This window comes from Micrococcus sp. 093350064-1, assembly GCF_053627955.1.
In genome coordinates, this window is record NZ_JBSEYU010000001.1 from 286,654 (window position 1) to 341,643 (window position 54,990).

The following is a 54,990-nucleotide window of genomic DNA, read 5'->3' on the forward strand; positions in this document are numbered from 1 at the left end:
CGGAGCGGATGAGCAGCAGCGCGGTCTCGAGCGCCTCGGTGCCGGCGGCGCACGCGGACACCACCGTGCGGGCGCCGGCGCGGGCGCCGAACTCGAGGGAGAGCGCGCCGGCGGCGCCGTTGGGCATGAGCATCGGGACGGTCATGGGCAGCACGCGGCGCGGGCCGCGCTCGCGCAGGGTGTCCCAGCCGTCCAGGAGGGTCCACACGCCGCCGATGCCGGTGCCGAAGGCCACGGCGAGCCGGTCGCCGTCGACCTCCGCGCCCTCGAGGCCGGCGTCCTTCCAGGCCTCGCGCGCGGCGACGGTCGCCATCTGGGTGGCCGGGTCCTGGCGCTTCTGCTCCACCTTGGAGAGGACCTCGGAGGTGGGCACGGTCAGCTCGGCCGCGAAGGTGACGGGCAGCTCGTACTTCTCCACCCAGTCGTGCTCCATGGTGCGCGCACCGGAGACGCCCTGCAGGGCGTGGGACCAGAAGGTGGGCACGTCGCCGCCGATGGGCGTGGTGGCGCCGAGGCCGGTGATCACTGCGGTGCGGGTCATGGGTCTGCTGCCTCTGGGTCTCGAGTGGGGATCGGGCGGAGGGGTGTCGTCGGCACGACGCGCGGCGCTCGCCGGGGTGCCGGAAGTCGAGGGTGTCGGGGGCCGGGGGCGCTCACGCGCCCCCGGCGCTCACCGAGGGGACGGGGCGGGCCGGGCCCGCCGCCGTCGTGGGCCGATCAGGCCTGGGCGCCGTCGATGAAGTCGACGGCGTCCTGGACGGTCTTGAGGTTCTTGACCTCCTCGTCCGGGATCTTCACGCCGAACTTGTCCTCGGCGTTGACCACGATGGTCATCATCGAGATCGAGTCGATGTCCAGATCGTCCGTGAAGGACTTCTCCGGCTGCACCTCGGCGGTGTCGAGGCCGGTCTCCTCGTTCACGATCTCGGCGAGGCCGGCGAGGATCTCTTCCTTGGAAGCCATGGGGCGTCTCCTTCGGTAGGGGTGTGGGGTGTACGTGATCAGTGAATCAGACGGCGCCGCCTCAGGGGAGGCGGACCACCTGGGCGCCGTAGACCAGCCCGGCGCCGAAGCCGATCTGCAGGGCCAGGCCGCCGGTGAGCTCGGGGTTCTCCTCCAGCAGACGGTGCATGGCCAGCGGGATGGACGCGGCCGACGTGTTGCCGGCGTCCGCGATGTCCCGGGCCACGACGACGGACTCCGGCAGCTTCAGCTGCTTGGCGAACTCGTCGATGATCCGCATGTTGGCCTGGTGCGGGATGAACGCGGCGAGGTCTTCGGGCTCCACGCCCGCGGCGTCGAGGGCCTCGCGGGCCACCTTCGCCATCGACCACACGGCCCAGCGGAAGACGGAGGGCCCGTCCTGGCGCAGCGTGGGCCAGAGCATCCCCTCCGCGCCGGTGATCGCCGAGGCGTCGCCCGTGGTGCGGGCGTGCTCCACGGCATCGCGGAGCTCCAGCTGCGAGTGCGTCATGGAGATCGTGGACCAGCGCTCCCCGTCCGAGCCCCACACCGAGGGGGAGATGCCCGGCTCGTCCGAGGCCGACACGATCACGGCGCCCGCGCCGTCGCCCAGGAGGAAGGAGATGGAGCGGTCCGTGGGATCCACGACGTCGGAGAGGCGCTCGACGCCGACCACGAGCACGTGCCGCGCGGTGCCGGAACGCACGAGCGCGTCGGCCTGGGCCACGCCGTAGCAGTAGCCGGCGCACGCGGCGGAGACGTCGTAGGCGGGCGCCGGGGTAGCCCCGATCTCGTGCGCCACGAGGGCCGCGGCCGAGGGGGTGGCGTGCGGGAAGGTGACGGTCGAGACGATCACGGCGTCCAGGTCCGAGCCCTGCAGGCCGGCCCGCTCGAGGGCCTCCCGGGCGGCGCCCACGGCCATGACGGGCACGGTCTCCTCCGCCGTGGCGCGCTGGCGCGTGACGATGCCGGTGCGCTGGCGGATCCACTCGTCCGACGAGTCGATGGGGCCGATGAGGTCCTCGTTGGGGACCAGGTTCGCCGAGCGGTAGGCGCCCACGGCCACGATGCGGCTGGCCGCGGGGCGCTCGTGCTGCTTCAGGGTGACGGTCATGGTGCCTCTCTCTGCCGGGCGGTGCGCGGGGTTCAGGCCGAGTGCTCGGCCAGGAAAGCCCGCGCGGCGTCCAGGTCCTCGGGGGTCTTCACGGCGAGCTGCGCGGTGCCCTTGAGACCGCGCTTGGCCAGTCCGGTCAGTGTGCCACCGGGCAGCAGCTCCAGGACGCCCGTGACCTGCCGCGTGGCCATGGTCGCCATGCACAGGTCCCAGCGGACCGGGCGGGTGACCTGGTCCACGATCCGGGCGAGCACGTCCGTGCCGGACTCGACGGCCTCGCCGTCCCGGTTGGACAGCAGGGGCAGGCGCGGGTCCGAGGGGGAGAGGTCGGCGACGTGGGCCGCGAGGTCGTCCACGGCGGGGCGCATGTGCTCCGTGTGGAACGCGCCGGCCACCTTGAGCGGGATCACGCGGGCGCGGGCGGGGGCGGACTCGGCGAGCGCGCCGAGGGCCTCCGCGGTGCCGGCGGCGACGATCTGGCCGGCGCCGTTGACATTGGCGGGCGTCAGGCCCGCCGCGTCGATGGCCGCGAGGACCTCGTCCTGGTCCCCACCCACGACGGCGGCCATGCCCGTGGGCGTGGCCGCGGCGGCCCGGGCCATGCCGGTGGCGCGCACGCGCACCAGCGAGAGGGCCTCAGCGGGCGACAGCACGCCGGTGACGGCGGCCGCGGTGATCTCGCCCACGGAGTGGCCCGTCACGACGGTCGACTCCGGTGCGGCGGCGTCCGCTTCGAGGGCCGCGGCGGCCACCAGGCCGGCCGCCACGATCAGCGGCTGGGCGACGGCGGTGTCCTTGATGGTCTCCTCGTCCGACTCGGTGCCGTGGCGGATCAGGTCCACGCCCGCGGCGTCGGAGAGGGACGCGAGCAGGTCGCGGGTCCCGTCCAGCTCGAGCCAGGGGGCGAGGAAGCCGGGCGTCTGGGACCCCTGTCCGGGGCACACGATGGCAAGCATTCCTCCATCGTGTCAGGATCGGCCGCCGATCCGGGCAGATCGCGCCACGAAGCACGGCGAGTCGGTTTGGAGGGTTTCTACAAGCGGGGGTGTGCGCCGCCCCGGCTCAGTCCGACCCGTCCCCGGTCGTCTGCCGCGCCCCCGCGAGCCGGCCCAGGGTGATCGCGGTCTGCAGGACGTACGCGTCGCGGGGGACCAGCGGGTCCCAGCCGGTCACCTCGGCCACCCGCTTGAGGCGGTACCGCACGGTGTTCGCGTGGACGAACAGCTCGCGGGCCGTGCCCTCGAGCGAGTGGCCCAGCGCGCCGTATGCGTCCACGGTCTCCAGCAGGGAGGTGCCGGCGTCGGCCAGGGGCGTGAACACCCCGTCCACGAGGGCCTCCCGGGCCGTGGGGTCGCCCAGCAGCGCCCGCTCGGGCAGCAGGTCCTCCGCCGGGGTGGGCCGGCTCGCCCGGGGGTGGGCGGCCGCGGCGCTGAGCCCGGCGAGGGTGTGCCGCGCCGAGACGTGCGCCGAGACCAGCGAGTCCACGACGGGTCCCACGATCACCGGTCCCGGCGCGAACCAGGGCGCGAGCGCCTCGCCCACCGCCCGCGCATCCCGCACCGAGCCGACCACGAGGACGAGCCGTTCGGACTGCACGCCCACGAGCAGGTCGCAGTCGAGCCTCGCCGCGGCCCGCCGCAGGTCCGGGATGAACGCGGGCTTGTCCTGCCCCGGGGCGAGACCGGCCATGACCATCACGTCGTGGTCCCCACGCCAGCCCAATGCGGTGGCCCGGTGCCGGATCTCGTCCGGGTCCTGCCCGCGCAGCACCGCGTCCAGCAGGACCGACTCGAGCCGCGAGTCCATCGCGCCGCGCATCTCCGCGGCCCGGGCGTACACGTCTGCGAGCGCGAACGCGACCTCGCGCGAGTAGTGGAGGATGTGCTCGCGGACGGGCGCCTGGTCGCGCTCGGCCAGCAGCTCCGGCACCCGCGTCTCGACGACGTCCACCATCGTCCGGATGAGCTGGAGGGCCCGATGCAGCGAGATCGCCCGGGTGAGATCGGTGGGCGCGGGCCCGAAGACGTCCTGCAGGACGTGGCCCGTGGAGGTGGGCCGCTCGAACCACGTGAGGAAGCCCTGCAGGGCGCGCTGGGCCACGAGCCCGAGGGCGCTGCGCTCGTCCGGGGTGAGTCGGCGGTACCAGGGCAGGGTGGCGTCCAGCCGCTGCAGCACCGCCGTGTTCAGTGCCCCCAGGTGGCTCCGGAGGCGGGCCAGCCCGTCGGTGCTCACGGGGCGAGGGGCGGCGGGGCGGGGCTCGGGCATGCGCTCCATCCTAGGCGCGTGTTGTGGGGTTCCTACAGCGACGACGCCGGCCGCCCGCCTCCGTGGCGGAGGCGGGCGGCCGGCGTCGGGTCGGGAGGGCGTCGGCCTCCCCGCGTCGTGCGGGTCAGGCGTCGCCGCCCGCGATGCCGGTGGTGCCGGCGTTGACGTCGTCCAGGCGGTACTTCTCGTGCGCCTTCGCGGCCGTGCCCCGCTCGACCTCGCCCTCCTCCTCGAGGAGCTGCAGCGCGCGGACCACCATCGAGTGGGTGTCGATGAGGAAGTACCGACGGGCGGCGGCGCGGGTGTCCGCGAAGCCGAACTCGTCGGCGCCGAGCGCCGAGAAGCGGTTCGGCACGAACGGGCGGATCTGGTTCGTCCACGAGGTGGAGTAGTCCGAGGTGGCCACGATCGGGCCCTCGGCCCCCTGCAGCGCCTGCGTCACGTAGGGCACGCGCGGGGTGGCGGACGGGTCCTTCAGGGCGTCCTTCTCCGCCGCGACGGCGTCGCGGTACAGCTCGTTGTAGGAGGTCACCGACCACACGGAGGCGTTCACGCCCCACTCCTCGGAGAGGATCCGCTGGGCGTCGAGCGCCCACGGCACGGAGACGCCGGAGCCCAGGAGCTGGACCTTCGGGCCGTCGCCCTGGCCCTCGGAGAGACGGTAGATGCCCTTGAGCAGGCCCTCCACGTCGAGGCCCTCGGGCTCCTCGATGTGGGTGATCGGCTCGTTGTACACCGTGAGGTAGTAGATGACGTTGCGGACGTCGTCCCCACGGTCGTGGTCGCCGTACATGTCCTCCAGGCCCTGGCGCACGATGTGGGCGATCTCGTACGAGTACGCCGGGTCGTAGTGCTTCACGGCCGGGTTCGTGGACGCCAGGACGGGGGAGTGACCGTCCATGTGCTGCGTGCCCTCGCCGGCGAGGGTGGTGCGCCCGGCGGTGGCGCCGATCATGAAGCCGCGCGCGAGCTGGTCGCCTGCGGCCCAGATGTTGTCCGCGGTCCGCTGGAAGCCGAACATCGAGTAGAAGATGTACACCGGGATCATCGGCTCGCCGTGCGTGGAGTACGCCGTGCCGATCGCGTTGAACGCCGCGGTGGCGCCGTCCTCGTTGATGCCGACGTGGTAGATCTTCCCCTGCGGGGACTCCTTGTAGGACAGGAACAGGTCCCGGTCCACGGACAGGTAGTTCTGCCCCTTGGGGTTGTAGATCTTCGCGGTCGGGAAGAACGAGTCCATGCCGAAGGTGCGGGCCTCGTCCGGGATGATCGGCACGAAGCGCGGTCCCATGTTCTTGTCCCGCATCAGGTCCTTGAGCAGGCGCACGAACGCCATGGTCGTGGCGGCCTGCTGCTTGCCCGATCCCTTGCGGGCCTGCTTGTACGCGGACTCCGGGGGCAGCGGGATCGCGTGGTAGTCGCTGCGCCGCTCCGGCACGAAGCCGCCCAGCTCCTTGCGCCGCTCCATCATGTACCTGATCTCCGGGGCGTCGGCACCCGGGTGGTAGTACGGGATGTTGTACGGGTCCTTCTCGATCTGCTCGTCCGAGATCGGGATGCGGTGGCGGTCCCGGAACACCTTGAGGTCGTCCACCGTCAGCTTCTTCATCTGGTGCGTGGCGTTGCGGCCCTCGAAGGACTTGCCCAGGCCGTAGCCCTTGATGGTGTGGGCCAGGATGACGGTGGGCTGGCCCTTGTGCTCCATGGCGGCCTTGTAGGCGGCGTAGACCTTCTTGTAGTCGTGGCCGCCGCGCTTGAGGCCCCAGATCTCGTCGTCGGTCATGTCCGCCACCATCTCCTTGGTGACGGAGGACCGGCCGAAGAAGTGGTCGCGCACGAAGCCGCCGGACTCGGCCTTGTAGGTCTGGTAGTCGCCGTCGAGCGTCTCGTTCATGATGCGCACGAGCTCGCCCTCGTCGTCGACCTCGAGCAGCGGATCCCACTCGCGGCCCCACAGGACCTTGATGACGTTCCAGCCGGCGCCCCGGAAGTAGGACTCCAGCTCCTGGACGATCTTGCCGTTGCCGCGCACCGGCCCGTCGAGACGCTGCAGGTTGCAGTTGATCACGAAGGTGAGGTTGTCGAGCTTGTCGTTGGCCGCGACGTGCAGCTGACCGCGCGACTCGGGCTCGTCCATCTCGCCGTCGCCGAGGAAGGCCCACACGTGCTGGTCGGAGGTGTCCTTGATGCCGTTGTTGTGCAGGTACCGGTTGGTCTGCGCCTGGAAGATGGCGTTCATCGGCCCCAGGCCCATGGACACGGTGGGGTACTGCCAGAAGTGCGGCATCATCCGCGGGTGCGGGTAGGAGGGCAGGGCGTGGCCCTGGCGGGACTTCTCCTGGCGGAAGCCGTCGAGGTCCTGCTCGGTCAGGCGGCCCTCGAGGAACGCGCGGGCGTAGTTGCCCGGCGAGGAGTGGCCCTGGAAGAAGATGTGGTCGCCGCCGCCCGGGTGGTCCTGGCCGCGGAAGAAGTGGTTCAGGCCCACCTCGTAGAGGGTCGCCTGGCCCGCGTAGGAGGAGATGTGGCCGCCGACGCCGACGGCGTCGCGCTGGGCGCGCTGCACGAGGGCCATGGCGTTCCACCGCAGGTAGTTGCGGTAGCGGCGCTCGAGCTCCTCGTCACCCGGGTACTCCGGCTCCTGGTCCGCCGGGATCGTGTTCACGTAGTCCGTGGTGGTCACGTAGGGCAGGGCGACGGACTGGGCGCTCGCGCGCTGCATGAGGGAGCGCATGATGTACTGCGCCCGCTCCGTGCCGCGCTCCTCGATGAGTCCGTCGAGGGACTCGATCCACTCCGACGTCTCCTGGGGATCCTTGTCCGGGAGCTGGTCGGTCAGACCGCTGCGGATCTGCGAGCTCTCTTCGGCTGCGCTCACGGTGCCTCCTGGTTCTCGTGCGGAGGGGTGCTCCGCGGTGGGCTGCGGGCAGACGATCCGGTCCGGGCCCGCGACGCCGAGCCGGGCGCGTCGCCCGGAGAGTGCGTCTGTTCCTCCCCAGAGTAGACCGGAGCCGCCGCGTCCGCCCGGCCGGAGGCCCCGGAACGGCGGCGTCCACGGCGTATGGTGGTCATCATCACCCGCTCGACGGCGCGGGCCGCAGTGCCCGCCACCATCAAGGAGGACCGGACACTATGCAGGCTGGGTCGACGCCGACCTCGACGGACAGCGCCCTGCTGGCGGAGCTCGCCCTCTCGAGGGGCGACCTGGTGCAGGAGTGGGGGTACGACGACGACGTCGACGTCACCTTCCGTGACGCGCTCGAGGACGCGCTCGGCGAGGAGCTGCTGACCGAGGAGGATCAGGAGCCGGCGGACGCGGTCCTCTTCTGGTGGCGCGCGGACGACGGCGACGTCACCGATCTCGCGGACGCCCTCGTGGACGCCCAGCGCTCCCTCGATGCCGGCCCCGTCTGGATCATGACCCCCCGCAAGGGGCGCCCCGGCCACGTCAGCCCGGCGGACGTCGCCGAGGCCGCCTCCACCGCGGGCCTGCACGCCACCACCGGGGCCGGTGCCTCCGAGGACTGGGCCGCTCAGAAGCTCGTCCAGAAGCGCGGTGGCTGAGCCCCCGTCCGGCGGGACGCGGGGCGCCGACGTCGTCCCCGCGCTGCGCGACGACCACGGCCAGAGGTGGCCGTGGCCGCCGACGCGCGGGCCCCAGGACGCGGCCGCGCCGCGGGGCACGTGGCTCGTCTTCCTGCCCGGGGCGTTCACGCCGGTGTGCACGGACGAGCTCGGCTGGCTCGGGGCGCTCGCCGGGGACGTGGCGGTCGACGATGTGGCTGTCCGCGTGGTCTCGTGTGACGCCGCCCCCGTGCTGCGCCGCGTCCGCGAGGAGCTGGCACTGCCGGAGCCGCTCACCCTGCTCTCCGATTTCTGGCCCCACGGCGCGGCCTGCCGTGCCCTCGACGTCTTCGACGCGGAGACCGGGCGGCCCCGCCGCGTCTCCATGCTGCTCGACGCGGACGGGGTCGAGGTCGCGCGCGTGGTCGCCGCCCCGGGGCAGGCACGCACCCGGGGCGAGCACGAGGCGGCGACGCGCGACCTGCTCGCTCACCGGTAGCCTGGACGGACACCGGCACCTGTAGCTCAGTCGGTCAGAGCATCTCGTTTACACCGAGAGGGTCGGGGGTTCGAGTCCCTCCGGGTGCACCGATCGCGGGGCCATGACACGGCGTGACGCCGCGGCTCCGTCATGCCGACCGCCCGTCAGGCGCCTATGAGAGCATGCTCACCATCATGGGCTCCTCGTCAGCGTCCTCGCGCGCCTTCGCTCCGCCCTCGCGGTGGGCCGAGGTGCGCTCCGGCGTCGCCGTGACGCTGGGCGCCGGCCTCGGCCTGTTCCCCCTGGGCGTGGCCTTCGGGATGCTCGTGGTCCAGGCCGGGCTGCCCGCGTGGGTCGCACCCCTGTTCTCCGTGGTCGTGTTCGCCGGGTCCGTCGAGCTGCTGCTCGTCTCGCTGGTGGTGGCGGGCACGCCGCTGCTCACGATCGCCGTGACGGTGTTCCTTGTGAACTTCCGCCACGTGTTCTATGCGTTCAGCTTCCCGCTGCGCGTGGTCCGGGGGCGCCTCGCGCGGATCTACTCGATGGGCGCCCTGATCGACGAGGCCTACGCCATCGCCGCCGCCCAGCCCCGCGGTTGGACGGCGCCCCGGCTGCTGGCCATGCAGATCGCGCTGCATGCGTATTGGGTGCTCGGGGGCCTCGCCGGGGTGGCCGTCGCGTGGCTGCTGCCCGTGCCGGTCGAGGGCCTCGAGTTCGCGCTCGTCGCCCTCTTCATCGTGCTCGCCATGGACGCCGCCCGCACGCGGGCCCAGCTGCCCCTCGTGCTGGCGGCCGCGGTCGCCGTCGGGGTGGCTCTGCTGCTCGCGCCCGCGCAGGTGCTCGTCGTCGCCTTCGCCCTCTACGCCGCGGTGCTGATCGCGTTCCACGTGCTCGCCGCGCGCGGGACCGCCCTGCCGCTGCCTGAGCCCGTGCCCGTCACCGGGCCGGTGCCCGTCGTCGCCGCGGCGGGGGAGCGGGCCGTCACGGATGCCGAGCCCGGCGTCGAGGAGGACCCCCGATGACCGGCGCCGCGTACCTGGTGGCCGCGGCCGTCGTCGCGGGCCTCGTGACCTTCTGCCTGCGCGCGGTGCCGTTCGCACTGCTGCAGCCGCTGCGGGAGTCCGTGCTCGCCGCGCGGCTGGCGGTGTGGATGCCTGCCGGCGTGCTGACCATCCTGGCCCTCGTGATGCTGCTCGACGCCGCGGCGCTGGCCCCTGGAGAGCCCGTGGACGGGACGCGGGTGGCCCACGCGCTGATCGCGGCGGCGGTGACAGTCGTCGTGCATCTGCTGGCCGGGCGGCGGACCCTGGTCTCGATCGCCGCCGGCACGCTGGCGTACGTGCTGTTGGTCAACCTGGCCTGACCGGCGGCGGGGCGGATTCGCCCAGGCGTTCGGCCCATGCGCGGGTCGCCGCGGCGAGGCGCCGGCCGTAGGCGGTGACCCCGTCTGACAGCGTCCCGGCGTTGTAGAGCGTCCCCGCCCGGGCGATCCCCTCCGCGGAGAGGTCGCCGCGCAGGTGACCGCGCAGGATCTCCAGCCCCAAGGCCAGGTTGTCCTCCGGCTCCCACAGGTGGAGGCCGTGCTCCGCCGCCTGCGCGAAGTACGGCGGCCACGTGATCTGCGCGGGCCCCACGCCGTTGGACTTCTCACCCTGCGCCACCCGGGCCACGAGCTCCTCGTAGCGTTCCCGGGTCACGAGGACGTCCGTCCCGCGCGGGGCGCTGTGCACACCGCCGGCGTCGTGCCCGAAGACGTTCCGGCCGCCGGACTCGAGCTCGGCCAGGGCCGCCGCCACCGCGAGGGGAACGTCCGCCCGGCGTGCGGCGGCCACGATCGCCGCGGCGTTGTCGAGGTGTCGGCCGAGCGTCGCCGTCGGGTCGGAGGAGCGGTCGCGGGCGGAGCGGCGGGTGAGGAGGTCGCGGAGCAGGCCCATCGGCCCACCCTCCCGCATCCCGGGTTGAGTTGTCGCGGGTGACGGGCCCGCGCACCCGCGACAACTCAACCCGGGATGCGGGGCAGGGGCCGGGCAGCGGCGCGTCGTCGGCGTCCGGGGCGCACTAGGGTGGAGCGCATGTCCGCGACCCCCCTCGGCTTCTGGAAGCTGCCCGCACGTCCCGACGGCGCCGCCCGTCACCTCGCCGTCATCACCGGGGGCGAGGCGCAGCAGACCATGCTCTTCCTCCAGGACGGGCAATGGTCCATCCTCGCCCTCTTCCAGGACGAGCTGGCCGGCAAGGCCGCCGCCCGCACCCTGGACGCGCTCCTGCAGTCCGTCACCTGTCTCCGCATGGGCGGCCGTGACGTCCTCGACGGTGCCGACACCCCGCGGCCCGGTATCGAGTGGGCCGGCTACGACCGCGAGTTCGAGGAGGCCGACGTGGCCGAGCAGCGCGACGTCGAGCCGCGCGGCCGGATCTGGATCCTCCCCGCCACGGACGGCGCCTCCGTCGGCCTCAAGCTTCCCGGGCACCGCCGGTACGACGACGCCGTCGCCCAGTTCGCCGACGTCGACGCGGCGCGTGCCGCCGTCGCGGCGATCGACGAGCTCCTGGGCGTCGGCCCGCGCGGCTGAGCCGGCCGGCGTTCGTCGGCCCGGGGTCGTGACCGTTCGCCTCCCAGGGTTCACCTGCTGTTCACCCGGCTGCGCTGCCGGGCCCGGCTTCCTCGTCCGCCGCCCGCCCATAATGGTGGACAGAGCACAGGCCGCGGCCCGCCGCCGTCGTACCGAGGAGGGGGACGGACGGGCACGGTGACGCACCCAGTGAAGGAGACGGTCCATGGAGCTGCTGCAGCCCGACGCCCCCCGCGAGAACCTCCGCGAGTTCATCGACAAGCTGCGCGACGGCGGCTACACCGTCTCGGACGGCCACACCAACGATCCCGACCTGATCGATCCGCAGGGCCGTGCCGTGGAGACGTGGAGGGAGGACTACCCGTACGAGACGCGCATGACGCGCGAGGAGTACGAGCTGGAGAAGTACCGCCTGCAGATCGAACTGCTCAAGCTGCAGTACTGGGGCGAGGACACCGGCCAGCGCCACATCATCGTCTTCGAGGGCCGCGACGCCGCCGGCAAGGGCGGCACCATCAAGCGCTTCACCGAGCACCTGAACCCCCGCACCGCCCGCGTCGTGGCCCTCAACAAGCCCTCGGACCGCGAGCTCGGCCAGTGGTACTTCCAGCGCTACATCCAGCACTTCCCCACGGCGGGCGAGATCGTGCTGTTCGACCGATCGTGGTACAATCGCGCCGGCGTCGAGCGCGTGATGGGCTTCGCCACGGACGAGCAGTACCGCCGCTTCATGAACCAGGTGCCGCTGTTCGAGAAGATGCTCGTGGACGACGGCATCCACCTCACCAAGTTCTGGTTCTCCGTGACACAGACCGAGCAGCGCACGCGCTTCGCGATCCGCCAGATCGACCCGGTCCGCCAGTGGAAGCTCTCGCCCATGGACCTCGAGTCCCTGGACCGTTGGGAGGCGTACACGGAGGCCAAGGAGGCCATGTTCCTCCACACGGACACGGACCACGCCCCGTGGATCTCCATCCGCTCCAACGACAAGAAGCGGGCCCGCCTCAACGCGATGCGCTACTTCCTGTCCCAGTTCGAGTACGAGGGCAAGGACCACGAGGTCGTCGGCACCCCGGACCCGCTGATCGTGCGCCGCGGCCGCGACGCCGTGGGGGACTGACCGCGGTCGACGTAGGCTGGGGGGCGGGTCCGTGTCCGGCACGGCCCGTCCCACCGTCCGAGCCACAGGAGGCCACCCGCGATGACCGAGCAGACCACCACCGTCCCCGTCGGCGCCGCCGACATCGGCGTCACGGGCCTGGCGGTGATGGGCGCGAACCTCGCCCGCAACTTCGCCCGCCACGGCTACACGGTGGCCCTGCACAACCGCAGCCGGGCCCGCACGGACCAGCTCGTGGCCGAGCACGGTGACGAGGGTGCGTTCGTGGCGACGGAGACGCTCGCCGAGCTCGTGCAGTCCCTCGCCGTGCCGCGCCGGGTGCTCATCATGGTCAAGGCGGGCGCCCCCGTGGACGCCGTCATCGACCAGCTCGTCCCCCTGCTGGACGAGGGCGACATCGTCATCGACGCCGGCAACTCCCATTACGAGGACACCCGCCGCCGCGAGGCGGCCCTCGCCGAGAAGGGCCTGCACTTCGTGGGCGTCGGTGTCTCCGGCGGCGAGGAGGGTGCCCTGCACGGTCCGGCGATCATGCCCGGCGGTCCGGAGAAGTCCTACGAGGCCCTCGGCCCGATGCTCGAGAAGATCTCCGCGCAGTTCGAGGGGGAGCCGTGCTGCGCCTGGGTCGGCACGGACGGCGCCGGCCACTACGTGAAGATGGTCCACAACGGCATCGAGTACGCGGACATGCAGGTCATCGGCGAGGCCTACGACCTGCTGCGCCGCGTGGGCGGCCTCGAGCCCGCCGAGCAGGCCGAGGTGTTCACGGCGTGGAACCAGACCGACCTGGCCTCCTACCTCATCGAGATCACGGCCGAGGTGCTCGCCCAGGTGGACGCGGCCACGGGCCGCCCGCTCGTGGACGTGATCGTGGACGAGGCCGGGCAGAAGGGCACCGGCCGCTGGACCGCGATCTCGGGTCTCGACGTCGGCTCCCCGGTGGCCGCGATCGCCGAGTCCGTCTTCGCCCGCTCGCTGTCCTCTCAGCGCGCGGTGCGCCAGGTCGCCCGTGAGACCCTCGCGGCCGGCGTCGACGAGGAGGCGCAGCGCGCCCCGCAGGACACGGACACGTTCGTGGAGGACGTGCGCCAGGCGCTGTTCGCCTCCAAGCTCGTGGCCTACGCGCAGGGCATGGACATGCTCGCCGCCGCCGCCGAGGAGTACGGCTGGTCGCTGGACCTGGGCACCATCGCCTCGCTGTGGCGGGACGGCTGCATCATCCGCGCCGACCTGCTCGACGTGATCATGCAGGCCTTCGGCGGCCGCGACACCTCCCGCCACCCGGCGCCGGGCACCCGCGCCCCCGGCCAGCCGCTCAACCTGCTCTTCGCCCCCGAGTTCGCCCAGGCGATCGCCGAGGCCCTGCCGGCCTGGCGCCGCGTCGTCGGCACCGCCGTCGCCGCGGGCGTGCCGGTGCCGGTGTTCTCCTCGGCCCTGGCGTACTACGACGGCCTGCGGGCCGACCGCCTGCCGGCCGCCCTCGTGCAGGGCCAGCGCGACTACTTCGGCGCCCACACCTACCTGCGCGTCGATCGCGAAGGTTCCTTCCACACGCTGTGGTCCGGCGACCGCACCGAGGTGGACGGCGAGGGCGTGCCCGTCGTCATGCCGCAGCCGACCGAGGGCGACCCCACGCAGGACTGACCCGGCGTGGACCCGGCCCTCAGATCCAGAGGGCCGGGTCCACGTACTCCGCGGGGTCCACGAGCGGCTTGCCCTCGGACGGGCCCTTGCGCGGTCGGACGGTGGCCGGCACGCCGGTGGCGATCGCGTCGGCGGGGGTGTCTTTCACGACGACGGCGTTGGCGCCCACCGCCGTTCCCTCCCCGATCTCGACGGGTCCGAGGATCTTGGCGCCGGCCCCCACCACGACGCCGTCGCGCAGCGTGGGGTGCCGCTTCACCTTGGCCAGGGAGCGGCCGCCGAGGGTGACCCCGTGGTACAGCATCACGTCGTCGCCGATCTCCGCGGTCTCGCCGATCACGACGCCCATGCCGTGGTCGATGAAGAACCGACGACCGATCGACGCGCCGGGGTGGATCTCGATGCCCGTGGCCGCCCGCGTGACCTGCGAGAGCACGCGGGCGGGCATCTTCAGCCGGTCATGCCGCCACATCCGGTGCGCGACGCGGTGCGCCCACACTGCGTGCAGACCCGAGTAGACGAGGGCCACCTCGAGGTCACCGCGCGCCGCTGGGTCATGGCTGCGGACGGTCGCGATGTCTTCCTTGATGCGGGAGAACAGTCCCACGGGCGGCCCCTTCGGGTCGGTGCGGTCGGTGAGCGGGCGGCGGTCAGCCGCGGATGTCCTCGAAGAGGGCGGTGGAGATGTAGCGCTCGCCGAAGTCACACACGATGGCGACGATCAGCTTGCCCTCGGACTCGGGCTTGGCGGCCTCCTTGAGGGCGGCCGAGATGATCGCGCCGGTGGAGATGCCGCCCAGGATGCCCTCCTCGGTCCCGAGCCGACGGGCGGTCTCGATGGACTCCTCGAAGGTGGCCGGGTAGACCTCGTCGTAGAGGTCGGTGTCCAGGATCTCCGGCACGAAGTTCGCGCCGATGCCCTGGATCTTGTGCGGGCCGGCCTGGCCGCCGGAGAGGATGGGGGAGTCGGCCGGCTCGACGGCGATGAGCTTCACGTCCGGCTTCTGCTCGCGCAGGTACCGGCCCGCGCCCGTGATGGTGCCGCCGGTGCCGACGCCGGCGATGAACACGTCCACGGCACCCTCGGACGCGTCCCAGATCTCCGGGCCGGTGCCCGTGTAGTGGGCCTGGATGTTGGCCTGGTTCGCGAACTGCTGGGCCCAGATGGAGTTCGGGGTGCTGCGGACGATCTCCTGGGCGCGCTCGAGGGCCCCGCGCATGCCGTCTGCACCGGGGGTCAGCACGATCTCGGCGCCGAACGCCTTGAGCATCACGCGGCGTTCGGTGGACATGGTCTCGGGCATGGTCAGGATCACGCGGTAGCCGCGCGCCGCGCCGACCATGGCCAGGGCGATGCCGGTGTTGCCCGAGGTGCCCTCCACGATGGTGCCGCCGGGGGTCAGCTCGCCGGCCGCCTCCGCGGCGTCGACGATGGCGGTGCCGATGCGGTCCTTCACCGAGTTGGCCGGGTTGTAGAACTCGACCTTCACGGCGACGTCGCCGGGCAGGTCCTTCGCGAGGCGGTTCAGCCGGACCAGGGGCGTGCCGCCGACCGCCTGGGTGATGTCGTCAAGGATGCGGGCCATGGTGGTACCTCCGGGGGGTGGTGGTGCGCCTCGGGGCGCGGGCGATCTAGTGGGTGTTCCTGCGTCAGGCTATCGAGCCGCGGCGCCGCTCAGGCGTCCACGAGCCACGCGGAGTAGTTCCGGCGCACCTTCGCGAGCTTCGGATCGATGACCACACGGCAGTATCCGTTGGAACGGCGCCGCGCATAGAAGTCCTGGTGAATGTCCTCGGCCGGGTGCCACGCGGACGCCGGCTCGACGCGTGTGACGATGGGGCTGTCATAGTTCGCCTGCGCCCGGGCGATCTCGTCCGCGAAGAACCGGGTCTCGGCCTCGTCATGGGCGAAGACGGCCGATCGGTACTGGGTGCCGACGTCGGCCCCCTGGCGGTTCAACGACGTGGGGTCGTGGCTGGTGAAGAACAGGTCCATGATCACCTCGGGCGGCACGACGGCGGCGTCGAAGCGCACGCGGACCGCTTCGGCGTGGCCGGTGGTCCCGGTGCACACGGACTCGTAGCTCGGGGCGGGGTCGTCGCCTCCGGTGTAGCCGGACTCGACGGCGAGCACGCCCCGCACGCGACGGTAGACGGCGTCGAGGCACCAGAAGCAGCCGCCGGCGAGCGTCAGCTCGCGGACGTCGGCGGGCGCGTCGGAGGCGCCGAGGGGCTCGGTACGGGGGGAGTCGGTCATGGCAGGCACAGCAACGCGGCCCGCGCTTTTCATTCCCGACGTCGCCGCGCCGTGCCCTCACCCAGGGCAGCCGGGTCGTGCGTGCCCGGGCCGGGTGGGCCATCATGGCCGGTATGACCGTGTCCCGTCCCACCGTCCCCGCCTCGCCGGAGCACGCCCTGGCCCCGCCGACGCTCGGGCAGGTCCTCGAGGTCGTCCAGGGGCTGTGGCCGCGGGAGCTGGCGGAGCCGTGGGACGCCGTCGGGCCGGTGGCCGGGCGCCCGGAGGCCCCGGTGCGGACCGTCCTGTGGGCGCTGGACCCGGTGCAGGCCGTGGCCGACGAGGCCGTCGCCCGCGGGGCCGACCTCGTGGTCACCCACCACCCGCTCCTGCTGCGCGGGACCTCGTCCGTGGCCGCCGTCGGGCATGCCGCCGCCGCGAAGGGCCGCCTGCTGCACACCCTGATCGAGCACCGCGTCGCCCTGCTGGCCGCGCACACCAACGCCGACGCCGTCGTGGGCGGCGTCTCGGACGTGCTGGCCCGTGCCGTCGGCGTCATCGGAGCGCTCTCGCCCCTGACGACCTCCGCCGCCGGCACCGGGGCCGAAGGCATCGGCCGGGTGGGCGACCTGCCTGAGGAGACCGACCTGGCCGCCTTCGCCCGGGCCGTGCACGCGGCGCTGCCCGCCACGGCCGGTGGCGTGCGCGTGGCGGGCGACCCCGCCCAGCGCATCCGCCGCGTCGCCGTGTGCGGCGGTGCCGGAGACAGCCTCTTCGACGCGGTCCGCGCGTCCGGCGCGGACGTCTACGTGACCGCCGATCTGCGCCACCACCCGGCCTCGGAGGCCCGGGAGACGGCCGCGCCGGGGGAGGGACGTCCCGCGCTCGTGGACGTCTCGCACTGGGCGAGCGAGTCCCTATGGCTCGAGCACGGCGCCCGCGCCCTGGAGGCCGCCCTGGCGGAGCGGGGACTGGGCGTCACCACCCTGTTCTCAGATCACCGCAGCGACCCCTGGGACTTCCTGGTCGGGGGAGAGCGGGCCGACGAGGGGAGTCACGCATGAGTGAGGTCACCGCACCGCCGGCCGTCCAGGCCCGGCTGCTGGAGCTGCAGGAGCTCGACACGGCCCTGGACCAGGCCCGCGCCGCCGTCCGTCGGCTCAAGGCGGACCCGGAGCACGCCCGGCTGCGCGCCCGCGCGCTGGAACTCGAGGAGGCGTTGCCCGGCCTCGAGGATGCCGCCCGCACCGCCGACCGGGCGGGAGCCGAGGCCACCGAGAAGGCCGCCGCCACCCGCGCCCGTCGGGACCGGACCCGGGAGCGGCTCGAAGCGGGCCAGGGCGGGTCCAAGGAGCTGCAGGCCATGCAGCACGAGGACGACACGCTCACCGCACTGCTCGATGACCACGAGGCCGCGGCGCTCGAGGCCATGGAGACCGCCGACGCCGCCGAGTCCCGGCTCGCGAAGGGCCACGCCGCTCTGGAGCAGGCACGGGCCGAGGTCGAGGCCCGCGCGGCGGAGGTGCGCCGCGAGGGGCAGGCCGTGACCCAGCGTGGCCGGGACCTCATCCAGCGCCGGGCGGCGTTGGCCGCGGAGTTTCCCGCGTCGTTGCTGGCCCTGTACGAGCAGGCGCGGGAGCGCAACGGCGGCATCGGCGCGGCCCGGCTCGTCGGGAACCGGTCCGCGGCCGCGGGCACGGAGCTGTCGCCCGCGGAGGTCGCGCGCATCCGGGCCCTCCCGCCGGCCGCCGTCGCCCGCTGCCCCGAGTCCGGCGCCATCCTCATCCGGGACTGACCCCGGGCCCCGCCCCCGGCGCGATCAGTAGAGTGGGGGGCCGCGTCGGACGGCGCGACCACGGACACGAGGAGGCGCACGGTGAGCGGACGAGTCCTGCAGGTGGAGGCCGACGGCGGGTCGCGGGGCAACCCCGGCGTCGCCGGCTATGGTGCCCTGGTGCGCGACCCGGCCACGGGCGAGATCCTCCGGACCGACGCCGCCCCGCTGGGGAAGGCGTCGAACAACGTGGCCGAGTACTCCGGGCTCGTGGCCGGGCTGCGGATGGCCCGGGACCTCGACCCCGAGGCGCGGGTGCACGTGCTGATGGACTCCAAGCTCGTGGTGGAGCAGATGTCCGGGCGGTGGAAGATCAAGCACGAGGACATGCGGCGCCTCGCGGCCGAGGCCCGGTCCGTGCTGCCCCCCGAGCGCGTCACCTACGAATGGATCCCGCGCAACCGGAACAAGGACGCCGACCGCCTCTCCAACGAGGCCATGGACGCCGGCGCGCGGGGCGGCCAATGGGACGCGGGCGCGTCCGAGGTGCCGGTCGCGGCCCCCGCGGCCGCGGGGTCGACCGCCGCGGAGGCGTCCACGACCCCCGCATCGGCGGTGGCCGGGTCCGGCCTCGACGCGGACGCGGACGTCCGGGCCGTGGAGGCGGACGGGCCCGACGCCGTCGCCTCGCCGGAGGGTGCGACCCCGGCGCCCGCGCCCACGGGCCGGCTGCACCACGTGGAGATCTGGGTCGCCGACCTCGCGGCGGCCGAGGCGAGCCTCGGCTGGCTGTTCGGCGAGCTCGGCTACGTGCCGGGCGAGGGGTGGGCCGAGGGCCGGACGTACCAGGGCGCGGGGGAATACCTCGTGCTCGAGGCCGGGCCCGACGTCGCCGCGGGCGCCCACGAGCGCACCCGCCCGGGCCTGAACCACCTGGCCTTCCGGGCCGGGTCGCGCTCCCGCGTGGACGAGCTCACCGCCGCCGCGCGCGGCCGGGGGTTTCGCCTGCTCTTCGAGGACCGCCACCCGCACGCCGGGGGAGCGGACCACTACGCCGCCTACCTCGAGACCGCGGACGGCTTCGAGGTGGAGCTGGTGGCCGTCGAGGACTGAGGCTGCGTCCGGGCAGGGCGCGCCTCGTCCGGGATCATCCCTCGGGCAGGATCACCCGCAGCGCGCCGGGCTTGCCGCCGGACGGCCGGGCCAGCTCGACCTCCCAGCCGGGGCCGTCCCCGGCCCGTGCGACCACGTCCGCGACGCGGTCCAGCGTCGAGGTCTCCCGCGCCCCCGCCTCCAGGAGCGCGCGGGCCACGAGGCCGCGGGTGTGCTTGGCGAAGTGCGAGACGACGGTCCGCTCGCCGTCGCGCAGCTGGAACACGTCGACCGCGAGGGTCCGCTCCGCCGGTGCCCGCCACTGGGCCGCGTAGCCACCGGAGCGGCAGTCGACGACGGGCCCGCTGTCCCGTGCGGCGAGCGCGTCGAGGGCGGGGGTCAGGACGGGGCGCCAGTGCGCGGCCAGCCCGGGCAGCCCCGGCAGCTTCGCGCCGACGGACAGCCGGAAGGCGGGGATCCGGTCCGCCAGCGCGGTGGCGCCGAACAGCGCGGAGAAGACCAGCACGGACAAGCGGGCGCGGCGCTTCGCCGCCGCCGACAGCGAGGCGTGGTCGAGCGCGTCGAAGAGCACGCCCGTGAACACCCGGTGACCGGGCGCGGCGGGGGCGACGGCCAGGCGCGTGTTCGCCTCGACCTCGCCGGCGAGCGACGCCCCGACGCCGAGGGTCGTCAGGGCATCCGGGGCGGCCGAGACCGCGGCGAGCCGCGTGAGCAGGTCCGCGCGGGCGCCCGTCACCGCGGCGTCGTCGGCCAGGGCGAGGGCGTCGAGGTCGAGCGGGGCCCCGGAGCGGGGTGCGGTCTTGCCCTCGGAGGGCGGCAGCAGGATCAGCACCGGGCCAGCCTAGCCAGGCGCCCCGGGCCGACGTCGTCGTCCGGACCTGGCACAGTGGTGGGGTCCGCACAGCCGCCCCGCATACCAGGAGTCGCCCGATGACCGCCATGAACGTGTTCGGCGTGGTGTACCCGTTCGTCCTGCTCGTGATCGCGGCCGCCGTGTGGCTCGGGGTCCGCTCCAGCGGGCGGGAGCGCACGCATGCCTCGGCCGTGGAGCAGCGCCTGCGGGAGCGCACCTTCACGGGGCAGGACCGGGTGACGCTCGAATGGCCGCGGGATCGGCGACGCCCGAGCCTGGCGAAGGTCGTCTCGATCGGCGAGTCGTACGGGTACCGCCTGCTGGACAAGAGGGAGCGCGAGCACGTGGTGGAGCTCGAGTTCGAGCGGATCCTCGACGACGAGGGGTTCTGACCCCCGCCGGGGGCCGTGAGGCGGGACGGACCGGCTGTAAGCCGGGTTCTGTGCCTCGCGCGCGTTGCCCCGCGCGAGGTGACGGCCATCCATCTGGGCCCGCCATCGCTGACGGGCTCGAGCGGCCAACCCGGACGCTGGGGCGAGCAGCCCTCGTGACGCGTCCTGTTCGGCCTTGCACCGGATGGGGTTTACCGAGCCGGCCCCGTCACCGGGGCCGCTGGTGGTCTCTTACACCACCCTTTCACCCTTACCGCCGCGCACACGGCGCGGAGGCGGTCTTCTCTCTGTGGCACTGGCCCGCGGGTCGCCCCGGGTGGATGTTGTCCACCATCCTGCTCTGCGGTGCCCGGACTTTCCTCGCACCCCCGCAGGGGCACGCGGCCGTCCGCCGATCCGTCCCGACCGACCAGTCTACGCCCCGCCGAGGCCGCGGGGGCGCTCCGGACGTGTCCTCACTTAGAATGGAGGCGTCCGCCGACAACGAGGTCGGGGGATGGGGCCTGCCCAGGACGGCCCCGCCAGGTTTCAAGGAAGGACTCCCGTGGCAGACACCGCCTCGACCCAGACCCCCGAGTGGAACACGCAGCAGAAGCTCGCGGAGAAGATGGTCCCCCTGCTGGGCACCCTGTACCGCGAGCACAACGTGGTCACCTCGATCTACGGGCGCTCCCTCGTGAACCGCGGCGTGATCGACATCATCAAGGCCCACCGCTATGCCCGCCGCGTGCAGCAGGCTCCGCTGAGCGTCGAGTCCACCTACCCCCTGGTCGAGGCCATGGCTGCGATGGACCTGGGCGCCGCCACCATCGACCTGGCCGAGCTGGCCGCCAAGCAGAAGGCCTCGGGGCAGGACGTCCAGGCCTTCCTGGACGCCGAGCTCGCCGAGGTCAAGGGCAAGGCCGGCGAGGGCCTGGGCGAGACCCAGGACGTCGTGCTCTACGGCTTCGGTCGCATCGGCCGCCTGCTGGCCCGCATCCTCCTCGACCACGCCGGCGGTGGCTCCAAGCTGCGCCTGCGTGCCGTCGTCGTGCGCAAGAACTCGGAGGACGACCTGATCAAACGCGCCTCCCTGCTGCGCCGCGACTCGATCCACGGCCCGTTCGACGGGACGATCGTGGTGGACGAGGACCGCGACGTGATCACCGCCAACGGCACTGAGATCCAGGTCATCTATTCGAACGACCCGACCACGGTGGACTACACCTGCTACGGCATCAAGGACGCGCTGGTCGTCGACAACACCGGACGCTGGCGCGACGACGAGGGCCTGTCCCAGCACCTGCAGGCCCAGGGCGCCGCGAAGGTCCTGCTGACCGCCCCGGGCAAGGGCGAGATGAAGAACATCGTGTACGGCGTGAACTCGGACGACATCACGCCCGAGGACACCATCATCTCGGCGGCCTCCTGCACCACCAACGGGATCACCCCGGTGCTCAAGGTCATCCAGGACGACTACGGCATCGACCACGGCCACGTGGAGACCGTGCACGCCTACACCAACGACCAGAACCTCGTGGACAACTTCCACAAGGGCGCCCGTCGTGGCCGTGCCGCCGGCATGAACATGGTGCTCACCGAGACCGGCGCCGCCAAGGCCGTGGCCAAGGCCCTGCCCGAGCTCAAGGGCAAGCTCTCCGGCAACGCCATCCGCGTCCCCACCCCGGACGTGTCCATGGCCATCCTGAACCTGGAGCTGACCAAGCCCACCTCGGTGGAGGAGCTCAACGCCCGCCTGAAGCAGGAGTCCCTCACCGGCCCCCTGCGCGGCCAGGTCGGCTACGTGGACTCCCCGGAGGTCGTGTCCACCGACTTCGTCGGCTCGGACCGCGCCGGCGTCGTGGACGGCCTGGCGACCCTCGTGAACAACGACGGCAAGAACGCCATCCTCTACGTCTGGTACGACAACGAGTACGGCTACTCGCACCAGGTGATCCGCGTGGTGGAGAAGATGGCGGGCCAGCAGGTCCCCGCCTTCCCGCAGGCCTGACCCGCCGACGACCGACGGCCCGTCCCCGCGGAGGGGACGGGCCGTCGTCGTGTGCCGACCGGGTCGGACGTCGAGCCGAGGCTCAGTCCTCCTTGGGCCCGTGGTCGCCGTCGGGGCCGTGCTCGTGGTCCGCGTGGTCGTCGGCGTCGTGGCCGAAGGGGTCCTCGTCGGTACCGGGCAGCCACGTCACACCGGGCACGTTCAGACGCTCGGCCCGCTGCGCGCGCTTCCAGCGCCGCTGCCACTTGCCCTCGAGCCGGTTCACGTAGAGGGTGCCGTTGAGGTGGTCGTACTCGTGCTGCATGATGCGCGCGAACCAGCCCTCGGCCTCGAACTCGAACATCTCACCGTCCACGCGCTGGCCGGACAGGCGCACGCGGGTCGGGCGCTGCAGGGGGAAGCCGAGCCCGGGCACCGAGAGGCAGCCCTCGGTGTGCTCGTCCGGGTGCGGGTCCTCCCGCGGGGCCTTGTCCAGGTGGGTCAGCACGGGGTTGATCACGTGGCCCACGTTCGGCGCATCGCCGGAGTCCGGGAACGTCCACGTGAAGATCCGCAGCCCGACCCCGACCTGCGGGGCGGCAAGGCCCACGCCGTGCGCGGCGTCCTGCGTGACGTACATGTCCTCGATCAGCTCGCGGATCTCGTCGTCGATCACCTCCACCTCGGCCGCGCGCCGGTGCAGCACGGGCTCGCCGTAGACGGTGATGGGACGGATGGAGGCCATGGCACTGCGCTTCCCGGCCCGGGCTGCGGGCCTGCGTGGGTAGGGGGACGGGGGAGTCCCCAGCCTACCGCCGGCGACACCACGACGACGGCGGTCATTCCGCGGCAAGGGCCTCCAGCGCCTCCGGGTCCAGCAGCGTCACCCGCGGGCCCTCGATGGCGATCAGGCCGTCGTCGGCGAGGCGGCGCAGCCCGCGGCTGAACGCCTCGGGGGTGGTGCCCAGCAGCGAGGCGACGTCCTTCTTCGGCGCGGCCAGCACCACGACGAGGTCGGCCTCGTCCCGGAGGGCCGGCAGGCCGAGCAGATGTCCGGCGATCCGTGCGGTGACAGGCTGATGCTCCCGGGCCAGCCGTTGTTCAGCCTCGGCCAGGCGGACGGCCAGCGTCCGCATCACGCGTCCCCCGATGCCCGGATGCTCGGCCAGGAGTCGGGCGACCTCGGCGTGGGAGAAGGTGCACAGGCGGGTCGCGGCCACGGCGCGCGCCCCATGCCGGGCCGGCTCGCCCGTGAGGAACTCGTGCTCGCCCACGGAGTCCCCCGGCTCGACCATCCGCACCACGCGTTCCCGGCCGGTCGCTGAGCCGAGCGTCAGCGCCAGGCGGCCGCTGTGCACGACGCACAGGCGGTCCGTGCGGTCACCGGCCAGGTGCAGGGCATCGCCGGCCTCGAGCACGAGCGGCCGCGCCAGGGCGGAGACCCGGCGCAGCTGCTCCAGATCCAGCCCGGTGAACAGCGGGACCCGGGCCGCGCACGGCTCTGGTTCATCCACGGGGATGAGGGGCAGGTCGATACGCACGCCATCAGCCTCCCACACGGCGGCTTGACCGCGGTCAAGGCGTACCCGCCGTCCCCTTCGTAGCGTCAGTGACATCCCCGGAGGACGGGGATCGGACCGGGCGCCCGCCCCGTCCGCTCAGCCTCACCGGCGGCCGCGCCGGTGACGACCGACTGGAGTGACCATGACCCCCACCACGCGCACCCTGCTCCGCGCCGAGGGCTTCAGCTGCCCCTCGTGCGTCCGGAAGATCGAGAAGGCCCTCGACGCCCTGCCCGGCGTGACCGGCGCGCAGGTCCACTTCGAGACCCAGCGCATCGAGGTCGACCACGACCCGCAGACCACCACTGCCCAGGACCTCGTCGAGGCCGTCGCCAAGGTCGGCTACACCGCCCGGCTGTCGGCCTTCTGACCCCGCCCGCCCCCGACGAACGGAGCCCGCCATGCCCACCCTCGCCGTCACACGTCCGGGCCGCACCCGTGCCCGGCTCACGTTGTCCCGCCGCTGGCGGCGTCCCGTGGCGGCCGGCCTGCTGATCGCCGTCTCACTCGTGCTGGCGCCCGAGCAGCTGGCCCACGGGACCGGACACCTCGTGGCGGCGGGCCTGATGCTCGCCGCCGCCGTCGTGGCCGGCCTGCCGATCGCGCGCGACGCGATCGCCGCCCTGCGGGTGAAGACCGTCGGCATCGACCTGCTCGTCGCCACCGCCGCGATCGGCGCGTCCCTGCTCGGCAATTTCTGGGAGGCCGCCGCCGTGACCTTCCTCTTCGCCCTCGGCCACGGCCTCGAGGACGCGACCCTGTCTCAGACTCGCTCGGCGCTCGCGGACCTCGTGTCCACGGCGCCCGAGACCGCCGTCGTCGTCGACGCAGACGGGACGCAGCGCACCGTGCCCGCCCACGAGGTGGCCCCCGGCGCGACCGTCCTCGTCAAGGCCGGCGCCCGGGTGCCGGTGGACGGCGTGGTGCTCACCGGGGTCGGCGCCGTGGACGAGGCATCCATCACGGGCGAGTCCATCCCGGCGGAGAAGACCGACGGCGACGCCGTGTACGCGGGCACCGTGGCCACGGCAGGCCTGCTGCAGGTGGAGGCGCGGGGCGTGGGCGCCGACACCACGCTGGCGCGCATCATCCACCGCGTCGAGGCGGCGCAGGAGGCCCGCGCTCGGACCCAGCGGTTCATGGACCGCTTCTCCCGCTGGTACACCCCGGCGATCATGGTGCTGGCCTTCGCGACCGGTCTGATCACGCGGGACGTCCCCCTGGCCCTGACCCTGCTGGTCATCGGCTGCCCGGGCGCCCTCGTGATCTCCATCCCGGTCGCGATCGTGGCGGGGATCGGCCGCGGCGCCAAGGACGGCGTGCTCATCAAGGGAGGGGAGTTCCTCGAGCGCTCCGCGAAGGTCGACGCCGTCGCCGTCGACAAGACCGGCACCCTCACCTCGGGCACCCCCGAGCTGACAGACGTCGTCGCGTTCGAACCCGGGGCCGAGGACGAGGTGCTGCGCTGGGCCGCACGGCTCGAGGCGGCCTCGGACCACCCGTTGGCCGCGCCGGTCGTCGCGGCGGGCCGGGACCGCGGCCTGCTGGACGGCCCGCTGGCCACCGATGTGGACGTCGTCCTCGGCCGCGGGCTCACCGGCGAGGTGGACGGCCGCGTCGTCGCCGTGGGCAACGTGGCGCTGCTGCGCGAGCGCGGCGTGGATCCGGCCGCGACCGACCGGGTCGAGACCGTCGCGGCCGAGCTCGCGGAGGCGGGCCGGACCCCGGTGGCGGTCGTCGTCGACGGCATCCCGCTCGGCGTCCTCGCCATCGCAGACACCCTCCGGTCCGAGGCCGCGGGCATGATCCGGGCGCTGCACGGGATCGGCGTCCGCGAGGTCGTGATGCTGACCGGCGACCAGCCCGGCGTCGCGCAGGCCGTGGCCCGGCAGGTGGGCGTCGACGACGTACGGGCGGGCCTGCTGCCTCAGGACAAGCTCGAGGCGATCGAGGCCCTGCAGGCCGAGGGCCGCGTCGTCGCGATGGTCGGTGACGGCGTCAACGACGCCCCGGCCCTGGCGACGGCGGACATCGGCGTGGCCATGGGCGCGGCCGGCTCCGGTGTGGCCATCGAGACCGCGGACATCGCCCTGATGGGCGACCGGCTCGAGCGGCTGCCGCAGGCGCTCGATCTGGCCCGGCGCACGGTGCGGGTGATGCGGCAGAACATCGCGATCTCCCTCGTGACCGTCGTGGCCCTGCTGGCCGGCGTCTTCGCCGGCGGCGTCACGATGGCCGTCGGCATGCTCGTGCACGAGGCGTCCGTGCTGCTGGTCATCGTGAACGCGATGCGCCTGCTGCGGCGCCCGGGTCAGCCCAGGTCCACGACCTCGAACTCGAGCAGGTCGGCGCCCGTGGCGACCGGCGCCGGGCGGCCGCCCTGCTCGGCGGCGTGAGCGGCGGGCATGCGCCCGTCCCGCCAGCGCTGGAAGTCCTCCTCCGACGCCCACGTCGTGACCACGAAGTAGCGGTCCTCGCCCGCGGTGGGCCGGAGCAGCTGGAAGCCCTCGAAGCCCGGCTCCTGGTCCACCGCGTGCTTGCGGGCGGCGAACCGCTTCTCGAGTTCCGGGCCGGCGCCCTCGGGGACGCTGATGGCGTTGATCTTCACGACGGACATGGGCTGGCCTCCTCGTCGGCGGGGGTGCGGCGTCGGGTCGACGCCCTCACCGGCCGACTCTACGCCCGGCAGCGGACCGGGGATCCGTCGAGCGGTTGATGCCCGGCGGCGTCGTCCCCGTCGCGCTCGCGGTCGCGGCGCTCGCCCTCGCGCTGTTCGAAGGGTTGGAGCGACACCGCGAGAAGGTGCGCCGCTCGGCCTGGACGTGATGGGGGCGGGCCTGGTCCTGGCCGCGATGGCCGCAGGCGCGTTCCTCTCGGACGCCGCGGCCCGTCACCTGGCGGCCCGGTTCGGCGCCCCGGGCACCGTGCTGATCGGGCTGGGCCTGGAGGTGGCCGGGGTCGTGGCGCTCGCCCTGCTCCTGGGCCCGGACACCTCGGGTTGGCTCGTCGCCGTGCCCCTCGTCGTGTACGGCCTCGGGCTCGGCCTGGCCTCGGCGCAGCTGACGGACATGGTGCTCCAGGACATCCCCGTGCAGATCTCGGGTCAGGGCGCCGCGACGCAGAGCACGGTCCGGCAGATCGGCTCAGCGCTGGGCACCGCGTTCGCCGGGGCCACCCTGTCCATCGCCCTCGCCGCCACGCTGCCCGCGGCCCTGGACGACGCCGGCCTCACCGGTCCGGCGGCCGACTCGCTCGCCGCGGCCACGCGGGACTCGGCTGGCACCACGATCCCGCAGCTGCGGGCGCAGGGGGAGCGCGGCCCGCTCGGGGAGCACACGAAGAAGCCCCCGGAACCAGTAAGGATTCCGGGGGCTTCGAGTGGGGTGAGCGACGGGGATTGAACCCGCGACCTTCTGGACCACAACCAGACGCTCTGCCGACTGAGCTACGCCCACCATGTCTGCTTCACACGGACGGATCCGCGCGGCGCAGCGGGGTCCACAGTACACGAGATCCCGCGCAGCGCCGAATCGGGGCAGTGGGGCCGGGAGTGCCTGCTCAGGCCTGCGCCCCGGACACCACCTCCGCGATGGCGCGGGCCTCCTCCGTGGTGGGGCCGGGGGCGGGGGCCATGACGGCGGCCCGGTAGTAGCGCAGCTCGGTGATGGAGTCCTTGATGTCCCCGAGGGCGCGGTGGCCGCCGGTCTTGGCGGGGGCCTGGTAGTAGGCGCGCGGGTACCAGCGCCGGGCCAGCTCCTTCACGGTGGACACGTCCACGATCCGGTAGTGCAGGTGGTCGACGACGGCGGGCATGTAGCGGGCGAGGAACAGCTTGTCCTGGCCCACCGTGTTGCCGGCCAGCAGGCCCTTGCCGGCGGGCACGCGGGCGGCGATGTACTCGAGGACGCGCGCGGCGGCGTCGTCGAGCTCGAGGCCCTCCGCGAGCTCCGGCAGGAGGCCCGAGGTGGTGTGCATGTCCCGGACGAACGGGTCCATCTGCTCGAGGGCGGCCGCGGAGGGACGGATCACCAGGTCGATGCCCTCGTCCAGGATGTTCAGCTCGGCGTCCGTGATGAGCACCGCCACCTCGACGAGCTCGTCGACCTGGGGGTGCAGGCCGGTCATCTCGCAGTCGATCCAGACCAGGGGGGCGCTCTCCGGCGCGGGGGTGCTCGTCTCGCTCATGCCCCCAGGCTACTCGCGTGTCACGATGGTAGATTCGAGCGAGCCGCGCCCTCGCGCGCCCACGCAGGACCGCACGGAAGGACCCGTCGCATGAGCGTGTCGACCCCGCGTCCGTCCGGGTCCACGGCCCACCGGCCGGAGTACGTCGGCGTCGGCGGCCTCCGCGCGGACCCCCAGGTCGCCGGCGCGGACTGGTGGCCCATCCTGGTGGGGACCCTCGGCTCCCTCCTCCTGGTGGTGGGCTCGTACTCCGTCGGCTGGCTGGCCTCGGCCTCCCCGATCAACCGCTGGCAGTGGCTGATCCCGTGGCGCACCCAGGAGACCGGCGTGCTGGCCGGCACGGTGCTCCTCACCCTCGGCTGCTGGGTGATGTTCTGGGCCTGGCTGCGGCTGGGCCAGACGATCCGCCCCTTCGGCCGCGGCGCTTTGCGCACGGTCAACCTCGCCACCGTCCTGTGGTGCCTGCCCCAGGTCGTGGCACTGCCGATCTTCAGCCGGGACATCTTCGCCTACGTGGGGCAGGGCCGTCTCATGGTGGCGGGGCAGGACCCCTACGTGGACACGATCTCCTCGCTGTCCAACTGGTTCCAGCTCGGAGCGGACGCGACCTGGGCGGACTCCGAGACCCCGTACGGTCCGATCTTCCTGTGGATCGAGCAGGCCGTCGTCGCGATCTCGGGGGACATGAACCCGGACCTGGCGATCTTCCTGTTCCGCCTGGTGGCGGTGGCCGGCGTCGCGCTGATCATGGTCTTCGTGCCGCTGCTCGCCCGCCGGCTGGGCGTCAACGGTGCGTGGGCGCAGTGGATCAGCGCCGCCAACCCGCTCTTCACCATCAGCTTCGTCGCGTCCGGGCACAACGACGCCCTCATGGTCGGCCTCGCCCTGGCCGGCACGTGGTGCGCGCTGCGCGCCGGACATCCGCTCCGCCCCCAGCGACCCGGGCAGTCCGTCGCGTGGGGGGTGGCCGGCGTCGTGCTGGTCACCCTGTCCCTGGGCATCAAGCCCATCACCCTCGTGCTGCTCCCGTTCATCGGCCTGCTGTGGGCCGGCCCGACGGCCCGATGGCCGCGCCGGTTCGCCTTCTGGGCCCTCACCGCCGGGATCTCCTTCGGCCTCATGGCCCTGGTGGGCGTGCTCAACGGCTTCGGCTTCGGCTGGGTGGCCGTGATGGTCGGCACGGGCACGGGCACCGTGCCGTGGGGGCCGATCGGCATGCTGTCCCTCATCACGGTGGGGGCGAGCGAGCTCCTCGGGCAGGGGGCGGACGTGCAGGCCGTCGAGGGGGTGTACAAGACCGCCGGACGCGTGCTCTCGGTGCTCATCGTGCTGGCCCTGATGTTCCTCGGCCGCCAGGACCGCGTGATGACGCGCATGACCTGGGCGTTCACCGCGCTGGTGATCCTCTCGCCCATCATCCAGCCCTGGTACCTGTTGTGGCTGCTCCCGTTCTTCGCCGTGATCGGCATCCGGGACAACTGGCAGATCAAGTGGGTCGTGTTCACGGTCGGCTACTTCCTGGCGTTCGGCGCGTCGGACCAGCTCTTCACCTGGCAGTTCCTGGACATCGCGGACCAGGTCAAGGCCGTGTCCCTGATCGTCTCCGCCGTGTGTCTGCTGTGGATCCTCGTCGTGGACCGCCGCACCAGCCGGTTCGTGAAGGACCACTGGCACGTGCGCCCCGCCGTGCGCGCCGGCCTGGCCCGGCTCCGTGGCGCCCCTCGACCCGTGGAGCCGGGGGAGTGAGGCCCGCCGCCCCCGCGACGACCGGCGCCCGAGGGCCCCGTCCGAGCCGCGTGGCGGCGCAGCCCGAGCCGGAGGCGGCCGTCCGCCGGGGCACGTGGGCGTCCGTGCTCATCACGGTGGGCTCCTGGGGCGTGGGGTGGCTGCCGATGACGCCCGACTCGGTGTTCTCCGGCACCACCCTGCTCAACCCGCTGCGGGTCTACCTTCCCGGCGTGCTGCTCAGCACCGTGCTGCTGGCCGCCGGCTCGCTGCTCCTCGTCCGATCCTGGCTCGAGCTGGGCCGCGCGCTGCGGGGCCGCTGGGAGGAGCACGGCCGGCTGGTGGCCCACGCCGCCTGGTGGTGGTCCGCCCCGCTGATGCTCGCGCTGCCGATCTTCTCCCGCGATGTGTTCTCCTACCTCCAGCAGGGCCGGCTCCTCGCGTCGGGTCTCGACCCGTACTCCCAGGGCGTGTCCGCCCTGCCCGGCTGGTTCATGCAGGGGGCGGACTCCATCTGGGCCGAGTCCCCGTCCCCCTACGGGCCGCTGTTCCTGCTGTTCGCCGAGACGACGTGGCGGGCCACGGGCGGCAGCATCGAACTGTCCGTCACGGCGTTCCGCCTCCTCGCCCTGGCGGGCCTGGCACTGTGCCTGTGGGCGGTGCCGCGGCTGGCCGCCGTCGCGGGCCGGTGCGGGCCGTGGGCCACGTGGGTGGCCGTGGCGAACCCGTTGTTCCTGCTCTACATGATCGCCGGCGCGCACAATGACGCGCTGATGTCGGGGCTGATGCTCGCGGGCATCCTGCTCATGGTCCGCCCGCCCCGCCGCCGCGTGCATGCGCTGTGGGGGATCGTGCTGATCGCCCTGTCCGTCGCGATCAAGCCCCTGACAGCTTTGGTGCTGCCCTTCGTGGCCCTGCTCCTGCCCACCGGCTGGGCCCGGTTCCGCGCGGCCGATCCGCGCCTGCGCCGGCGGGACCGGCTCGGCCCGTGGTTCACGACGGCGGTGATCTCCCTGGCCGTCCTCACGATCCTCGGCGCCGGCTCCGGCCTCTGGTTCGGCTGGGTGCCGGCCATGCTCACGAGCGGGGACGCGGCGTTCCCGTACGCTCCCGTGGGCCTGCTCGGCCTGCTGCTCGGCGCGGTCGTCGACGCCGTGACGCCCCTGGGGGCGCGCGACGTGGCCGCGGCCTTCTACACCGTGATGACGGTGGCGGCCCTCGGCTTCACGGCGTGGCTGGCCCTGCGCCGCCGCCCCCTGGACCCGGTGTTCAGCGCGGCGGCCGTGCTCGTGGTGGCCGTCGCCACCGCCCCGATCATCCAGCCGTGGTACCTGCTCTGGGTCCTGCCGCTGCTGGCGTGCGCCCTCCGCCCGCTGCCGTGGGGCGCCGACCATCCCCGCTGGCTCGGGTGGGTCACCGCGCTCGCGGTGCTGCTGCTCACCGGCGTCGGCGTGGTGGACCAGCTCTCGGTGGCACAGTGGCTGCCGGTCCTGGCCGTCCGCGTGTTCACCCTCGTCCTGATGCTCGCGGGGATCGGATGGATCATCCACCGCGATCCCGTCACCGCGCCCCTGTTCCCCGGGCGGCGGCGTCCTCCCCTGGAGGTGGTCGAGCCGCGGGCCGAGGCGGCGTCGTCGACGCCTCCGGAGGCGGGCGTGCCGCCGGACGCACCGCCCGACGGGCCGCCGTCGACCGCCTCGCACTCCGCCTCCTCGTCCACCCGCATCCCCCAGGAGAGACCGTGACCTCCCACCCCCGCAGTCCCGCCCCGACCCGCCCGAGCGCCCGCTGGGTCGGCCTGCTCGTCGGCCTGACCGTGGTGGCTGCCGCCGTCGGCGTGCTGACCAAGCAGTGGTGCCGCGTGAACGGCTGGGCGGCCCCCGGCGTGCACGCGCACATGTGCTATTCGGACTTCGCCCAGCTGTTCCCCACGCGTGGCCTCTCCGACGGCCACTTCCCCTTCTACACGCCGCTGCCGCCCGAGCAGTGGATGGAGTACCCGGCGTTGCTGGCCGTGGTCGCGGGTGTGACCATGTGGTTCGTGCCCGCGTCCGGCGACCTGCACGAGCGCACCGTGACCTACTTCGACGTGAACGCGATCGGCGTGGTGCTGTGCTGGATCGTGCTGGTCGTCGCGACCGCGTACACCGCCCGCGGTCGCTCCCGGGACGCCCTCCTCGTGGCCCTGGCCCCGGGGATCATCCTCACCTCGATGCTCAACTGGGACCTGTGGGCCGTGATGCTGGCCGCCCTGGCCCTGTGGGCGTGGACGGCGGGCCGTCCGACCCTCGCCGGCATGCTCATCGGACTCGGCACCGCCACGAAGCTGTACCCACTGTTCTTCTTCGGCGCGATCTTCGTGCTGGCGCTGCGCACGGGCCGCTGGGCCGGGTTCGTGAAGGCGGCCGTGGCCGGGGCGGCGGCCTGGCTCGCCGTGAACCTCCCGTTCATGCTGACGGCGTTCGACCAGTGGTCCCGCTTCTACACGTTCTCGGGGGACCGCGCGGTCTCCTTCTCCTCGACCTGGCTGGCGCTGGCCTGGACAGGATGGTCCGGGGAGACGTTCACGACGCTCCAGAACGGCCTGTTCCTGGTGTGCTGCGCGGGGATCGCCTACCTCGCCCTCGCGGCGCGGCACCGTCCGCGCATGGCCCAGCTGTGCTTCCTGATCGTGGCGTCCTTCATCCTGTGGGGGAAGGTGTACTCGCCGCAGTTCGTGATGTGGCTGATCCCGCTCGTGGTCCTCGCGACGCCGCGGTGGCGCGCGTTCTGGATCTGGCAGGCCGTAGAGGTCTACCACTGGGGCGGGGTGTGGATGGAGTCGGCCCGCATCACCTCGGACGGGGCGTTCGCCGGCGGCGCCTGGTGGATCACCGCCTGGTACGCCTCGGGGATCGTGGCGCACATCGTCGCCCTCGTGTGGCTCATGACCACGGTGGTCAAGGACGTCCTGGACCCCGCCCGTGACCCGGTGCGCCGCACCGCCCTCGACCAGGGCGCCCCCGAGATCGCCCCGGGGGTGGCGGAGGACCCACACGCCGGCGTCTTCACCGGTGCACCTGACCGACTGCTCCTGCCCCCGGCCGGACGCGGCCTGCAGCCGCTCGGCGGGTCCGCGGACCGCTGACGGCGGGGCGGGTCCGCCGACGCCGTGGGGCGCGGCTCAGCGGTGTTCGAGGTACGTCGTGCAGGTGGGCGAGACCGCGCGGTCCGGGTGGTGCAGGACGACGACGTCGCCCGCGGACCAGACCCGCTCGAAGCCGAGCCGCTCGGCGCGGGCCAGTGCCTGCTCCGGGGTGAGGGGGTCCCAGCCGCCGAGCTCGGGCACCGAGGTGTCCACGATCATCCACGTGGCCAGTTCGTCTCCGATGTCCCCGTGCAGCCCGACGTGGGTGCGGGCCGTCAGGTGCGGCACGGCGTTGTCGGCGGCCTCGACGCACACCCCGTCCGGGATCAGCGCGACCGCGTGGTCGAGGTCGCGGGCGTGCTGCGTCATCGTCATGTCGCCGACGATCGTGCGGTGCAGCGGGTACACCTGCGGGAAGAACGCGGTGCCGATCAGACCGGCGGCCAGCGCCGTGGAGACGAGGACGGCGGGCAGCCGGCGCAGCGTGTCCCGGCGTCCGGCCAGCCGGTGGGCCGCCTCGAGCGCGGCCATGAGCAGCAGCGGGGCGAGGATCGCGTCGTACTGGTACACGGGGGCCCACACGTTGAGGCGGTCGTTGAACAGCCGCGAGAGCAGGATCGGCAGGGCCATCAGCGTGAGCGGGCTCAGGACCGGCAGGAACAGCAGCGGGACGAAGTGCAGGAGCCAGAGGGCCACCTTCAGCGGGTGGTCGAACAGCACCGCGACGGCGTTCCACGGTTGGGTCAGCAGGAACAGGACCGAACTGCGCATGTCCGGGCCCAGGGCGGTGAACTGCCAGTAGCCGAACGCCCCGGTGGGGGAGTAGTGGGGGATCACCACGGACGTGGCGAACCAGTAGCCGAGCACACCCAGCACGGCGGTGACCGCGGCCTGCGGCCAGAAGCGCCGGATCGCCATCACCAGGGCCACGGCCAGCAGGGTCACGCCCATGTCCTCTCGGACCGTGAGCAGCAGCGCCGCCAGGCCGGTGGCGAGCCACGCCCGCTGCCCGTCCAGGGCCCACACGAGCCAGGCGAGGATCGGCACGCCGAGGGTGACCTCGTGGAAGTCCCAGTTCACCATCGCCTGGAAGGGCCAGGAGAGCAGCAGGGCGGCGACGGCGGCCAGGGCCACCCCGTGTCCCGTGCGACGACGGGCGAACAGGTACACCGGCACGGCGGACGCGGCGAGGGCCAGCGCCATGACCACGCCGAGCATGCGGGGGTCCGGCCACACCCAGTAGAAGGGGGCCAGCAGCGCGAGGATCGGGTGGAAGTGATCGCCGAGGATGTGGAAGTCCACGCCCTTGACGGAGCTGAGGGGGGCGTTGAACAGCGCGTACTGCCGCACCACCTGGTCGAAGATGCCCAGGTCGTAGCCCTTGGCCTCGTAGGTGGCGTACCGCAGGAAGGAGTGCGTCACGTACAGGGCCGCGGCCGCGACGAGCAGGGCGGCCAGCTGGACGCCCTCGCGACGGGTCACACGGACCTCGGGGACGGCGGGTCGCGGGGCGCGGAGCCAGGAGCGCAGACGGTCCAGGACGGTCTCCTTCGGGCGGTCGTCGGGCGTGCTCGGACGGCTCCGCCCCTGGTCTGGGTGCCCCAGGAGGGATTCGAACCCCCGACCGGCGGATTAGAAGGCCGCTGCTCTGTCCAGCTGAGCTACTGGGGCTGGGCCGTGTCAGTCTAACGGCCGCCGGCCTCGGCGCCGTCGGCTCCTGCACAGTCGCCCGGGGACCTCCGCGCGTCCCCAGGCCGGCCCCCGATCCTGCCGGGGTGCCCCGCGGCGGGGTTGTCTGGCCATGGCGGATCAGCCGATGCGCCGACGACCCGCCCCGGCGCCCACCGGGGCCCAGCCCAGGAGGCACACCATGCAGGACCTCATCACCGTGCGCGGCTTCGTGGCCACGGACCCCGCCACCCGCCACACCGCATCCGGGGCCGCCGTGACCGGCTTCCGCCTGGCCACCACCGAGCGGCGCTTCGACCGCGAGGCCGCCGAGTGGGTGGACGCCCACACCAACTGGTACAGCATCTCGGCGTTCGGCCAGCTCGGCTCGAACACCGCCCAGTCCGTGAAGAAGGGCAACCCCGTGATCGTCACCGGTCGACTCCGGGTCCGCGACTGGTCCTCGGGCGAGCGCTCCGGCACGTCCGTGGACGTGGTGGCGGACGCCGTCGGGCTGGACCTGGGCTTCGGCTCGGCGGCATTCCAGCGCAGCCAGCGCGCGGCCGTGCCGCGCCCCGAGTCGGCCCCGCGCGACGACGCGTCGGGTGGGCGGGCCGGCGCGGTCGGCGACGGGTTCAACGTGGGGCTGCCGGACGGGTTCCAGGGTGGCGACGCCCCGGCCTCGCCCGGCCCGGGCGAGCCGGACGCGGAAGCCCCCGACCGCGAGCCGGCGGCGGCCGGCGTCGCCTGACCACGAAGCGGCACGGAGCACGGAGGGGGGAGCGGGCTCGGTGGTCGCGGGATCGGCACGATGAGTGGAATCCCGCGGCCACCGACTAGCCTGGGCCGCATGGCGGAATTCATCTACACGATGGTCAAGGCCCGCAAGAAGGTGGGCGACAAACTGATCCTGGACGACGTCACCATGTCGTTCTACCCCGGGGCGAAGATCGGCATGGTCGGCCCCAACGGCGCCGGCAAGTCGACGATCCTGAAGATCATGGCCGGGCTGGACGAGCCCTCGAACGGCGAGGCGCGGCTCTCTCCCGGCTACTCGGTGGGCATCCTGATGCAGGAGCCCAAGCTGGACGAGTCCAAGACCGTGCTCGAGAACGTCCAGGAGGGCGTCGGCGAGATCTACGGCAAGATCCAGCGCTACAACCAGATCTCCGAGGAGATGGCGAACCCGGACGCGGACTTCGACGCCCTCATGGAGGAGATGGGCGAGCTGCAGTCCGCCATCGACGCCGCGGACGCGTGGGACATCGACTCCCAGCTCGAGCAGGCGATGGACGCCCTGCGCACGCCCCCGGGGGACGAGCCGGTCACAAACCTCTCCGGTGGCGAGAAGCGCCGCGTCGCGCTGTGCAAGCTGCTGTTGGAGAAGCCGGACCTCCTCCTGCTCGACGAGCCCACCAACCACCTGGACGCCGAGTCCGTGCTGTGGCTCGAGCAGCACCTGGCCTCCTACCCGGGCGCCGTCATCGCCGTCACCCACGACCGGTACTTCCTCGACCACGTCGCGGAGTGGATCGCGGAGGTCGACCGCGGCCGCCTCTACCCGTACGAGGGCAACTACTCCACCTACCTAGAGACCAAGCGCGCCCGCCTCGAGGTGCAGGGCAAGAAGGACGCCAAGCTCGCCAAGCGCCTGGCCGATGAGCTCGACTGGGTCCGCTCCAACACGAAGGGCCGCCAGGCGAAGTCCAAGGCCCGCCTGGCCCGCTACGAGGAGATGGCGGCCGAGGCCGAGAAGACCCGCAAGCTGGACTTCGAGGAGATCCAGATCCCGCCGGGCCCGCGCCTGGGCACCGTCGTGATCGAGGCCAAGGACCTGAAGAAGGGCTTCGGGGACCGCGTCCTCATCGACGGCCTGTCCTTCTCCCTGCCCCGCAACGGCATCGTCGGCGTGATCGGCCCGAACGGCGTCGGCAAGACCACCCTGTTCAAGACCATCGTCGGTCTCGAGCCCCTGGACGGCGGCGAGCTGAAGATCGGCGAGACCGTGAAGATCTCGTACGTGGACCAGTCCCGCTCCAACATCGACCCCGAGAAGTCGCTGTGGGAGGTCGTCTCGGACGGCCTGGACTACATCAAGGTCGGCAACGTCGAGATGCCCTCGCGCGCCTACGTGTCCGCGTTCGGCTTCAAGGGCCCGGACCAGCAGAAGAAGGCCGGCGTGCTCTCCGGCGGTGAGCGCAACCGCCTGAACCTGGCCCTGACCCTCAAGGAGGGCGGCAACCTGCTGCTCCTCGATGAGCCCACCAACGACCTCGACGTGGAGACCCTGACCTCCCTCGAGAACGCGCTGCTCGAGTTCCCGGGCTGCGCGGTGGTCGTCTCCCACGACCGCTGGTTCCTGGACCGCGTCGCCACCCACATGCTGGCCTACGAGGGCACCGCGGAGGACCCGGCCAACTGGTACTGGTACGAGGGCAACTTCGAGTCCTACGAGGCCAACAAGGTCGATCGGCTCGGCCCCGAGGCCGCCCGCCCGCACCGCATGACGCACCGCAAGCTCACGCGCGACTGAGCCGACGCGCCCCCGGGCGCCGCGCCGACGACGGCCCGCCGCGATCACGTGATCGCGACGGGCCGTCGTCGTGCCGGGGCCGGGTCCACGTCGACCGCCACGAACGGTGCGCCCGCGGCGCGGACGGCGAGCCGCCTCACCCGTGGCAGGGCCCGATGGGCAGCCTCACCCCCTGCGGAACCGCCGGGTCAGCGCCGCCAGCTGCGGCGCAGCACCGTCCGCAGGGCCATGCGCTGGGCCGCGCCCCGGGCCCGCGCCCGCCGGGCGGCGGCCCCCTCGGGCAGGCGGATCATGCCCTCCTGGGCGACCGTGGCCACGAGCGTCCCGTCCTCGGTGAACACGGCGCCCGTGCCGAGGCCGCGCGCGCCCTGGGCGCTGGGGGAGTCCTGGACGTAGAGCAGCCACTGGTCGACGCGGGCGGGCCGGTGGAACCACATCGCGTGGTCCAGGGACGCCACGGACATGCCGGGCTGGATCCAGGCGACGCCGTGCTGCCGCAGGATCGGCTCGAGAAGCGTGTAGTCCGAGGCGTAGGTGAGCGCCGCCCGGTGCAGCGCGGGGTCGTCGGCCAGCGGCGTGAACGTCTTCATCCACACCATGTTGCGGTTCTCGGTCTCCGGGGCCGGGTCCACGTAGAGGGCCGGGGTGACGTGACGGATGTCGAACGGCCGGGCCCACGCCCACTCCTGGGCCACGGGGTGGTTGATGCCGCCCAGCACGTCCGCCGTCGTGGGCAGGTCCTCGGGCCGGGGCACGCCCTCGGGCATGGCCACCTGGTGGTCCAGCGCGCTGCCGGCGGGTTCCTGGAAGGAGCACGTCAGGGCGAGGATGGCCTTCTCGTTCTGAGAGGCCAGCACCCGGCGGACGGAGAAGGAGCGGCCGTCCCGCAGCGTCTCGACGGTGAACGTGATGGGCTGGAGCGCGTCCCCGGGGCGGATGAAGTAGCCGTGGAGCGAGTGGGCGGGGCGGGCGCCCGGCACCGTGCGGGAGGCGGCCGCCAGCGACTGGGCGAGCACCTGGCCGCCGAACACCCGGCCGCGCGTCTGCCGGGGAGTCGTGCCCGTGAAGCGGACCTGACCCGTCACCGGGTCCGGCGCGGCCGGCGTCAGCTCCAGGATCCCGCGCAGCACGTCGGTGGGGTCCTTCGGGGCCGAGGCCGGACGGCCCGGTGCGCGACTGGGGCGGGGACGGGGATGGCGTTGCGGCACGAACGGCTCCTTCGACGTGGATGGACCCCGCGACGGCGGGGCGGCCCGGGACGCGGCGGACCTGGGACAATGCTTGCATGACCGAGCACTCCGCCGCCCCCGTCCTCCGCTTCGTCGACGACCGCGCTGTGCGGGATCTCGAGCAGCTGGCCACCCGCGCGCGTCGCGTCGCCGATACGGGGATGCGCCTGCACGTCGTGCCCGAGGCGGGGCGCTCTCGCACCCCGATGCTCGCCCAGTGGGTCTCCGTGCTGCAGCCGGCCGGGCTGGGAGACGGGGTGCCTGTCGTCCTGGGGCTGCGCACCGTGCCCCTGGCGACCGCAGACGGCGTGGCGGACCTGGACGCCGTCGTCGCCCTGGGCTCCGTCACCGAGCGCACCGCCCGGATGCGTGGTCAGGACCCCGTCGACCTGGCGTTCGCCGTGCCGCCGGGCCGCGAGCACGTCACCTGGACCGCGCTGACCCCGCCCCGCGGCGGCTGGACGCCCGTGGCCGAGGTCGCCGACGAGGAGCTGGCCGAAGTGGCCACGCGCGGCGCCGACGCCGTGCGGGACGCCCTGCCCGAGAACCCGGGGGAGGCGCTGGTCCGCAAGATCCGGGCGCAGATGTGGGGACCCCTGCTCGGGGGCGACGCTCTGCAGTTCCCGGCCGGCATGGCCTTCGGCGCGCACGCGCTGGGCTTCCTGCGGCCCGGCGGCCGCGCCCGGCTCAGCACGGCGGGGCCGTGGACGCGCCTGGACACCCCCGGCGGCTTCGTACTGGGCCGCCCCGCCATGGCGGTGTGAGCCCGCGCCCCATGTCGGGGCGCGGACCGCGGGCCGGTCAGGCCGAGTTCTGCAGGGAGTGGGCGGCCCGCTCCAGGTAGTCCCAGAGTTCGGCCTCGTGCAGCGGTGACAGCTCCAGCGTGTCCACGGCGGCGCGCATGTGGCGCAGCCACGCGTCGCGCGCGGCCGGGTCGATCCGATACGAGGCGTGGCGCATGCGCAGGCGGGGGTGGCCGCGCTCCTCGGAGTACGTCCGCGGTCCGCCCCAGTACTGCTCCAGGAACATCAGCAGCCGGCGCTGGGCGCCCTCGAAGTCGTCCTGCGGATACATCGGGGCGAGGATCTCGTCTTCGCGCACGCGGGCGTAGAACTCGGCGGTCAGCCGGTCGAAGGTCGGGCGGCCGCCGACGGCGTCGTAGAAGCTGGTGGCCTGACCGGGCGCGGCCGGGGTCCCCGGGGTCGCACCGGCGGGGCCCGCCGCGGCGTCGCGGGCGCGCACCTGCTCCACCGGGGCGGGCGTGCCCTCCTGCATCACCGGCTCGACCTCGGTGGGCCGCTCCGCCAGGCCCGTCACACGGGACGGGCCCTTGGCGACGCGCGGCCGCAGCACCGCCAGGGGGGCGCCCAGGCGCGCGGAGTGGTCCGGCAGCGTCGGCGTGCCGGTGGGCAGGGCCTCGGGGCGGACCGGCTCGACGGTGACCGGGGCCGAGAGCGAGTTCGCGATGAAGCACAGCCGGTGCGCCTCGGCGTGGAGGGCCTCGGCCCGCTCCCGGTCGGCCTCGTCCTGCAGCGTGACCTCGGGCCGCAGCGTGATCGCGATGAACCGCCCGGCGCCGTCGCCGTCCACCTCGAGCTCGCCCTCGACCCCGCACGTCATCCCCGTGACCACGACCCCGGAGGTCGCCGCGACATGGAGGTACGAGAGCACGTGGCACTCGGCGAGCGCGCCGAGCAGGAGGGTCTCCGGGTTCCACTTCGAGTCGTCGCCGCGGAAGGGGCGGGCGGCCGAGGCCTGGATCTCGCCGACGGCGGCGTCCTGGATCACCACGGAGCGGTCGTAGTCGCGGACGCCGGAGGTGCCCGAGCCGCGGTCGCCCGTCCACTCGGTGCGCAGGGAGAAGGTGTGCTTCATGGGTTCCAGCCTAGCCAGCCCGCGCCTCGACGGCGGCGGGGGCGGTGCTGGAGGGCATCTTCCGTGGAATGCCCACCAGCCCCCGCCCGGTTCAGGCCCCGGCGTGGACCTGATGCACGTGCGCCGTCGCGTGCTCGCGCGCGGCCAGGGCGCGGATCGTCTCGTCCCGGCCCTCGGCGAGGACGCGGGACAGCCCCGCGCGGGTGTCGGCCAGCCGCTCGGACAGGGCGGTGGCGCGGTCGGCGATCTCCGGGGTGACCTGGGCGGTCGGGTAGCCCAGCGTCGCGGCGGTCTCGGCCATCTCGTGAGAACGGGAGTCCCACATCGCCTCGACGCCCTCGAAGTAGGCGTCCGCGAAGGGCGCGATCAGCGCGGCGTCATGGACCCGGGCGAACCCGATCAGGGCCTGGCGCTGCTCCGTGTTGGACAGTTCGCCGGCCATCACCCGGTCCCAGACCGCGCGCTTCGCCTCGGCCGTCGGCACGGCGGCCCGGGCCTGGATCGCGGCGAGCGCGCCCGTGGCGGTCGCGTCGGCGCGCTCGGCCTCGGCGATCTCGGCCTCCCCGGCGCGGCCGGCCGCCACCAGCGCGGTGAGCAGCTCCCAGCGCAGGTCCGTGGTGAGGTCCAGCCCGGGCACGGTGCGGGTGCCGTCGACGAGGGCGGACAGGCGGTCCAGCTGCGCCGTGGTGCGCGCGTGCAGGGCGAACGCCTTGACGAACTGCAGCTGGTTGTCCGAGCCGTCCTCGGCCTCCGCGACGAGGCCCCACAGACGGTCGGCCGCCGCGACCCGCACGGCCTCGGCCTGGTCCTCGGGCAGGTACAGGCCGATCGCCGTCGCGAGCTGGCGCAGCAGCGTCTGCACCACGGAGGAGTCCCGCTCGTGGCCGACGTTGGCGAGGACGAGGTCGACGAACCAGGCGGCGGAGGCCTCGCCGTCGCGCACGGTGTCCCAGGCCGCCCCCCACAGCAGCGTGCGCGCCAGGGAGCCGTCCACATCCTTCAGACGGGTGGACGCGGCCTCCCACGAGGCGTCGTCGAGGCGCAGCTTGGCGTAGGCCAGGTCGTCGTCGTTGGGCAGGATCACGGCGGGACGACGGCGGGCGGCGGCCTCGACGACCTCGGTCACCTCCCCGGCCACGTCGAGCTCGAAGCGCTCGGTGCGGATCAGGCGGCCGGTGGCCTCGTCCACGTCGTAGAAGCCCACGGCCAGACGGTGGGGGCGGAGCACGTCGTCGCCGGGCGCCGACGGTGAGCCGTCCGGGGCGCTCTGGCGCAGACGCAGCGCGGTGATGGTGCCGGCCTCATCCGTCTCCACCTCGGTGCGCAGCGTGTTCACGCCCGAGGTCTCGAGCCACACGCGGGTCCATTCGGACAGGTCGCGGCCGGACGCGGCCTCGAGCTCGGTCATGAGGTCCGGCAGCTCCGTGTTCTGCCACGCGTGCTTGGCGATGTACGCGCGGACGCCGACCATGAAGTTCTCCTGGCCCACCCAGGCCACGAGCTGGCGGAGCACCGAGGCGCCCTTGGCGTAGGTGATGCCGTCGAAGTTGACGAGCACGTCGTCGAGGTCGCGGATCCGGGCCTTGATGGGGTGCGTGGAGGAGAGCTGGTCCTGGCGGTAGGCCCAGTTCTTCTCCATGGAGGAGAAGGTGGTCCAGGCGCCGGTGTACTGCGTGTTCTCAGCGGCGGCGAGCGTGGACATGAACTCGGCGAACGACTCGTTGAGCCACAGGTCGTTCCACCAGCGCATGGTGACCAGGTCGCCGAACCACATGTGGGCGAGCTCGTGGAGGATCGTGATGGCGCGGCGCTCGATCAGCGCCTCCGGCACGGTCCCGCGGAAGACGTACGACTCGAGGAAGGTCACACAACCGGCGTTCTCCATCGCGCCGGCGTTGAACTCGGGCACGAACAGCTGGTCGTACTTCTCGAACGGGTAGGCGTGGCCGTACTGGGCCTCGAAGAACTCGAATCCCTGGCGGGTGAGCTCGAAGACGTTCTCCGCATCCAGGTGCTCCACCAGCGACGCGCGGCAGTAGACGCCGAGGGGGATCGTGCGGCCGTCGGCGCTGGTCAGCTCCGAGTGCACGGAGGCGTACGGGCCGGCGACGAGCGCGGTGATGTAGGAGGGGATGCGCGGGGTGGGCTTGAACTCCCAGACCGCGGCGTCCACCCCCTGCGGGTTCTCCTCGTTCGCCACGACGCCGAGGGTGCGGCGGGAGGCCTCCGGCTGGTTGGACACCACGGCCCAGTGCGCCGGCGCGGTCACCGTGAAGCGGAACGCGGCCTTGAGGTCGGGCTGCTCGAACACCGCGAACATGCGGCGGGAGTCCGGCACCTCGAACTGGGTGTAGAGGTAGACCTCCTGGTCCACGGGGTCCACGAACCGGTGCAGGCCCTCGCCGGTGTTGCTGTAGTCCCCGAGCCCGTCGACCACGAGGGTGTTCTGCGCCGCCAGCGGGCCGATCCGCAGTCGGGCGCCGTCGAAGTCCGCCACGTCCAGGGCCTCGCCGTTGAGGGTCACCGTGGGAGCCTGCTCCGCCACGAAGTCGATCCACGTGTGGGTGCCCACCGCGTCCTGCGTGGCCGCGAACGTCACGGTGGTGGCCGTGTGGAAGTGCTCCGCTCCGCGGGTGAGGTCCAGGCTCACCTCGTACGCGTCCACGGTGAGGGCGGCCGCGCGCGCGGCGGCCTCTTCGCGGGTGATGTTCATGGCGGCGGCGGTGGTCACGGTCGGACTCCTCCTGGGGTCGGGTGGATGCGGCACGGCCGGGCGCCTGTGATGGGGGCCATGGCACGGTGCTCCCCAGTGTGCCACCTGGCCCGGGCGTCGTGGACGGCCGCGGAAGGGCGGGCCGGCCGGCGTGCTCAGCCCCCGATCTCGGCCAGTCGGGTCGCCGCCGCACGCAGCACCTCAGCCACCTCGGGCACGCGTGCCGGTGGCATCCGCTGCTCGGCCGCCGAGGCGGTGAGGGACACCTGGGGGATGCCTCCCGTCCGCGCCGGGACGCCACAGGCGACTCCGGCCACCCCGGGCACGACCGGCACACCGCCGCACCACCCCTGCTCGTCCATCTGACGCAGCAGGGTGTCCAGCAGGTCGTGCAGGGCCCCGTCATCCGTCAGGTTCCAGCGGCGGGGAGGCCGGGCGACGACCGCGTCCACCTCCGCTCGCCGGCGCTCGGGCGGCAGGGCGGCCAGGAGCGCGATGCCGGCGTACCCGGCGGCAAGCCGCTTGACCTCGCCGACCTCCACGGTGAAGACGCGCACGGGGGAGTCGCCGTCGCATCGCAGGAGGTAGGCCACTCCGCCCGCAGCCCGTGCCGCCAGGTAGACCGTGTCCCCCAGCTCGTCCGCGGCGGCCTGGACCACGGCCCGGCTGGCCTCGCGTTCGATCAGGCACCGCGGCGTCACCGGTTCGAACCCGACCGGGCCCCACCGATCACCGAGCGCATAGGCGGCCCCGCGCCGGGTCACGGCACCCTGCTCCGCCAGGTCGGCCAGCAGTCGATGGGCGGTGGGCTGGGGCAGACCCGTCCGCTGGACGAGCTGGCTCAGCCGCAGGCCGGCGGGTCCGGCCTCGTGCAGCAGGCGCATCACGAGGGCGGCACGGGGCAGGACGCCGGTGGGTGGGGTCATAGGGGTCACCGGTCGATCGTGCCGCAGCTCCGGCGTCGGAGCCAGTTCCATCTGATGGACTAAATGATTGCCGCTCTACTTGCATTCCGAGAAATGAACGCGCCATGCTGGGAAATGTAGGGCGCGTCACATCGCGGGTGTCGTCCCCATAGTCCACATATCGGTTTCCAGGAGGAGCCTCATGCCACTGACCGCATCGACCGTCACGCGCACCGTCAGCGTGGACGGTGCCTCCGTCACCTGCCACGACTCGGTGACACCCGGGGAGCTCGACCGGCCTCTCGTGCTGGTCCACGGCACGGGCGGGACGACCGCCTCGCACTTCGGCCACCTGTTCCCGATGATGGCCACGCGGACGCGCGTCATCGCCGTGGACTGGGCGCCGACGGCCGACCCCGCCGCAGACCTGACCGTCGACCTGCTGGTCGGCCAGGTGCGGGCTGTCGTCGACGAGCTCCTCGGCCCCGACGCCGCGTTCGACCTGCTGGGCTACTCACTCGGCGCCGTCGTGGCCGGGCAGCTGGCCGCCGACCTCGGTCGCCGTGTGGAGAACCTCGTGCTCGTGGCCGGCTGGGCGACGACGGATGTCCACCAGCGCCTGCGCAACGAGGTCTGGCGGCACCTGTACGCCACGAGCCCTGATGCCCTGGCCCGTTACACGGCCTTCTGCGGCCTGTCCCCGCTGGCCCTGCGCTCCCTGACCCCGGCCATGCTCGACGGGGCGCTCGCCTCCCTGACCGCGGACGAGTTCACCGCCCGGCAGATGGACCTGAACGCCCGCGTGGACGTCGCCGACCGTCTCTCCGCCGTCACCGCGCGGACACTGATCGTCTCCTGTGCCGAGGACATCATGGTCCCGCCCCATCACCAGTACGAGCTGCTCGGCATCATCGACGACGCGCGGCTGACGACCATGACGAGCGGCCACGCCTTCTTCCTCGAGCGCCCGGCCGAACTCATGCAGATCGTCGACCTGTACCTGCGCGAGCCCGACCGCCACCCGGCCGGCGCGATCATCCCCGAGACCCACGCCTGAGAGAGGGGCCAGCCATGACCACCGCCATGACCACCACCACCGACGTGCGCCCCGCACCGCGCGACGAGTCCGCCGAGATCCTCATCATCGGCTCCGGATTCGCCGGCCTCGGCATGGGCGCCCAGCTGCGGCGTCACGGCCGCGAGGACTTCCTCATCCTGGACCGCGCCCAGCAGGTCGGCGGGACCTGGAGGGACAACACCTACCCGGGTGCCGCGTGCGACGTCCCGAGCCACCTCTACAGCTTCTCCTTCGCGCCGAACCCGCAGTGGTCGGGCTTCTACACACCGGGTCCGGAGATCCAGGACTACCTCGTGCGCTTCTCCGAGGACGAGGGCCTCACCCCGCACCTGCGTCTCGGGGCGGACATGCTCGAAGCGCACTGGGACCCCGAGACGGAGCGGTGGACGGTGCGGACGCCGCGCGGGACCTACACGGGACGCTGGCTCATCATGGGCACCGGGCACCTCGCCGACCCCCGCCTGCCGGACGTCCCGGGTCTCGACGCCTTCGAGGGCGAGGTCATCCATTCCGCCCGCTGGGACCACACGGTGGACCTGAAGGGCAAGCGTGTCGCCGTCGTCGGCACCGGCGCCTCCGCGATCCAGGTCATCCCCGAGCTGGCGGCGACGGCGGCCGAGCTCGTCGTCTTCCAGCGCACCCCCGCGTGGGTCACCCCGCGCGTGGTCAAGCCGTACTCCGCGGCCGTGCGCCGCATGTTCGAGCGCGCCCCGCACACCATGCAGCGCGAGCGCGACGACATCTTCTGGTTCGCCGAGTCGAACTATGCCCAGCGCCGCGGTGTGCCGGCCGCACTGGACCAGGTCCGGGCCCAGGCCCTCGGGCACCTGGCCGCCGCGGTCTCTGACCCCGAGCTCCGCGAGCGCCTCACGCCGCGGTACCTGCCGGGCTGCAAGCGTGTGCTCGTCTCCAACGACTACTACCCGGCCATGGCCCGGGACAACGTCACCCTGGAGGACAGCGCGCTGGACCGCGTCGAGGGGAGCCGGCTGTTCGGCGTGAGCGGTCACGGGTACGAGGTCGACGTCGTCGTCCTCTGCACCGGCTTCGAGGCGGCCCAGCCGCCGTTCGCCGAGCGCGTCCACGACGGTGAGGGCCGTTCCCTGGCCGATCACTGGAGCAGCGGCATGGCGGCGTTCGACTCCACGGCCGTGGCGGGATTCCCGAATCTGTTCGCCATCAACGGGCCGAACACCTCGCTGGGGCACAACTCGATCGTCTACATCATCGAGTCGCAGATCGCGTACATCTTGGAGGCCCTGGACCGGGTGGAGCACGAGGGAATTAGGACGATGGTCCCCGAGACACTCGCCCAGGAGGAGTACGTGGACCGTCTCCAGGAGCGGGCCGCCACCTCGGTGTGGCTCGTGGACGGCGGCTGCCACTCCTGGTACGTCGACCCCCGCTCGGGCAAGTTGACGCTGATCTGGCCCGACTACGCCTACGACTTCCGCGCCCGCAACGGCCACTTCACCGGGGAGGGCTTCCTCTCCTCGGCGAGTGGGGAGCCCGAGCCCATGCCGGTGCGCGAGCCCGAGCGATCGGTCGCGCTGATCTGAGCCGGCCCGCCCCGGGGCAGGGGGTCGGGTGGGGCCGTCAGTAGACTGACCCCACCCGACCGTCGTCCTTCTGGAGGAGTCTGCGCATGCGCGTCCACATCGCCACCGACCACGCCGGCATGGAGCTGTCCGCCCACCTGGTGGAGCACCTCACCGCCGCTGGCTACGAGATGGTGGACCACGGACCCACCGAGTACGACGCGCAGGACGACTACCCGGGCTTCTGCATCAACGCCGCCCGCGCCGTCGTCGCCGACCGCGAGCAGGGACTGGACTCGCTCGGCATCGTGCTGGGCGGCTCCGGCAACGGCGAGCAGATCGCCGCCAACAAGGTGGCCGGCGTCCGAGCCGCCCTGGCCTGGAACCTGGACACGGCGCGGCTGGCCCGCGCGCACAACGACGCGAACGTCGTGGCCGTCGGCGGTCGACAGCACTCGCTCGAGGAGGCCACCGAGCTCATCGAGGCGTTCCTGGCCGAACCGTTCTCCCAGGACGAGCGCCACGTGCGCCGCATCGGGAAGATCGCGCACTACGAGACCACCGGAGAGGTGCTGATGTGAGTGCCTGAGGGCCACTCCGTCCACCGTCTCGCGCGCCAGTTCACCGACGTCTTCGGCGGCCGCCGGATCCGCGCCACGAGTCCGCAGGGCCGCTTCGCCGAGGGGGCCGCCCTGCTCGACGGCCAGGTCCTGAAGCGCGCCCGGGCCCACGGCAAGCACTTCTTCGCCGACGTCTCCGGCGGCCACGTGCTCCACGTCCACCTGGGCATGTACGGGGCGTGGACCTTCGGCGGGGATCAGGACTTCGCGGCCGCGTCCTCGATCGGCGCACCCCGCCGGATCGGCGAGCGGGAGGTCCACGACGACGGCGCCCCGGCCGCCGAGCCCGCTCGCGACGCCGACGGCTGGGTCCAGCCCCCGCCGCCGGCCGCCACGGTCCGGCTGCGACTGCGCGCCGAGCACGGCTGGGCCGACCTGATCGGCGCGAGCCGGTGCCGCGCGCTCACTCCGGCCGAGGCTGCCGACGTCGTCGCCGGCCTGGGCCCGGATCCGCTGAGCGACGACGATCCCGCGCCGTTCTACGACCTCGCCCGGCGGACACGGCGGCCGATCGGCGTCGTGCTGATGGACCAGGCGGCCGTCAGCGGGATCGGCAACATCTTCCGGGCCGAGGCGCTGTTCCGCGCCGGCATCGACCCGTGGCGGCCGGCCCGGGAGGTCTCCGCGTCGGACCTGGCATTCCTCTGGGCGGACAACGCCGCGCTCATGCGGGAGGGCGTGCGGCTCGGGCGGATCGTCACCACGCGGCCCGAGCACCGGCCGGGGATCCCTGCCGAATCGGCCTGGCCCGAGCACGCGAACTACGTGTACCAGCGGCAGGGCCTGGCCTGCCTCGTGTGCGGGCGCGAGACGATCGTGGTGGAGGAGATGGCGGCCCGGAAGCTCTACCGGTGCCTCACCTGTCAGAGCTGAGGGGCCTGTAGCAGGCCCGACCGGGCACAGCGGTCAAGGCACCGGCGCGGACGACGACGCACCCGAGAAAGCCATGAGCCGGGCCATCGTGTGCACACGATGACCCGGCTCATGAGGTCCGGAGGGGATGACGGGAATCGAACCCGCGTAGCCAGTTTGGAAGACTGGGGCTCTACCATTGAGCTACATCCCCGCGGGGCCGCGCTCGGCGCGGACCAGCGGCTGACACCGTATCACGGCGGGCCCGCGTCGGCCGTGGGGGAAGAGGCATGATGCACGGCTCCCGTCCCGCCCTCCGCAGGGCCGCGTCCGCCCTCGCCGGCCGTCGTCCCCTGTCCCTGCGCGGCGCCACCGTCCTCGTGACGGGCGGCGCGTCCGGCATCGGTCGACTGATCGCCCTGGGGGCCGCCCGCCGCGGCGCGGGCCGCGTCGTCGTCTGGGACCTCGACCTGCAGGGGGCTGAGGCCGTCGCCGCCGAGATCCGGTCTCAGGGCGCGGACGCCCAGGCCGAGCGCGTGGACGTGACGGACGCGGCCGCCGTCGAGGCCGCCGCCGCCCGCGCCGGAGAGGTGGACGTCGCCGTGAACAACGCGGGCGTCGTGACGGGCGTGCGCCTCGAGGACGCCACGGAGGAGGGCATCCGCCGCACCTTCGAGGTGAACGCACTCGCGCCGTACTGGCTGACCCGGGCGGTCCTGCCCGGAATGCGGGCCCGGGACCGCGGGGCCGTGGTCACGGTGGCCTCGGCCGCGGGGTTGGTCGGCGTCGCACGTCAGACGGACTATTCCGCCACCAAGCACGCCGCGGTCGGCTTCGCCGAGTCCCTCGCCGCGGAGCTGCGCAAGGACGGCAGCCGCGTCACCTCCCTGGCCGTCTGCCCCTTCTACGTCGACACGGGGATGTTCGCGGGCGTGCGCAGCCGGGTGCCCTGGCTGCTGCCCGTGTTGGATCCGCACCACGTGGCGCAGGAGGTGCTGGAAGCCGTCGAGGCCGGCCGCACCCGTCTGCTGCTGCCCCGCGCCGTCGGCCTGATCGCCCCCCTGCGCGCCCTGCCGGCGCCCGTCTTCGACCGCGCGATGGACGTCCTCGGGGTCAACGCCACGATGGACGGCTTCACGGGCCGGCGGTCGCGGCTTTTCGCGGGGCGCGAGACGGCGCGCTAGGATTCCACAGTCTGCCCTCGGGCAGTCCCTCGGGTGTCCGGCGAGCCTCCACCGCGTGAGCCCGCCGGCGTCGGGGACGACGGCGGGGTGTAGCTCAGCTTGGTAGAGCGCGCGCTTTGGGAGCGTGAGGCCGCAGGTTCAAATCCTGTCACCCCGACTCGACGTCAAGACCATCCACCACCACCAACAGGAGTCATCCGTGGTCAAGTCCACCGCAGAGAACCTCAGCCCGACCCGCGTCAAGCTGACCGTCGAGGTGCCGTTCGAGGAGGTGAAGCCCGCCCTGGACAAGGCGTTCAAGGACATCGCCAACCAGGTGCAGATCCCGGGCTTCCGCCAGGGCAAGATCCCGGCGCGTCTGATCGAGCAGCGCTTCGGCCGCGAGGTCGTCGTGGACCAGGCCGTCAACGAGGGTCTGAACACCTGGTTCTCCGCCGCCATCGCCGAGGCTGAGCTCACCCCGATCTCCCGCCCCGAGGTCGACGTGACCGCCACCCCGGACGCGGAGAACGCCGAGGGCCCGGTGGTCTTCACCGCCGAGTTCGACGTGCGCCCGACCATCGAGCTGCCCGACTACAAGGGCCTCAAGGTGACGGTGGAGCCCGCCCAGGCCACCGAGGAGGACGAGCAGAAGGCCCTCGACGCCCTGCGCTCGCGCTTCGGCTCCCTCAAGGACGTGGACCGCCCGGCCGCCCAGGACGACTTCGTCACGATGAACCTGACCGCCACGGTCGACGGCGAGCAGGTCGACCAGGCCGAGGGCCTGTCCTACCAGGTGGGCGCCGGCACCATGCTCGAGGGCATCGACGAGGCCCTCGACGGCCTGTCCGCCGGCGAGGACGCCACCTTCGAGACCACGCTCAACGGCGGCGAGCATGACGGCGAGACCGCCGTGGTCAAGCTGGAGCTGACGGCCGTCAAGGAGCGCGAGCTGCCCGAGGCCGACGACGAGTTCGCTCAGCTGGCCTCCGAGTTCGACACCATCGCCGAGCTCAAGGAGGACCTGAAGAAGCAGGCCGCCGAGGAGGCCGTGAGCCGCCAGGGCGTCGAGGCCCGCGACAAGGTCCTCGAGGAGCTGGCCAAGCTCGTCGAGGTCCCGGTGCCGGACGGCGTCATCGCCGAGCAGGTCGAGCAGCACTTCTCCGCCGGCGGCCACACCGCGGGCGACGACCACGACACCGCCGAGCACCGTGCCGAGCTCGAGCAGAACACCCGCGAGGCGTTCGCCAACGAGATCATCCTGGACGAGGTCGCCGAGGCCGAGGAGGTCACGGTCGACCAGGGTGAGCTGATCGAGTACATCATCGCCACCTCCTCCGAGTACGGCATGGACCCGAACCAGTTCGCCATGATGCTCGACCAGGGCGGGCAGATCCCGATGATCATGGGCGAGGTCCGCCGCCGCAAGGCCCTGGCCAAGGTCCTCGAGTACGCCGAGGTCACCGACACCGACGGCAAGGCCGTGGACCTCACGGCGTTCGTGACCCCGGGCGGCCAGGAGGCCCTCGACGCTGAGGCCGAGGCGACCGAGGCAGAGGGCGCCGAGGCGGCCGAGCAGGCCTGATCCCGGCCGGTGGGGGCGCACCCCCGCCGAGCCACGACGACGGCGCCCCCGCCCACGCCGGCGGGGGCGCCGTCGTCGTCCCGAGGTCACGGTGGGCGGCCCCGGGCAGGGCCCGCGACAACCTGCGCCAACAGCGAAACGCCGACGGCGTCCCGCGCGCTGGCCCGGACGCCCGGCTAGTGTCGGACTCGATCAGGGACCCGTCCGTCCGCGCGAGCGGCCGCCGTTCGGGGGGCCCGTGGACATCTCGACAGGAAGGCGGAAGTGATGACCGACATCACCCCCAGCATGCGTTCGGTGGACCCGGCGCAGCGCGAGGATTTCCTCTACACCCAGCTGCTGAAGTCGCGCATCGTCTGGCTGGGCGAGGACGTCCGTGACGACAACGCCAACGCGATCTGCTCCCAGCTGCTCCTGCTCTCGGCCGAGGACACGGAGAAGGACATCTACCTGTACATCAACTCCCCGGGCGGCTCCGTCACCGCGGGCATGGCGATCTACGACACGATGCAGTACATCCCCAACGACGTCGTGACGGTGGCCACCGGCCTCGCCGCGTCCATGGGCCAGTTCCTGCTCGCCTCGGGCACCAAGGGCAAGCGCTACGCCACCCCCCACGCCCGCGTGCTGATGCACCAGCCCTCCGGCGGCATCGGCGGCACCGAGTCGGACATCCGCATCCAGGCCCAGCTGATCCTGCACATGAAGCAGGTGATGGCGGAGCTGACCGCCGAGCAGACCGGCCAGTCCGTGGAGACCATCCTCGAGGACAACGCGCGTGACAAGTGGTTCACCGCGCAGGAGGCCCTCAAGTACGGCTTCATCGACCACATCGCCGACCGTGCCGCGTCCGTGACCGGCGGCGGCGGCGTCCGGGGCTGAGCCCGGCCCGGACCGTCCCGACCCTCTCCAGGAGACCAAGAATGACCCAGTTCCCCGCCGGGCTCCCCACCGGGATGCCCTCCCTGCCCACGCCGGACGCGCGCTACATCCTCCCGCAGTTCGAGGAGCGCACCCCCTACGGTTTCAAGCGTCAGGACCCCTACGCCAAGCTCTTCGAGGACCGCATCGTCTTCCTCGGCGCGCAGGTGGACGACGCGTCGGCCGACGACGTGATGGCCCAGCTGCTCGTGCTCGAGGCGATGGACTCCGAGCGTGACATCACCCTGTACATCAACTCGCCGGGCGGCTCGTTCACGGCCATGACGGCGATCTACGACACCATGCAGTTCATCCGGCCCGAGGTGCAGACCGTGTGCCTGGGCCAGGCCGCCTCCGCCGCGGCCGTGCTGCTGGCCGCGGGCGCCCCCGGCAAGCGTCTGGCGCTGCCCAACGCGCGCGTGCTGATCCACCAGCCGGCGATGCAGGGCGACCGCGGCACCGCCACGGACCTGGAGATCCACGCCCAGGAGATCAACCGGATGCGCGTGTGGATGGAGGAGACGCTGGCCTCCCTCACCAACCGCACGCCCGAGGAGGTCTCGCAGGACATCGACCGGGACAAGTTCCTCTCGGCCGAGCAGGCCCTCGAGTACGGCCTTGTGGACGAGGTCCTCGCCTCCCGCAAGATCACCCGCCCGTCCGCCTGACCGACGACGCCCGCCGAGGGGTCCGGCCGCGCGGTCGGACCCCTCGACGCCGACCGGGGACCCGGTCCCTTAACGTGTCCGTCCACGGCCGTATGCTGGACGGAATCTGACAGCGACGCCGCCCGCGCGGGGCGGACGTCTCCGCCCGGCCCCCGAGGAGTACCACCATGGCGCGTATCGGAGAGAGCGCTGACCTGCTGAAATGCTCGTTCTGCGGGAAGAGCCAGAAGCAGGTGCGCAAGCTCATCGCCGGCCCGGGTGTCTACATCTGCGACGAGTGCATCGAGCTGTGCAACGAGATCATCGAGGAGGAGCTCGGCGAGGCGGCGGAGGCGGACGAGACCGTCCTGCCCACCCCGCAGGAGATCTTCGACCACCTCGAGAGCTTCGTGATCGGCCAGGAGGCGGCCAAGCGTTCCCTCGCCGTCGCCGTGTACAACCACTACAAGCGCGTGCGTGGGCCGCAGGCGCGGAGCGGTGACCTGGCCGACCGCCTCACCGAGCGGGACGACCTGGCGGACGTCGAGGTCGGCAAGTCGAACATCCTCATGGTCGGCCCCACCGGCTCCGGCAAGACGTATCTCGCGCAGACCCTCGCCCGGCGGCTCAACGTCCCGTTCGCGGTCGCGGACGCCACCAGCCTCACCGAGGCCGGCTATGTGGGCGAGGACGTGGAGAACATCCTCCTCAAGCTCATCCAGGCCGCGGACTACGACGTGAAGAAGGCCGAGCAGGGCATCATCTACATCGACGAGATCGACAAGATCTCGCGGAAGTCCGAGAACCCCTCCATCACCCGGGACGTCTCCGGCGAGGGCGTGCAGCAGGCCCTGCTGAAGATCCTCGAGGGAACGGTGGCGTCGGTGCCGCCGCAGGGCGGACGCAAGCACCCCCACCAGGAGTTCCTGCAGATCGACACGTCCAACGTGCTGTTCATCGTGGCGGGCGCGTTCGCGGGCCTGGACGAGATCATCGGTTCCCGCGCCGGCCGCAAGGGCATCGGGTTCGGCGCGCCCCTGAACCACCTGGGCGCGGGGGACGTCACCTACGCGGACGTGCGGCCGGAGGACCTGCTGAAGTTCGGCCTCATCCCCGAGTTCATCGGCCGCCTGCCCGTGATCACCACCGTCGAGGACCTCACGCACGAACAGCTCGTGCGGGTGCTGACCGAACCGAAGAACGCCCTGCTCAAGCAGTACCAGAAGATGTTCCTCATGGACGGCGTGGAGCTCGAGTTCGAGCAGGACGCCCTGGACGCCGTCGTCGCCCAGGCCGAGGCCCGCGGCACCGGCGCCCGCGGCCTGCGTTCCATCATGGAGAACGTCCTCAAGCCCGTGATGTTCGAGCTGCCCTCCCGCTCGGACGTGGGCACGGTCGTCATCTCCGGGGACGTGGTGCGCGGCGAGGCCGAGCCCACGCTCATCCCGGCCGAGGTGGAACGACGTCGACGCGGCCGGAGCGCCTGACCGCCGTCGCCCAGCAGGACCGACCGGAGCCGAGACGGCTCCCTGATCGCAAGGAGCACAGCATGACCGACACCACGCAGCAGCCCACCGTCGACTTCTACTTCGACGCCACGTGCCCGTTCGCCTGGATCACCTCTCGGTGGATCCTGGAGGTCCAGAAGGTGCGCGACGTGCGGGTGGTCTTCAAGATCATGTCGCTCGCGATCCTGAACGAGGGCCGCGACCTGGACCCCGAGTACCTGGCCCGCCTCGAGAAGGCCTGGCTGCCGGCCCGCGCCGCCGTGCAGGTGCGCGAGCGGTACGGTGCCGAGGCGCTCGGCCCGTGGTACACCGCGGTCGGCACCCGCATCCACGAGCAGGGCCGCACGGACTTCGAGGCCGTGGTGGCCGAGGCCCTCGAGGAGCTCGGCCACGACGCGGACATCCTGGACGCCGCCCGCACCGACGTGGCCGACGAGCAGCTGCGCGCCAGCCAGAAGGAGGCCGAGGACCTCGTGGGCAACGACGTCGGCACGCCCGTCGTGGCGTTCAACGGCACGGCCTTCTTCGGTCCCGTGATGACCCGCATCCCGCGCGGCGAGGAGGCGGGCCGCATCTTCGACGGCGCCGTCGCCCTGGCCGACTTCCCGTACTTCTACGAGATCAAGCGGGCCCGCACCACGGATCCGCAGTTCGACTGAGCCCTCCCGGCTCGCACGAGACCGGCCCCACACCTTCAGCGCGAAGGTGTGGGGACGGCGTCGTCGGGGGCGCGGGGCGGCGGGGGTCAGCTGCGCGCCACCCGGCCGGCCGCGCGGATCAGGGGGACCTGCAGGGGCAGCCGCCCGAGGGAGACCAGTTGCGCCGGCCAGGGCCGGCGTCGCCACTGCCAGGCCATCCACGCATTGCCGGGCCACACGCCGAGGAAGAGCGCCTGCGCGGCGCGTCCGCCCGCGCGCCGGGTGCGCGGGACGGCCAGCAGACCCGCCACGGCCAGCTCGGCCACGCCGGAGCCGTGGGTCCACGCGCGGGCCGAGCCGGGCAGGAACGGCGGGATCAGCCCGTCGAAGGGTTCGGGTCGGACGAAGTGGAGCACGCCCATGGCGGCGAGGGCGGCGGACATCCGCCGGGCGGAGGCGTCGGAGGCGCGGCGGCCGGCCGGGGCGGGATCGGGTGTGGGTCTCATCCTCTCAGTGTCCACCCCCGCCGCGGTGACCGCACTGCGACATGCGGCAAGAGCACGACCAGGAGGTGCACCACGACACCCCCGGGAGGGCCGCCTCCCGACGAACTCCGATCCGGCGGCGGACTGTCCGACGCGTGCTGTGCCCTACCGGATCCGGGCCACGAACATCCCACGCTGAGGGCAGACTCGGGTTCGCAGCACGAGCGTGACGACGGCCCCGCCGCCCGTGACGGGCGACGGGGCCGTCGTCGTGCCGCGTGCGCTCCCGAGACACCTTCGGGGAACGTGCGGCGGGGATCAGTCGTCCTCGACCGGTGCCAGCTGCACGTCGGAGACGGTCAGGGGCGCGGACTC

The 54,990-nt window shown here is 72.9% G+C and carries 53 protein-coding genes, 5 tRNA genes, 1 other RNA gene and 1 pseudogene (2 of these 60 cut by a window edge); 33 read left to right on the forward strand and 27 right to left on the reverse strand.

From position 1 onward, the window contains the following. From fabF to aceE, 6 genes are all read right to left on the reverse strand, one after another. Positions 1-541, reverse strand: the 5' end (the start) of a protein-coding gene (fabF, locus tag ACUW6W_RS01315) for a beta-ketoacyl-ACP synthase II (protein WP_256748706.1). Its footprint begins 704 nt before the window's first position; 541 of the gene's 1,245 nt are visible here — the first part of the coding sequence; its start codon is at positions 539-541; its stop codon lies beyond the left edge, outside the window. A gap of 176 nt (positions 542-717) precedes the next feature. Then, positions 718-963 carry an acyl carrier protein gene (locus tag ACUW6W_RS01320; RefSeq protein ID WP_010078906.1) on the reverse strand — a complete coding sequence of 82 codons (246 nt, stop codon included), beginning with the start codon at positions 961-963 and terminating at the stop codon, positions 718-720. A 61-nt stretch (positions 964-1,024) separates the two neighbouring features. Further along, complete coding sequence (locus ACUW6W_RS01325) at positions 1,025-2,077, reverse strand: beta-ketoacyl-ACP synthase III (protein WP_256748705.1); 1,053 nt, start codon at positions 2,075-2,077, stop codon at positions 1,025-1,027. A gap of 32 nt (positions 2,078-2,109) precedes the next feature. After that, a complete protein-coding gene (locus ACUW6W_RS01330; protein ID WP_230277807.1) occupies positions 2,110-3,033 on the reverse strand; it encodes an ACP S-malonyltransferase in 924 nt (307 codons plus the stop codon). Between the two features lie 106 nt (positions 3,034-3,139). Next, a complete protein-coding gene (locus tag ACUW6W_RS01335; RefSeq protein WP_049145790.1) occupies positions 3,140-4,342 on the reverse strand; it encodes a PucR family transcriptional regulator in 1,203 nt (400 codons plus the stop codon). Between the two features lie 124 nt (positions 4,343-4,466). Then, positions 4,467-7,217, reverse strand: a complete 2,751-nt coding sequence (gene aceE, locus ACUW6W_RS01340) for a pyruvate dehydrogenase (acetyl-transferring), homodimeric type (RefSeq protein WP_159228119.1) — start codon at positions 7,215-7,217, stop codon at positions 4,467-4,469. Positions 7,218-7,471: 254 nt separating this feature from the next. Here aceE and ACUW6W_RS01345 point away from each other — a divergent pair, with 254 nt between their 5' ends. The 5 genes from ACUW6W_RS01345 (at position 7,472) to ACUW6W_RS01365 (ending at position 9,747) form a co-directional block, all read left to right on the forward strand. Beyond that, positions 7,472-7,903, forward strand: a complete 432-nt coding sequence (locus ACUW6W_RS01345; RefSeq protein WP_041105382.1) for a DUF3052 domain-containing protein — start codon at positions 7,472-7,474, stop codon at positions 7,901-7,903. Next, positions 7,896-8,402, forward strand: a complete 507-nt coding sequence (locus tag ACUW6W_RS01350; RefSeq protein ID WP_041105380.1) for a redoxin domain-containing protein — start codon at positions 7,896-7,898, stop codon at positions 8,400-8,402. Before ACUW6W_RS01345 ends, ACUW6W_RS01350 begins: the two co-directional genes overlap by 8 nt. A 15-nt stretch (positions 8,403-8,417) precedes the next feature. Next, positions 8,418-8,491, forward strand: a tRNA-Val gene (locus ACUW6W_RS01355). Positions 8,492-8,566: 75 nt separating this feature from the next. Then, the gene (locus ACUW6W_RS01360; protein WP_127445798.1) at positions 8,567-9,406 is read left to right on the forward strand and encodes an AzlC family ABC transporter permease; all 840 of its coding nucleotides are present in this window, start codon (positions 8,567-8,569) and stop codon (positions 9,404-9,406) included. Beyond that, on the forward strand, positions 9,403-9,747 hold the full coding sequence (locus ACUW6W_RS01365) for an AzlD domain-containing protein (RefSeq protein ID WP_060974034.1): 345 nt from the start codon (positions 9,403-9,405) through the stop codon (positions 9,745-9,747). The genes ACUW6W_RS01360 and ACUW6W_RS01365 overlap by 4 nt, the downstream gene beginning before the upstream one ends. Here ACUW6W_RS01365 and ACUW6W_RS01370 read toward each other — a convergent pair. Next, the gene (locus ACUW6W_RS01370; RefSeq protein WP_454179659.1) at positions 9,734-10,318 is read right to left on the reverse strand and encodes a hypothetical protein; all 585 of its coding nucleotides are present in this window, start codon (positions 10,316-10,318) and stop codon (positions 9,734-9,736) included. The two genes, ACUW6W_RS01365 and ACUW6W_RS01370, sit on opposite strands and share 14 nt — an antisense overlap. 138 nt (positions 10,319-10,456) lie before the next feature. On the opposite strand from ACUW6W_RS01370, the gene ACUW6W_RS01375 reads away from it, so the two are divergent. From ACUW6W_RS01375 to gndA, 3 genes are all read left to right on the forward strand, one after another. Then, positions 10,457-10,957, forward strand: a complete 501-nt coding sequence (locus tag ACUW6W_RS01375; protein ID WP_036312781.1) for a hypothetical protein — start codon at positions 10,457-10,459, stop codon at positions 10,955-10,957. Between the two features lie 205 nt (positions 10,958-11,162). Beyond that, positions 11,163-12,077, forward strand: coding sequence for a polyphosphate kinase 2 (gene ppk2, locus ACUW6W_RS01380; RefSeq protein ID WP_010078895.1), 915 nt, complete (start codon positions 11,163-11,165; stop codon positions 12,075-12,077). A gap of 81 nt (positions 12,078-12,158) precedes the next feature. Next, positions 12,159-13,721 carry an NADP-dependent phosphogluconate dehydrogenase gene (gene gndA / locus ACUW6W_RS01385; protein ID WP_127435314.1) on the forward strand — a complete coding sequence of 521 codons (1,563 nt, stop codon included), beginning with the start codon at positions 12,159-12,161 and terminating at the stop codon, positions 13,719-13,721. Between the two features lie 19 nt (positions 13,722-13,740). Here gndA and epsC read toward each other — a convergent pair whose 3' ends face one another. The 3 genes from epsC to msrA form a co-directional block, all read right to left on the reverse strand. Next, positions 13,741-14,328, reverse strand: coding sequence for a serine O-acetyltransferase EpsC (gene epsC, locus ACUW6W_RS01390; protein WP_036340179.1), 588 nt, complete (start codon positions 14,326-14,328; stop codon positions 13,741-13,743). Positions 14,329-14,371: 43 nt separating this feature from the next. Continuing rightward, positions 14,372-15,307 (reverse strand): cysteine synthase A, encoded by a 936-nt coding sequence (gene cysK, locus ACUW6W_RS01395; RefSeq protein ID WP_010078892.1) that lies wholly within the window; start codon positions 15,305-15,307, stop codon positions 14,372-14,374. An 89-nt stretch (positions 15,308-15,396) separates the two neighbouring features. Continuing rightward, positions 15,397-15,978: a peptide-methionine (S)-S-oxide reductase MsrA gene (gene msrA, locus ACUW6W_RS01400; protein WP_069941180.1), complete on the reverse strand. Its 582-nt coding sequence runs from the start codon at positions 15,976-15,978 to the stop codon at positions 15,397-15,399. Positions 15,979-16,091: 113 nt separating this feature from the next. On the opposite strand from msrA, the gene ACUW6W_RS01405 reads away from it, so the two are divergent. The 3 genes from ACUW6W_RS01405 to ACUW6W_RS01415 all read left to right on the forward strand — a co-directional run bounded on the left by ACUW6W_RS01405 (position 16,092) and on the right by ACUW6W_RS01415 (position 18,844). Further along, a complete protein-coding gene (locus ACUW6W_RS01405; protein WP_060974037.1) occupies positions 16,092-17,021 on the forward strand; it encodes a Nif3-like dinuclear metal center hexameric protein in 930 nt (309 codons plus the stop codon). Beyond that, the gene (locus tag ACUW6W_RS01410) at positions 17,018-17,752 is read left to right on the forward strand and encodes a zinc ribbon domain-containing protein (protein ID WP_122054245.1); all 735 of its coding nucleotides are present in this window, start codon (positions 17,018-17,020) and stop codon (positions 17,750-17,752) included. Before ACUW6W_RS01405 ends, ACUW6W_RS01410 begins: the two co-directional genes overlap by 4 nt. A gap of 81 nt (positions 17,753-17,833) precedes the next feature. Next, entirely contained in the window at positions 17,834-18,844 is a 1,011-nt protein-coding gene (locus ACUW6W_RS01415; protein ID WP_060974039.1) for a reverse transcriptase-like protein, read from the forward strand. A gap of 34 nt (positions 18,845-18,878) precedes the next feature. Here the strand turns inward: ACUW6W_RS01415 and ACUW6W_RS01420 are convergent, their stop codons facing one another. Continuing rightward, a complete protein-coding gene (locus tag ACUW6W_RS01420; RefSeq protein ID WP_060974040.1) occupies positions 18,879-19,676 on the reverse strand; it encodes a YaaA family protein in 798 nt (265 codons plus the stop codon). A gap of 98 nt (positions 19,677-19,774) precedes the next feature. On the opposite strand from ACUW6W_RS01420, the gene ACUW6W_RS01425 reads away from it, so the two are divergent. Beyond that, positions 19,775-20,089 (forward strand): hypothetical protein, encoded by a 315-nt coding sequence (locus tag ACUW6W_RS01425; protein WP_060974041.1) that lies wholly within the window; start codon positions 19,775-19,777, stop codon positions 20,087-20,089. A gap of 21 nt (positions 20,090-20,110) precedes the next feature. Here ACUW6W_RS01425 and rnpB read toward each other — a convergent pair. Continuing rightward, an RNA gene (gene rnpB, locus ACUW6W_RS01430) (RNase P RNA component class A) lies at positions 20,111-20,489 on the reverse strand. A gap of 144 nt (positions 20,490-20,633) precedes the next feature. Between rnpB and ACUW6W_RS01435 the strand changes: the two genes are divergently transcribed. Then, complete coding sequence (locus tag ACUW6W_RS01435; RefSeq protein ID WP_230277806.1) at positions 20,634-22,079, forward strand: glyceraldehyde-3-phosphate dehydrogenase; 1,446 nt, start codon at positions 20,634-20,636, stop codon at positions 22,077-22,079. A gap of 82 nt (positions 22,080-22,161) precedes the next feature. On the opposite strand, the gene def is transcribed toward ACUW6W_RS01435, so the two are convergent. Then, complete coding sequence (def, locus tag ACUW6W_RS01440) at positions 22,162-22,803, reverse strand: peptide deformylase (protein ID WP_060974043.1); 642 nt, start codon at positions 22,801-22,803, stop codon at positions 22,162-22,164. 94 nt (positions 22,804-22,897) lie between these two features. Next, positions 22,898-23,599, reverse strand: coding sequence for a Crp/Fnr family transcriptional regulator (locus tag ACUW6W_RS01445; RefSeq protein ID WP_227717897.1), 702 nt, complete (start codon positions 23,597-23,599; stop codon positions 22,898-22,900). Between the two features lie 163 nt (positions 23,600-23,762). On the opposite strand from ACUW6W_RS01445, the gene ACUW6W_RS01450 reads away from it, so the two are divergent. After that, entirely contained in the window at positions 23,763-23,990 is a 228-nt protein-coding gene (locus ACUW6W_RS01450) for a heavy-metal-associated domain-containing protein (protein WP_069941174.1), read from the forward strand. A 31-nt stretch (positions 23,991-24,021) separates the two neighbouring features. Next, positions 24,022-26,016: a heavy metal translocating P-type ATPase gene (locus ACUW6W_RS01455; protein WP_228070473.1), complete on the forward strand. Its 1,995-nt coding sequence runs from the start codon at positions 24,022-24,024 to the stop codon at positions 26,014-26,016. Here ACUW6W_RS01455 and ACUW6W_RS01460 read toward each other — a convergent pair. After that, positions 25,932-26,237: an antibiotic biosynthesis monooxygenase family protein gene (locus tag ACUW6W_RS01460; protein WP_010078879.1), complete on the reverse strand. Its 306-nt coding sequence runs from the start codon at positions 26,235-26,237 to the stop codon at positions 25,932-25,934. The genes ACUW6W_RS01455 and ACUW6W_RS01460 overlap by 85 nt on opposite strands. 208 nt (positions 26,238-26,445) lie before the next feature. Here ACUW6W_RS01460 and ACUW6W_RS01465 point away from each other — a divergent pair, with 208 nt between their 5' ends. Further along, entirely contained in the window at positions 26,446-27,021 is a 576-nt protein-coding gene (locus ACUW6W_RS01465) for an MFS transporter (RefSeq protein ID WP_369814512.1), read from the forward strand. On the opposite strand, the gene ACUW6W_RS01470 is transcribed toward ACUW6W_RS01465, so the two are convergent. Together ACUW6W_RS01470 and orn are read right to left on the reverse strand one after the other, a co-directional pair. Then, positions 27,000-27,075 (reverse strand) — tRNA-His (locus ACUW6W_RS01470). The two genes, ACUW6W_RS01465 and ACUW6W_RS01470, sit on opposite strands and share 22 nt — an antisense overlap. Before the next feature lie 103 nt (positions 27,076-27,178). Continuing rightward, on the reverse strand, positions 27,179-27,805 hold the full coding sequence (gene orn, locus ACUW6W_RS01475; RefSeq protein ID WP_002857127.1) for an oligoribonuclease: 627 nt from the start codon (positions 27,803-27,805) through the stop codon (positions 27,179-27,181). A 90-nt stretch (positions 27,806-27,895) separates the two neighbouring features. On the opposite strand from orn, the gene mptB (ACUW6W_RS01480) reads away from it, so the two are divergent. The 3 genes from mptB (ACUW6W_RS01480) to ACUW6W_RS01490 are packed head-to-tail and all read left to right on the forward strand — an operon-like array spanning position 27,896 to position 32,657. Then, positions 27,896-29,551 (forward strand): polyprenol phosphomannose-dependent alpha 1,6 mannosyltransferase MptB, encoded by a 1,656-nt coding sequence (mptB, locus tag ACUW6W_RS01480; RefSeq protein ID WP_036316838.1) that lies wholly within the window; start codon positions 27,896-27,898, stop codon positions 29,549-29,551. A gap of 50 nt (positions 29,552-29,601) precedes the next feature. Continuing rightward, a complete protein-coding gene (gene mptB / locus ACUW6W_RS01485) occupies positions 29,602-31,275 on the forward strand; it encodes a polyprenol phosphomannose-dependent alpha 1,6 mannosyltransferase MptB (protein WP_256748704.1) in 1,674 nt (557 codons plus the stop codon). Next, entirely contained in the window at positions 31,272-32,657 is a 1,386-nt protein-coding gene (locus ACUW6W_RS01490) for a glycosyltransferase family 87 protein (protein ID WP_101965509.1), read from the forward strand. Before mptB (ACUW6W_RS01485) ends, ACUW6W_RS01490 begins: the two co-directional genes overlap by 4 nt. 36 nt (positions 32,658-32,693) lie before the next feature. Here ACUW6W_RS01490 and ACUW6W_RS01495 read toward each other — a convergent pair whose 3' ends face one another. Both ACUW6W_RS01495 and ACUW6W_RS01500 read right to left on the reverse strand, forming a co-directional pair. Further along, positions 32,694-34,139, reverse strand: a complete 1,446-nt coding sequence (locus tag ACUW6W_RS01495; protein ID WP_060974243.1) for a DUF2079 domain-containing protein — start codon at positions 34,137-34,139, stop codon at positions 32,694-32,696. A 115-nt stretch (positions 34,140-34,254) separates the two neighbouring features. Continuing rightward, a tRNA-Arg gene (locus tag ACUW6W_RS01500) sits at positions 34,255-34,328 on the reverse strand. 199 nt (positions 34,329-34,527) lie between these two features. Between ACUW6W_RS01500 and ACUW6W_RS01505 the strand changes: the two genes are divergently transcribed. Both ACUW6W_RS01505 and ettA read left to right on the forward strand, forming a co-directional pair. Beyond that, entirely contained in the window at positions 34,528-35,076 is a 549-nt protein-coding gene (locus ACUW6W_RS01505; protein ID WP_122054255.1) for a single-stranded DNA-binding protein, read from the forward strand. A gap of 99 nt (positions 35,077-35,175) precedes the next feature. Next, positions 35,176-36,858 carry an energy-dependent translational throttle protein EttA gene (gene ettA / locus ACUW6W_RS01510; protein WP_060974242.1) on the forward strand — a complete coding sequence of 561 codons (1,683 nt, stop codon included), beginning with the start codon at positions 35,176-35,178 and terminating at the stop codon, positions 36,856-36,858. A 188-nt stretch (positions 36,859-37,046) separates the two neighbouring features. On the opposite strand, the gene ACUW6W_RS01515 is transcribed toward ettA, so the two are convergent. After that, a complete protein-coding gene (locus ACUW6W_RS01515; protein ID WP_216886217.1) occupies positions 37,047-38,066 on the reverse strand; it encodes an acyl-CoA thioesterase in 1,020 nt (339 codons plus the stop codon). 77 nt (positions 38,067-38,143) lie between these two features. On the opposite strand from ACUW6W_RS01515, the gene ACUW6W_RS01520 reads away from it, so the two are divergent. Beyond that, on the forward strand, positions 38,144-38,851 hold the full coding sequence (locus ACUW6W_RS01520; RefSeq protein ID WP_256748703.1) for a hypothetical protein: 708 nt from the start codon (positions 38,144-38,146) through the stop codon (positions 38,849-38,851). A gap of 37 nt (positions 38,852-38,888) precedes the next feature. On the opposite strand, the gene ACUW6W_RS01525 is transcribed toward ACUW6W_RS01520, so the two are convergent. The 4 genes and pseudogenes from ACUW6W_RS01525 to ACUW6W_RS01540 form a co-directional block, all read right to left on the reverse strand. Beyond that, positions 38,889-39,362: a globin gene (locus ACUW6W_RS01525; RefSeq protein ID WP_158184944.1), complete on the reverse strand. Its 474-nt coding sequence runs from the start codon at positions 39,360-39,362 to the stop codon at positions 38,889-38,891. 168 nt (positions 39,363-39,530) lie between these two features. Continuing rightward, positions 39,531-39,962 (reverse strand): annotated as a pseudogene (locus ACUW6W_RS01530) (OsmC family protein); the annotation flags it as partial. 91 nt (positions 39,963-40,053) lie between these two features. Next, positions 40,054-42,675: an aminopeptidase N gene (gene pepN / locus ACUW6W_RS01535; RefSeq protein ID WP_051995310.1), complete on the reverse strand. Its 2,622-nt coding sequence runs from the start codon at positions 42,673-42,675 to the stop codon at positions 40,054-40,056. Positions 42,676-42,830: 155 nt separating this feature from the next. Beyond that, a complete protein-coding gene (locus ACUW6W_RS01540; RefSeq protein WP_041104802.1) occupies positions 42,831-43,601 on the reverse strand; it encodes an IclR family transcriptional regulator in 771 nt (256 codons plus the stop codon). A gap of 181 nt (positions 43,602-43,782) precedes the next feature. Between ACUW6W_RS01540 and ACUW6W_RS01545 the strand changes: the two genes are divergently transcribed. From ACUW6W_RS01545 to ACUW6W_RS01560, 4 genes are all read left to right on the forward strand, one after another. Continuing rightward, positions 43,783-44,637, forward strand: coding sequence for an alpha/beta fold hydrolase (locus ACUW6W_RS01545; RefSeq protein ID WP_049146105.1), 855 nt, complete (start codon positions 43,783-43,785; stop codon positions 44,635-44,637). A gap of 14 nt (positions 44,638-44,651) precedes the next feature. After that, the gene (locus tag ACUW6W_RS01550) at positions 44,652-46,217 is read left to right on the forward strand and encodes a flavin-containing monooxygenase (RefSeq protein ID WP_049146108.1); all 1,566 of its coding nucleotides are present in this window, start codon (positions 44,652-44,654) and stop codon (positions 46,215-46,217) included. A gap of 86 nt (positions 46,218-46,303) precedes the next feature. Next, a complete protein-coding gene (locus ACUW6W_RS01555) occupies positions 46,304-46,777 on the forward strand; it encodes a ribose-5-phosphate isomerase (RefSeq protein ID WP_044659097.1) in 474 nt (157 codons plus the stop codon). Further along, on the forward strand, positions 46,778-47,689 hold the full coding sequence (locus tag ACUW6W_RS01560) for an Fpg/Nei family DNA glycosylase (RefSeq protein WP_041104798.1): 912 nt from the start codon (positions 46,778-46,780) through the stop codon (positions 47,687-47,689). A gap of 122 nt (positions 47,690-47,811) precedes the next feature. On the opposite strand, the gene ACUW6W_RS01565 is transcribed toward ACUW6W_RS01560, so the two are convergent. Then, positions 47,812-47,882 (reverse strand) — tRNA-Gly (locus ACUW6W_RS01565). Positions 47,883-47,958: 76 nt separating this feature from the next. Here ACUW6W_RS01565 and ACUW6W_RS01570 point away from each other — a divergent pair. The 7 genes from ACUW6W_RS01570 to ACUW6W_RS01600 all read left to right on the forward strand — a co-directional run bounded on the left by ACUW6W_RS01570 (position 47,959) and on the right by ACUW6W_RS01600 (position 54,151). After that, positions 47,959-48,852 carry an SDR family oxidoreductase gene (locus ACUW6W_RS01570; protein ID WP_454179669.1) on the forward strand — a complete coding sequence of 298 codons (894 nt, stop codon included), beginning with the start codon at positions 47,959-47,961 and terminating at the stop codon, positions 48,850-48,852. 83 nt (positions 48,853-48,935) lie between these two features. Further along, positions 48,936-49,009 (forward strand) — tRNA-Pro (locus tag ACUW6W_RS01575). A gap of 42 nt (positions 49,010-49,051) precedes the next feature. After that, a complete protein-coding gene (gene tig / locus ACUW6W_RS01580) occupies positions 49,052-50,416 on the forward strand; it encodes a trigger factor (protein ID WP_134417050.1) in 1,365 nt (454 codons plus the stop codon). Between the two features lie 267 nt (positions 50,417-50,683). Further along, positions 50,684-51,298 carry a ClpP family protease gene (locus tag ACUW6W_RS01585; protein ID WP_170720911.1) on the forward strand — a complete coding sequence of 205 codons (615 nt, stop codon included), beginning with the start codon at positions 50,684-50,686 and terminating at the stop codon, positions 51,296-51,298. A 41-nt stretch (positions 51,299-51,339) separates the two neighbouring features. Continuing rightward, entirely contained in the window at positions 51,340-52,005 is a 666-nt protein-coding gene (locus tag ACUW6W_RS01590) for an ATP-dependent Clp protease proteolytic subunit (protein WP_002855988.1), read from the forward strand. A gap of 167 nt (positions 52,006-52,172) precedes the next feature. Continuing rightward, a complete protein-coding gene (clpX, locus tag ACUW6W_RS01595; RefSeq protein ID WP_060775624.1) occupies positions 52,173-53,471 on the forward strand; it encodes an ATP-dependent Clp protease ATP-binding subunit ClpX in 1,299 nt (432 codons plus the stop codon). Positions 53,472-53,533: 62 nt separating this feature from the next. Beyond that, positions 53,534-54,151, forward strand: coding sequence for a mycothiol-dependent nitroreductase Rv2466c family protein (locus tag ACUW6W_RS01600; RefSeq protein WP_061867773.1), 618 nt, complete (start codon positions 53,534-53,536; stop codon positions 54,149-54,151). An 86-nt stretch (positions 54,152-54,237) separates the two neighbouring features. Here the strand turns inward: ACUW6W_RS01600 and ACUW6W_RS01605 are convergent, their stop codons facing one another. After that, a complete protein-coding gene (locus ACUW6W_RS01605; RefSeq protein WP_095346890.1) occupies positions 54,238-54,573 on the reverse strand; it encodes a DoxX family protein in 336 nt (111 codons plus the stop codon). A gap of 360 nt (positions 54,574-54,933) precedes the next feature. Continuing rightward, positions 54,934-54,990, reverse strand: the 3' end of a protein-coding gene (gene valS, locus ACUW6W_RS01610; RefSeq protein WP_454179672.1) for a valine--tRNA ligase. 2,628 nt of this gene lie beyond the right edge of the window; the window shows 57 of its 2,685 coding nt (coding positions 2,629-2,685); its start codon lies beyond the right edge, outside the window — the gene reads right to left on this strand; it ends in the stop codon at positions 54,934-54,936.

Excerpts from the sequence above, each read along its gene's own strand:
- ACUW6W_RS01585 (WP_170720911.1), top strand. The coding sequence starts at position 50,684 with ATGACCGACATCACCCCCAGCATGCGTTCGGTGGACCCGGCGCAGCGC.
- ACUW6W_RS01320 (WP_010078906.1), bottom strand. The coding sequence starts at position 963 with ATGGCTTCCAAGGAAGAGATCCTCGCCGGCCTCGCCGAGATCGTGAAC.
- ppk2 (WP_010078895.1), top strand. The coding sequence starts at position 11,163 with ATGGAGCTGCTGCAGCCCGACGCCCCCCGCGAGAACCTCCGCGAGTTC.
- ACUW6W_RS01330 (WP_230277807.1), bottom strand. The coding sequence starts at position 3,033 with ATGCTTGCCATCGTGTGCCCCGGACAGGGGTCCCAGACGCCCGGCTTC.
- ACUW6W_RS01410 (WP_122054245.1), top strand. The coding sequence starts at position 17,018 with ATGAGTGAGGTCACCGCACCGCCGGCCGTCCAGGCCCGGCTGCTGGAG.
- ACUW6W_RS01405 (WP_060974037.1), top strand. The coding sequence starts at position 16,092 with ATGACCGTGTCCCGTCCCACCGTCCCCGCCTCGCCGGAGCACGCCCTG.
- ACUW6W_RS01460 (WP_010078879.1), bottom strand. The coding sequence starts at position 26,237 with ATGTCCGTCGTGAAGATCAACGCCATCAGCGTCCCCGAGGGCGCCGGC.
- pepN (WP_051995310.1), bottom strand. The coding sequence starts at position 42,675 with ATGAACATCACCCGCGAAGAGGCCGCCGCGCGCGCGGCCGCCCTCACC.
- mptB (WP_036316838.1), top strand. The coding sequence starts at position 27,896 with ATGAGCGTGTCGACCCCGCGTCCGTCCGGGTCCACGGCCCACCGGCCG.
- ettA (WP_060974242.1), top strand. The coding sequence starts at position 35,176 with ATGGCGGAATTCATCTACACGATGGTCAAGGCCCGCAAGAAGGTGGGC.
- ACUW6W_RS01590 (WP_002855988.1), top strand. The coding sequence starts at position 51,340 with ATGACCCAGTTCCCCGCCGGGCTCCCCACCGGGATGCCCTCCCTGCCC.
- ACUW6W_RS01555 (WP_044659097.1), top strand. The coding sequence starts at position 46,304 with ATGCGCGTCCACATCGCCACCGACCACGCCGGCATGGAGCTGTCCGCC.
- ACUW6W_RS01365 (WP_060974034.1), top strand. The coding sequence starts at position 9,403 with ATGACCGGCGCCGCGTACCTGGTGGCCGCGGCCGTCGTCGCGGGCCTC.
- def (WP_060974043.1), bottom strand. The coding sequence starts at position 22,803 with ATGGCCTCCATCCGTCCCATCACCGTCTACGGCGAGCCCGTGCTGCAC.
- ACUW6W_RS01455 (WP_228070473.1), top strand. The coding sequence starts at position 24,022 with ATGCCCACCCTCGCCGTCACACGTCCGGGCCGCACCCGTGCCCGGCTC.
- clpX (WP_060775624.1), top strand. The coding sequence starts at position 52,173 with ATGGCGCGTATCGGAGAGAGCGCTGACCTGCTGAAATGCTCGTTCTGC.
- ACUW6W_RS01325 (WP_256748705.1), bottom strand. The coding sequence starts at position 2,077 with ATGACCGTCACCCTGAAGCAGCACGAGCGCCCCGCGGCCAGCCGCATC.
- msrA (WP_069941180.1), bottom strand. The coding sequence starts at position 15,978 with ATGACCGACTCCCCCCGTACCGAGCCCCTCGGCGCCTCCGACGCGCCC.
- ACUW6W_RS01450 (WP_069941174.1), top strand. The coding sequence starts at position 23,763 with ATGACCCCCACCACGCGCACCCTGCTCCGCGCCGAGGGCTTCAGCTGC.
- ACUW6W_RS01375 (WP_036312781.1), top strand. The coding sequence starts at position 10,457 with ATGTCCGCGACCCCCCTCGGCTTCTGGAAGCTGCCCGCACGTCCCGAC.
- ACUW6W_RS01540 (WP_041104802.1), bottom strand. The coding sequence starts at position 43,601 with ATGACCCCACCCACCGGCGTCCTGCCCCGTGCCGCCCTCGTGATGCGC.
- ACUW6W_RS01360 (WP_127445798.1), top strand. The coding sequence starts at position 8,567 with ATGCTCACCATCATGGGCTCCTCGTCAGCGTCCTCGCGCGCCTTCGCT.
- ACUW6W_RS01370 (WP_454179659.1), bottom strand. The coding sequence starts at position 10,318 with ATGGGCCTGCTCCGCGACCTCCTCACCCGCCGCTCCGCCCGCGACCGC.
- ACUW6W_RS01605 (WP_095346890.1), bottom strand. The coding sequence starts at position 54,573 with ATGTCCGCCGCCCTCGCCGCCATGGGCGTGCTCCACTTCGTCCGACCC.
- ACUW6W_RS01345 (WP_041105382.1), top strand. The coding sequence starts at position 7,472 with ATGCAGGCTGGGTCGACGCCGACCTCGACGGACAGCGCCCTGCTGGCG.
- ACUW6W_RS01600 (WP_061867773.1), top strand. The coding sequence starts at position 53,534 with ATGACCGACACCACGCAGCAGCCCACCGTCGACTTCTACTTCGACGCC.
- ACUW6W_RS01465 (WP_369814512.1), top strand. The coding sequence starts at position 26,446 with ATGGGGGCGGGCCTGGTCCTGGCCGCGATGGCCGCAGGCGCGTTCCTC.
- ACUW6W_RS01570 (WP_454179669.1), top strand. The coding sequence starts at position 47,959 with ATGATGCACGGCTCCCGTCCCGCCCTCCGCAGGGCCGCGTCCGCCCTC.
- gndA (WP_127435314.1), top strand. The coding sequence starts at position 12,159 with ATGACCGAGCAGACCACCACCGTCCCCGTCGGCGCCGCCGACATCGGC.
- ACUW6W_RS01335 (WP_049145790.1), bottom strand. The coding sequence starts at position 4,342 with ATGCCCGAGCCCCGCCCCGCCGCCCCTCGCCCCGTGAGCACCGACGGG.
- ACUW6W_RS01545 (WP_049146105.1), top strand. The coding sequence starts at position 43,783 with ATGCCACTGACCGCATCGACCGTCACGCGCACCGTCAGCGTGGACGGT.
- ACUW6W_RS01525 (WP_158184944.1), bottom strand. The coding sequence starts at position 39,362 with ATGCAGGAGGGCACGCCCGCCCCGGTGGAGCAGGTGCGCGCCCGCGAC.
- ACUW6W_RS01520 (WP_256748703.1), top strand. The coding sequence starts at position 38,144 with ATGACCGAGCACTCCGCCGCCCCCGTCCTCCGCTTCGTCGACGACCGC.
- ACUW6W_RS01550 (WP_049146108.1), top strand. The coding sequence starts at position 44,652 with ATGACCACCGCCATGACCACCACCACCGACGTGCGCCCCGCACCGCGC.
- ACUW6W_RS01425 (WP_060974041.1), top strand. The coding sequence starts at position 19,775 with ATGACCGCCATGAACGTGTTCGGCGTGGTGTACCCGTTCGTCCTGCTC.
- ACUW6W_RS01505 (WP_122054255.1), top strand. The coding sequence starts at position 34,528 with ATGCAGGACCTCATCACCGTGCGCGGCTTCGTGGCCACGGACCCCGCC.
- cysK (WP_010078892.1), bottom strand. The coding sequence starts at position 15,307 with ATGGCCCGCATCCTTGACGACATCACCCAGGCGGTCGGCGGCACGCCC.
- orn (WP_002857127.1), bottom strand. The coding sequence starts at position 27,805 with ATGAGCGAGACGAGCACCCCCGCGCCGGAGAGCGCCCCCCTGGTCTGG.